Origin of the sequence: Azohydromonas caseinilytica, from assembly GCF_012927045.1 — a bacterium.
Classification (GTDB): domain Bacteria; phylum Pseudomonadota; class Gammaproteobacteria; order Burkholderiales; family Burkholderiaceae_C; genus Azohydromonas; species Azohydromonas caseinilytica.
In genome coordinates, this window is record NZ_JABBFW010000005.1 from 55675 (window position 1) to 111370 (window position 55696).

At 70.8% G+C, this 55696-nt stretch carries 55 protein-coding genes (2 of these 55 running past the window's edge); 16 read left to right on the forward strand and 39 right to left on the reverse strand.

Features of this window, described 5'->3' with window-relative positions:
• The 3 genes in view from HHL10_RS08915 to HHL10_RS08925 are tightly spaced (at most 29 nt apart) and all read right to left on the reverse strand, a layout consistent with a single transcriptional unit that may run on beyond the window.
• Positions 1–1139, reverse strand: the 5' portion of a protein-coding gene (locus HHL10_RS08915; protein WP_169160012.1) for a glycosyltransferase. The gene continues 13 nt to the left of window position 1, outside the view; the window shows 1139 of its 1152 coding nt (coding positions 1–1139); it begins with the start codon at positions 1137–1139; its stop codon lies off the left edge, out of view.
• Positions 1136–1711 carry an acyltransferase gene (locus HHL10_RS08920; protein WP_310734561.1) on the reverse strand — a complete coding sequence of 192 codons (576 nt, stop codon included), beginning with the start codon at positions 1709–1711 and terminating at the stop codon, positions 1136–1138. Before HHL10_RS08920 ends, HHL10_RS08915 begins: the two co-directional genes overlap by 4 nt.
• A 29-nt stretch (positions 1712–1740) precedes the next feature.
• A complete protein-coding gene (locus HHL10_RS08925; RefSeq protein ID WP_169160013.1) occupies positions 1741–2988 on the reverse strand; it encodes a lipopolysaccharide biosynthesis protein in 1248 nt (415 codons plus the stop codon).
• Positions 2989–3166: 178 nt separating this feature from the next.
• On the opposite strand from HHL10_RS08925, the gene lysS reads away from it, so the two are divergent.
• The 4 genes from lysS to HHL10_RS08945 all read left to right on the forward strand — a co-directional run bounded on the left by lysS (position 3167) and on the right by HHL10_RS08945 (position 6964).
• Entirely contained in the window at positions 3167–4702 is a 1536-nt protein-coding gene (lysS, locus tag HHL10_RS08930; RefSeq protein ID WP_169160014.1) for a lysine--tRNA ligase, read from the forward strand.
• A 198-nt stretch (positions 4703–4900) separates the two neighbouring features.
• Complete coding sequence (locus tag HHL10_RS08935; protein WP_169160015.1) at positions 4901–5449, forward strand: PNPOx family protein; 549 nt, start codon at positions 4901–4903, stop codon at positions 5447–5449.
• Positions 5450–5630: 181 nt separating this feature from the next.
• Positions 5631–6281 (forward strand): hypothetical protein, encoded by a 651-nt coding sequence (locus HHL10_RS08940; RefSeq protein WP_169160016.1) that lies wholly within the window; start codon positions 5631–5633, stop codon positions 6279–6281.
• Positions 6278–6964, forward strand: coding sequence for a hypothetical protein (locus HHL10_RS08945; protein ID WP_169160017.1), 687 nt, complete (start codon positions 6278–6280; stop codon positions 6962–6964). Before HHL10_RS08940 ends, HHL10_RS08945 begins: the two co-directional genes overlap by 4 nt.
• Here the strand turns inward: HHL10_RS08945 and HHL10_RS08950 are convergent.
• The 7 genes from HHL10_RS08950 to HHL10_RS08980 all read right to left on the reverse strand — a co-directional run bounded on the left by HHL10_RS08950 (position 6961) and on the right by HHL10_RS08980 (position 14107).
• A complete protein-coding gene (locus tag HHL10_RS08950) occupies positions 6961–7359 on the reverse strand; it encodes a PilZ domain-containing protein (RefSeq protein WP_169160018.1) in 399 nt (132 codons plus the stop codon). The genes HHL10_RS08945 and HHL10_RS08950 overlap by 4 nt on opposite strands.
• A 155-nt stretch (positions 7360–7514) precedes the next feature.
• Complete coding sequence (locus HHL10_RS08955; RefSeq protein ID WP_310734569.1) at positions 7515–8291, reverse strand: enoyl-CoA hydratase; 777 nt, start codon at positions 8289–8291, stop codon at positions 7515–7517.
• Between the two features lie 131 nt (positions 8292–8422).
• Positions 8423–9706: a DUF3108 domain-containing protein gene (locus tag HHL10_RS08960; protein ID WP_169160020.1), complete on the reverse strand. Its 1284-nt coding sequence runs from the start codon at positions 9704–9706 to the stop codon at positions 8423–8425.
• A 191-nt stretch (positions 9707–9897) separates the two neighbouring features.
• A complete protein-coding gene (locus HHL10_RS08965) occupies positions 9898–11637 on the reverse strand; it encodes a M61 family metallopeptidase (protein ID WP_169160021.1) in 1740 nt (579 codons plus the stop codon).
• 82 nt (positions 11638–11719) lie between these two features.
• Positions 11720–12172 carry a DUF3429 domain-containing protein gene (locus HHL10_RS08970; protein WP_169160022.1) on the reverse strand — a complete coding sequence of 151 codons (453 nt, stop codon included), beginning with the start codon at positions 12170–12172 and terminating at the stop codon, positions 11720–11722.
• Between the two features lie 63 nt (positions 12173–12235).
• Positions 12236–12982, reverse strand: coding sequence for a DsbC family protein (locus tag HHL10_RS08975; RefSeq protein ID WP_169160023.1), 747 nt, complete (start codon positions 12980–12982; stop codon positions 12236–12238).
• Positions 12983–12991: 9 nt separating this feature from the next.
• Positions 12992–14107, reverse strand: a complete 1116-nt coding sequence (locus HHL10_RS08980; RefSeq protein WP_169160024.1) for an FAD-dependent monooxygenase — start codon at positions 14105–14107, stop codon at positions 12992–12994.
• Positions 14108–14255: 148 nt separating this feature from the next.
• Here HHL10_RS08980 and HHL10_RS08985 point away from each other — a divergent pair, with 148 nt between their 5' ends.
• The 7 genes from HHL10_RS08985 (at position 14256) to rpoH (ending at position 20678) form a co-directional block, all read left to right on the forward strand.
• The gene (locus HHL10_RS08985) at positions 14256–15101 is read left to right on the forward strand and encodes an MOSC domain-containing protein (protein ID WP_310734562.1); all 846 of its coding nucleotides are present in this window, start codon (positions 14256–14258) and stop codon (positions 15099–15101) included.
• A gap of 146 nt (positions 15102–15247) precedes the next feature.
• On the forward strand, positions 15248–16342 hold the full coding sequence (ychF, locus tag HHL10_RS08990) for a redox-regulated ATPase YchF (RefSeq protein WP_169160026.1): 1095 nt from the start codon (positions 15248–15250) through the stop codon (positions 16340–16342).
• A gap of 115 nt (positions 16343–16457) precedes the next feature.
• Complete coding sequence (locus HHL10_RS08995; protein ID WP_169160027.1) at positions 16458–17615, forward strand: hypothetical protein; 1158 nt, start codon at positions 16458–16460, stop codon at positions 17613–17615.
• Between the two features lie 116 nt (positions 17616–17731).
• Positions 17732–18328 carry an RNA polymerase sigma factor gene (locus HHL10_RS09000; RefSeq protein WP_169160028.1) on the forward strand — a complete coding sequence of 199 codons (597 nt, stop codon included), beginning with the start codon at positions 17732–17734 and terminating at the stop codon, positions 18326–18328.
• A gap of 2 nt (positions 18329–18330) precedes the next feature.
• Positions 18331–18600 (forward strand): hypothetical protein, encoded by a 270-nt coding sequence (locus tag HHL10_RS09005; RefSeq protein ID WP_169160029.1) that lies wholly within the window; start codon positions 18331–18333, stop codon positions 18598–18600.
• 76 nt (positions 18601–18676) lie between these two features.
• Positions 18677–19624 carry a signal peptidase I gene (gene lepB / locus HHL10_RS09010; RefSeq protein WP_169160030.1) on the forward strand — a complete coding sequence of 316 codons (948 nt, stop codon included), beginning with the start codon at positions 18677–18679 and terminating at the stop codon, positions 19622–19624.
• 124 nt (positions 19625–19748) lie between these two features.
• Entirely contained in the window at positions 19749–20678 is a 930-nt protein-coding gene (rpoH, locus tag HHL10_RS09015) for an RNA polymerase sigma factor RpoH (protein WP_205832964.1), read from the forward strand.
• A gap of 91 nt (positions 20679–20769) precedes the next feature.
• On the opposite strand, the gene HHL10_RS09020 is transcribed toward rpoH, so the two are convergent.
• The 5 genes from HHL10_RS09020 to HHL10_RS09040 are packed head-to-tail and all read right to left on the reverse strand — an operon-like array spanning position 20770 to position 24906.
• A complete protein-coding gene (locus tag HHL10_RS09020; RefSeq protein WP_169160032.1) occupies positions 20770–21414 on the reverse strand; it encodes an SCO family protein in 645 nt (214 codons plus the stop codon).
• The gene (gene cyoE / locus HHL10_RS09025; RefSeq protein ID WP_169160033.1) at positions 21399–22334 is read right to left on the reverse strand and encodes a heme o synthase; all 936 of its coding nucleotides are present in this window, start codon (positions 22332–22334) and stop codon (positions 21399–21401) included. The genes HHL10_RS09020 and cyoE overlap by 16 nt, the downstream gene beginning before the upstream one ends.
• Positions 22331–23503 carry a COX15/CtaA family protein gene (locus HHL10_RS09030; RefSeq protein WP_169160034.1) on the reverse strand — a complete coding sequence of 391 codons (1173 nt, stop codon included), beginning with the start codon at positions 23501–23503 and terminating at the stop codon, positions 22331–22333. Before HHL10_RS09030 ends, cyoE begins: the two co-directional genes overlap by 4 nt.
• Before the next feature lie 4 nt (positions 23504–23507).
• Positions 23508–24206: an SCO family protein gene (locus HHL10_RS09035; protein WP_169160035.1), complete on the reverse strand. Its 699-nt coding sequence runs from the start codon at positions 24204–24206 to the stop codon at positions 23508–23510.
• Complete coding sequence (locus HHL10_RS09040) at positions 24163–24906, reverse strand: SURF1 family protein (RefSeq protein WP_169160036.1); 744 nt, start codon at positions 24904–24906, stop codon at positions 24163–24165. Before HHL10_RS09040 ends, HHL10_RS09035 begins: the two co-directional genes overlap by 44 nt.
• Positions 24907–24939: 33 nt before the next feature.
• On the opposite strand from HHL10_RS09040, the gene HHL10_RS09045 reads away from it, so the two are divergent.
• Complete coding sequence (locus HHL10_RS09045; RefSeq protein ID WP_169160037.1) at positions 24940–25173, forward strand: DUF2909 domain-containing protein; 234 nt, start codon at positions 24940–24942, stop codon at positions 25171–25173.
• A 28-nt stretch (positions 25174–25201) separates the two neighbouring features.
• Here the strand turns inward: HHL10_RS09045 and HHL10_RS09050 are convergent, their stop codons facing one another.
• The 8 genes from HHL10_RS09050 to HHL10_RS09085 form a co-directional block, all read right to left on the reverse strand.
• Positions 25202–26086, reverse strand: coding sequence for a cytochrome c oxidase subunit 3 (locus tag HHL10_RS09050; RefSeq protein WP_169160038.1), 885 nt, complete (start codon positions 26084–26086; stop codon positions 25202–25204).
• A gap of 35 nt (positions 26087–26121) precedes the next feature.
• The gene (locus tag HHL10_RS09055) at positions 26122–26331 is read right to left on the reverse strand and encodes a DUF2970 domain-containing protein (RefSeq protein WP_169160039.1); all 210 of its coding nucleotides are present in this window, start codon (positions 26329–26331) and stop codon (positions 26122–26124) included.
• Between the two features lie 23 nt (positions 26332–26354).
• Complete coding sequence (locus HHL10_RS09060; protein WP_169160040.1) at positions 26355–26954, reverse strand: cytochrome c oxidase assembly protein; 600 nt, start codon at positions 26952–26954, stop codon at positions 26355–26357.
• A 19-nt stretch (positions 26955–26973) separates the two neighbouring features.
• Positions 26974–27117, reverse strand: coding sequence for a cytochrome oxidase small assembly protein (locus tag HHL10_RS09065; protein ID WP_169159962.1), 144 nt, complete (start codon positions 27115–27117; stop codon positions 26974–26976).
• A 1-nt stretch (position 27118) separates the two neighbouring features.
• Entirely contained in the window at positions 27119–28735 is a 1617-nt protein-coding gene (gene ctaD / locus HHL10_RS09070; protein WP_169160041.1) for a cytochrome c oxidase subunit I, read from the reverse strand.
• 28 nt (positions 28736–28763) lie between these two features.
• Positions 28764–29933, reverse strand: a complete 1170-nt coding sequence (coxB, locus tag HHL10_RS09075; protein ID WP_169160042.1) for a cytochrome c oxidase subunit II — start codon at positions 29931–29933, stop codon at positions 28764–28766.
• A 5-nt stretch (positions 29934–29938) separates the two neighbouring features.
• On the reverse strand, positions 29939–30505 hold the full coding sequence (locus HHL10_RS09080; RefSeq protein ID WP_169160043.1) for a DUF2244 domain-containing protein: 567 nt from the start codon (positions 30503–30505) through the stop codon (positions 29939–29941).
• A 187-nt stretch (positions 30506–30692) separates the two neighbouring features.
• Positions 30693–31598: a methyltransferase domain-containing protein gene (locus tag HHL10_RS09085; protein ID WP_169160044.1), complete on the reverse strand. Its 906-nt coding sequence runs from the start codon at positions 31596–31598 to the stop codon at positions 30693–30695.
• Positions 31599–31679: 81 nt separating this feature from the next.
• Between HHL10_RS09085 and HHL10_RS09090 the strand changes: the two genes are divergently transcribed.
• Positions 31680–32363, forward strand: a complete 684-nt coding sequence (locus HHL10_RS09090; protein ID WP_235971241.1) for a double zinc ribbon domain-containing protein — start codon at positions 31680–31682, stop codon at positions 32361–32363.
• Between the two features lie 68 nt (positions 32364–32431).
• A complete protein-coding gene (gene trmL / locus HHL10_RS09095) occupies positions 32432–32902 on the forward strand; it encodes a tRNA (uridine(34)/cytosine(34)/5-carboxymethylaminomethyluridine(34)-2'-O)-methyltransferase TrmL (RefSeq protein ID WP_169160046.1) in 471 nt (156 codons plus the stop codon).
• Positions 32903–32981: 79 nt separating this feature from the next.
• On the opposite strand, the gene HHL10_RS09100 is transcribed toward trmL, so the two are convergent.
• The 4 genes from HHL10_RS09100 to HHL10_RS09115 form a co-directional block, all read right to left on the reverse strand.
• On the reverse strand, positions 32982–33968 hold the full coding sequence (locus tag HHL10_RS09100; RefSeq protein ID WP_169160047.1) for an NAD(P)H-dependent glycerol-3-phosphate dehydrogenase: 987 nt from the start codon (positions 33966–33968) through the stop codon (positions 32982–32984).
• A gap of 21 nt (positions 33969–33989) precedes the next feature.
• Complete coding sequence (gene secB / locus HHL10_RS09105) at positions 33990–34451, reverse strand: protein-export chaperone SecB (RefSeq protein ID WP_169160048.1); 462 nt, start codon at positions 34449–34451, stop codon at positions 33990–33992.
• 116 nt (positions 34452–34567) lie between these two features.
• Complete coding sequence (gene grxC, locus HHL10_RS09110) at positions 34568–34828, reverse strand: glutaredoxin 3 (RefSeq protein WP_169160049.1); 261 nt, start codon at positions 34826–34828, stop codon at positions 34568–34570.
• Between the two features lie 158 nt (positions 34829–34986).
• Positions 34987–35394, reverse strand: coding sequence for a rhodanese-like domain-containing protein (locus HHL10_RS09115; RefSeq protein WP_169160050.1), 408 nt, complete (start codon positions 35392–35394; stop codon positions 34987–34989).
• Between the two features lie 144 nt (positions 35395–35538).
• Here HHL10_RS09115 and gpmA point away from each other — a divergent pair, with 144 nt between their 5' ends.
• The gene (gene gpmA / locus HHL10_RS09120; protein WP_169160051.1) at positions 35539–36282 is read left to right on the forward strand and encodes a 2,3-diphosphoglycerate-dependent phosphoglycerate mutase; all 744 of its coding nucleotides are present in this window, start codon (positions 35539–35541) and stop codon (positions 36280–36282) included.
• Positions 36283–36370: 88 nt separating this feature from the next.
• Here gpmA and HHL10_RS09125 read toward each other — a convergent pair whose 3' ends face one another.
• The 7 genes from HHL10_RS09125 to HHL10_RS09155 are packed head-to-tail and all read right to left on the reverse strand — an operon-like array spanning position 36371 to position 41886.
• Positions 36371–37252 carry a ribose-phosphate diphosphokinase gene (locus HHL10_RS09125; protein WP_169160052.1) on the reverse strand — a complete coding sequence of 294 codons (882 nt, stop codon included), beginning with the start codon at positions 37250–37252 and terminating at the stop codon, positions 36371–36373.
• 53 nt (positions 37253–37305) lie between these two features.
• Positions 37306–38103, reverse strand: a complete 798-nt coding sequence (locus HHL10_RS09130; RefSeq protein WP_169160053.1) for a lysophospholipid acyltransferase family protein — start codon at positions 38101–38103, stop codon at positions 37306–37308.
• A 20-nt stretch (positions 38104–38123) separates the two neighbouring features.
• The gene (locus HHL10_RS09135; RefSeq protein WP_169160054.1) at positions 38124–39431 is read right to left on the reverse strand and encodes a dihydroorotase; all 1308 of its coding nucleotides are present in this window, start codon (positions 39429–39431) and stop codon (positions 38124–38126) included.
• 10 nt (positions 39432–39441) lie between these two features.
• Positions 39442–40404, reverse strand: coding sequence for an aspartate carbamoyltransferase catalytic subunit (locus tag HHL10_RS09140; protein ID WP_169160055.1), 963 nt, complete (start codon positions 40402–40404; stop codon positions 39442–39444).
• Positions 40404–40916: a bifunctional pyr operon transcriptional regulator/uracil phosphoribosyltransferase PyrR gene (gene pyrR, locus HHL10_RS09145; RefSeq protein ID WP_169160056.1), complete on the reverse strand. Its 513-nt coding sequence runs from the start codon at positions 40914–40916 to the stop codon at positions 40404–40406. Before pyrR ends, HHL10_RS09140 begins: the two co-directional genes overlap by 1 nt.
• Positions 40913–41317, reverse strand: a complete 405-nt coding sequence (gene ruvX, locus HHL10_RS09150) for a Holliday junction resolvase RuvX (RefSeq protein WP_169160057.1) — start codon at positions 41315–41317, stop codon at positions 40913–40915. Before ruvX ends, pyrR begins: the two co-directional genes overlap by 4 nt.
• Complete coding sequence (locus tag HHL10_RS09155) at positions 41314–41886, reverse strand: YqgE/AlgH family protein (RefSeq protein WP_375138947.1); 573 nt, start codon at positions 41884–41886, stop codon at positions 41314–41316. The genes ruvX and HHL10_RS09155 overlap by 4 nt, the downstream gene beginning before the upstream one ends.
• Before the next feature lie 35 nt (positions 41887–41921).
• Between HHL10_RS09155 and HHL10_RS09160 the strand changes: the two genes are divergently transcribed.
• Complete coding sequence (locus tag HHL10_RS09160) at positions 41922–43457, forward strand: cryptochrome/photolyase family protein (protein WP_169160059.1); 1536 nt, start codon at positions 41922–41924, stop codon at positions 43455–43457.
• Between the two features lie 57 nt (positions 43458–43514).
• Here HHL10_RS09160 and HHL10_RS09165 read toward each other — a convergent pair whose 3' ends face one another.
• From HHL10_RS09165 to HHL10_RS09185, 5 genes are all read right to left on the reverse strand, one after another.
• Complete coding sequence (locus tag HHL10_RS09165) at positions 43515–46613, reverse strand: efflux RND transporter permease subunit (RefSeq protein ID WP_169160060.1); 3099 nt, start codon at positions 46611–46613, stop codon at positions 43515–43517.
• A complete protein-coding gene (locus HHL10_RS09170; RefSeq protein WP_169160061.1) occupies positions 46610–47788 on the reverse strand; it encodes an efflux RND transporter periplasmic adaptor subunit in 1179 nt (392 codons plus the stop codon). The genes HHL10_RS09165 and HHL10_RS09170 overlap by 4 nt, the downstream gene beginning before the upstream one ends.
• Before the next feature lie 11 nt (positions 47789–47799).
• Positions 47800–49239 carry an efflux transporter outer membrane subunit gene (locus HHL10_RS09175; protein WP_169160062.1) on the reverse strand — a complete coding sequence of 480 codons (1440 nt, stop codon included), beginning with the start codon at positions 49237–49239 and terminating at the stop codon, positions 47800–47802.
• Between the two features lie 248 nt (positions 49240–49487).
• Positions 49488–50501 (reverse strand): GGDEF domain-containing protein, encoded by a 1014-nt coding sequence (locus tag HHL10_RS09180; RefSeq protein WP_169160063.1) that lies wholly within the window; start codon positions 50499–50501, stop codon positions 49488–49490.
• A 5-nt stretch (positions 50502–50506) separates the two neighbouring features.
• On the reverse strand, positions 50507–55696 hold the 3' portion of the coding sequence (locus HHL10_RS09185; protein WP_169160064.1) for a response regulator. The gene runs 1104 nt beyond the window's last position; only the last 5190 of its 6294 coding nucleotides appear in the window; its start codon lies off the right edge, out of view — the gene reads right to left on this strand; it ends in the stop codon at positions 50507–50509.

A 55696-nucleotide genomic window follows, 5' to 3' on the forward strand; every position in this document is an offset into this window, starting at 1 on the left:
CCCTCGGCCACCGGACGGCCCGCCAGCCGCAGGTACAGCGCGTACATGCGGTCCATGTGCTGGCGGCGCGAGGCGCGCTGCACGATCACGCCGCGGTTGTGGCGGCCCATGGCGTCGAGCTGCTCGGCCGGCAGCGCCTGCAGGGCCTGCAGCGCGTCGGCCAGCGCGCGCGCGTCGCCCGCGGGCACCAGGCGGCCACCCTGCAGGTCGATCCACTGCCGGTTGGCGGGCAGGTCCGAGGTCACCAGTGCCATGCCGCAGGCCATGGACTCCAGCACCGACACCGAGGTGGCGTCGCTCTCGGGCACGCTCACCGAGACATGGCAGCGCTGCATCCAGTGCAGCATGCCGGCGTCGTCCTGGCGGCCCAGGAAGCGCACGCAGTCCTGCAGGCCCAGCGCGTCGGCCCGGGCGCGCAGCTCGGCCTCCAGGGAGCCCCCGCCCAGCAGGATCAGCCGCACCGGCAGCTCCGGCCGGCGCTGGCGCAGCAGCGCCACGGCCTCCAGGATCAGCTCGATGCGGTAGTTGGGCTCCCACGCCCGCAGGCTCAGCAGCTTGAAGGTGCGGGCCTCGCGCACCCCGGGTGGCGGCAGGTTGAATCGGTCGGTGTCGGCGCCCCACAGCAGCTCTTCGCAGGGGGCGCTCACGCCGTACTCGGCCATGGCCTCGATCAGGTCGCGCGAGTCGCCGGTGAGCAGGTCGGCGCGGCGCAGTATCCAGCCCGTGAGCCGCCGCATGGCGCGGCTGCGCCGCGGCGTCACCAGCAGGTCGCTGCCCCAGGCGGTGAGCACCAGCGGGCGCCGTCCGCAGGCCGCGGCCCACAGGCCGTTGGAGCTGATGTAGTGGCCGTGCACCACGTCGGGCGCGATGCGCGCGGCCAGCGCGCGCACCCGCGGCAGGGCCAGGAACCAGCCCACGCCGTCGCCGCCCGGGCGGATGGCATGCACCGCCGCGGCGCCCGGCACCGGGGCCGGGCGCCGCGTGAGCACATGGCACTCGGCGCCGCGCCGGTTCATCTCCAGCACCCAGCGCTGCAGGTGCACGCTGTCGGCGTCGCCGGTGAAGAGCAGCCGCAGCGGCGGCGCCGCCGCGCCGGTCGTGGTGGCGGCGTTGGCCGCATCGAGAGTGACGCTGTTCATGCCTGGTCTCCCGCCCAGGCGCGGTAGTGCTCGCTCATTTCGGGATGGCGCTGGAGCAGCGCGCGGTCCACCTCGCGCACGTCGCCCACCACGCGCGCGGGCTGGCCCTGCACCACGGCGAAGTCCGGCACCGTGCCCGAGACGTAGCTGTAGGCCGTGACCAGCACGCCGCGGCCGAGCTTGCTGCCCGGGGCGATGACGGCATGCGGGCCGATGAAGCTGTAGGGGCCGATCTCGGTGGGGGCCTGGCGGTAGCCGGGCGGACGCGGGTGGCCGTAGTAGCCGCGCCCGCACACCCGCAGCGCGTGGTGCGAGCTGTGGGTGAGGATGGAGACGTGGTTGGTGATCTGGCAGCCCTCGCCGATGCTCAATCCGCCCGAGGCGTCGAGGAAGTTGAAGTGCCCGACGAAGACGTGGTCGCTCATGCGCAGGCTGTCCGGGTGCTCGATGTGCGCATGCGTGCTCACGCGCGTGTGGCGCAGCAGCCGGCCGTCGGAGGTGCGCCAGCCGTAGACCATGCGCGGCGCCAGCACGCAACTCAGCAGCGACAGCAGGGCTCTCTTGATCGACACGGCGGCGGGCTCGAAAAAAGGCAAAACGTCTATTGTCGCGGCTGCGCCACGCCCGCCCCCGCAGCCCCGGGTTGCGCGGCCTGGCGGAACAGGAGCCAGGCCACGCCGATGGCGCACAGGTAGGCCGCGCTGGTGCTGGCCGCCGCGCCCAGCGCGCCCCAGCGCGGCACCGCCAGCAGGCAGCCCAGGGTGTTGAGCGCGAGCGACAGCGCCGCGATCAGCCCCGACAGGTGCGGCCGGCCCAGGTGGTTGGTGAAGAAGGCCGACAGGCTCGACGCCGCCGCGTAGGCCGCGATGCCCGGCAGCAGCGCGGCCAGTGGCGGCAGCACCCCGGCGTAGGCCGGCCCCAGCACGCGCGGCAGCGCCAGCGCCGCGCCTCCCCACAGCAGCGGCGCCGCGACGGCCGCCACGGCCATGTTCAGCCGCGCCGCCTGCCGTGACGTGCGCGCCGCGCCGGCCGTGTCGGGCTGGCCGATGCGGTGATAGGCCGACATGGTCAGCGCCGAGGACAGCAGCCACAGCAGCTCGGCCACCTGCACCGCCACCGAGTACACGCCCGCGGCGGCCAGGCCCTCGTGGCGCTCGACCAGGAACAGCGTCACGCGGTAATTGAGCAGGCTGACCACGTTGGTGACGCCGATCTCCAGCACGAAGCGCGCGTCGCGCCGCACCGCGCGCCAGGGTTGCGGCGCCTGGGCGGGCGCGGCGCGCAGCGCCGCCGCGGCCGTGCCCACGCCCACCAGCGCCTTGGCCGCCACCCAGGCCGCGAGCACCGGGCCGAGCAGGTCCTCGCCCTGGCGCGGCAGGAGCAGCAGCGCGCCCAGCACCAGCGCAGGGGCGGCCACCTGCGGCAGATTCATGGGGCCCATGCGGCCCTGCCCCAGCCACAGCCCGCTGGCGGTGGACACCAGCAGCAGCAGCGGCGCCGCCAGCGCCATCAGGTGCAGCCGGTCATACGGTGCGCTGCGGGCCTGCGCCGCCATGGCCAGCAGCACGAGAGCGGCGACGGCGCCGAAGCCCACCGACACCAGCAGCCAGCGCCGCAATCCGCCGCCCGGCGCCTCCTGGTGGTGCGAGATGCGCCGGGCCAGGGCCAGGCCGAAGCCGGAGCCCAGCGTCAGCAGCACCGACTCCACGGTCACGAACAGCGCGAAGGCGCCCTGCACCGCCGGCCCCAGGCGTGCCACGTGCACCATCAGCGCCAGGCCCAGCGCCACCGTGGCGACGCGCGCGAGCAGGTTCAGGCTGGCGCCACGGGCCAGGCCGGCAAGGGACATGGGGAGTGAAAAGGTCGGCAGCGAGGGGGCTGCATTGTCGCCGCGCGGGTTGGAACGGGCTTCTTCCCGTGGCCCCGCAAAGGCTGCAAGACCTCACGGCGCCGGCGCAGCCTCACTCCAGGCCGCCCAGCCTCCCCTGCCTACAATCCGCCCTTTTTCGCCGCGCAGCCTTTCCGCCATGAGCAGCCACGACCTTCCCCAGACCGACGACAACAAGCTCATCGCCGAGCGGCGCGAGAAACTGGCCGCCCTGCGCGGCCGTGGCGGCGTGACCTTCCCCAACGACTTCAAGCCCACGCACGCCGCCGCCGAGCTGCAGGAGCGTTTCGGCCAGCAGCCCAACGAGGAGCTGGAGCCCCAGGCCATCGCCGTGGCCGTGGCCGGGCGCCTGATGCTCAAGCGCGTCATGGGCAAGGCCAGCTTCGGCACGCTGCAGGACGCCTCCTTCGGCCCCACCAGCGGCCGCATCCAGCTCTACGTCTCCAAGGCCGACGTCGGCGACGAGGCCTACGAGGCCTTCAAGCACAACGACCTGGGCGACATCCTGGGCGCGCAGGGCACGCTGTTCCGCACCCGCTCGGGTGAGCTCTCCATCAAGGTCACGCAGCTGCGCCTGCTGACCAAGAGCCTGCGCCCGCTGCCGGACAAGTTCCACGGCATGGCCGACCAGGAGCAGAAGTACCGCCAGCGCTACGTGGACCTGATCACCGACGAGGCCGCCCGCGCGCGCTTCGTGGCGCGCAGCAAGGCCGTGAGCTCGATCCGCAACTTCATGGTCGATCACGGCTTCCTGGAGGTGGAGACGCCCATGCTCCACCCGATCCCCGGCGGCGCGAACGCCAAGCCCTTCGTGACGCACCACAACGCGCTGGACCAGGAGATGTTCCTGCGCATCGCGCCGGAGCTGTACCTGAAGCGGCTGCTGGTGGGCGGCTTCGAGCGCGTGTTCGAGATCAACCGCAACTTCCGCAACGAGGGCATCTCGGTCCGGCACAACCCGGAATTCACGATGATGGAGTTCTACGCGGCCTACTGGAACTACCACGACGTGATGGGCTACACCGAGCAGGTGATCCGCCACGCCGCGCGCCAGGCCACGGGCAGCGCCACCGTGACGTACCAGGGCCGCGAGGTGGACCTGGAGCAGCCCTTCGCGCGGCTGTCGATCCGTGACGCCATCGTCAAGTACGTCCCGGAGATCGGCGCCGAGCGCATCGACGACCCGGCCGCGCTGCGTGCCCTGCTCAAGCAGCATGGCCACGAGGCACCGGCGCACTGGAACCTGGCGCAGCTGCAGTTCGGCGTGTTCGAGGAGTTCGTCGAGCACCACCTGTGGGCGCCGACCTTCATCGTGGACCACCCGGTGGAAGTGAGCCCGCTGGCGCGCGCGGCGGACGCCGACCCGACCCGCACCGAGCGCTTCGAGCTCTACATCACCGGCCGCGAGATCGCCAACGGCTTCTCCGAGCTCAACGACGCCGAGGACCAGGCCGAGCGCTTCCTGTCGCAGGTGAAGAACAAGGACGCCGGCGACGAGGAGGCGATGTACTTCGACGCCGACTTCATCCGCGCGCTGGAGTACGGCATGCCGCCGGCGGGCGGCTGCGGCATCGGCATCGACCGCCTGGTGATGCTCATCACCGACAGCGCCAGCATCCGCGACGTGATCCTGTTCCCCGCGCTGCGCCGCGAGGGCGGCCACAACGGCCAGTGAGCTGACACGCCGCACGAGCCGGACGGCGCCCTGCCGGACCGGCCCTCATCCAGCGCACGGCGCCGGCCCGGGGCAAACCCGCGCCGGCGCCGCTTTCTTTGATCCAGGTGAATCTCCGCGCTGCGGCGGCCCGCCTACGCTGCACGCCATAAAGAGATCGCGGGGAGGGGCAGGTTCTTCTTTGGAACAGAGGCCCGGATGGATCAACTTCTCGAATCGCTGTCCGACATCGAAAACGCCTGCTGGACGGAGCTGGAGCGTGCCAGCGCCGAGCGCGGCCACCCCTGGCGCACCATGTCGCTGGCCACCACCGACGGGCGCGAGGCGCATGCGCGCAGCGTGATCTTGCGCGAGGTGGACCGCGAGGCGCGCGAGCTGCTGTTCTTCACCGACGCGCGCAGCAGCAAGGTGCAGCAGATCGCGCAGTTCCCGCGCGGCACGCTGCTGGTGTGGTCGCCGCAACTGGGCTGGCAGCTGCGCCTGCGCGTGACGCTGGAGGTCGAGACCGCCGGGCTGGCCGTGTCCTCGCGCTGGGCGCAATTGAAGCTCACGCCGGCGGCGCAAGACTATTTGTCTCCCCTGCCTCCCGGCACCCCGCTGGCGCAGACCACGCCCGAGCGCGCCTCGCGCGGGCATTTCGCGCTGGTGCACGCGCAGGTGCGCACCATGGACTGGCTGGAATTGCTGCCGCAGGGGCAGCGAAGAGCTTGTTTTGATCGGAATGGCTACAAGTGGGTGCAGCCGTAGCGGGCAGACGTGTCCTAATCAAAATCGGGCAAACAAACGCTCAATACTCGCCGCCGAATTCTGGAGTATTGACTTTGATTAATTGACGACTTGGCGCGTCTGAGCAAGATGCCGCAGGCGCCGGCATTTTTAGGACGACACCTGAATCAATCGGCGCTCATCGGCCACAGGAGACACTGCCATGTCGGTCACGGATATCCCAGAGTCTGGCGCCATTCCTTATGCTTTGGGCCAGCCCTCTATCGTACGAATCCCCATCCCCGGCACCAACGGCCTCTGCATTGAATTTCGAGCCCGCGGCTGGACACCCAAAGGCGGCTCCACATCGACAATATTTTTCCAGGACATTTCAGGCAAACGGCATCTGCGACTGGACTATGGGTACAACATTGCCGCCAAGACCGTCGATTACCACTGGAATCAAGTCAAGACACATACCCAATTCGGCATCGCCAATCATGCCAGCGCGGGACGTACCGGGCAGATTGCGTTCCAAGCTGCCAAATACTTTCGGCATGTCGGTAGGGTATTGGTCGTCGCGGGTGTCGCTATTGATGTGGTGTCCGTCGTTCGAGCTGACAAACCACTGCGCAGGGCTTCCGAAGCCGTGGCCGGATGGGCAGCAGCCTGGGTTGGCTGCAAAGCCATTGGCACGGCCGGGGCCGGCCTAGGCAGTTTGGCATCTCCATTGGGAATGGCTGCTGTTGGAGTAAGCGGATGCGTCATCGGTGGCGCTGTGGGTTATTACAGTGGCGCCCAATTGGCAGGCCGTGTCTACGACTGGGCTGAAGACACGAATTTTTTCGCCGTACCGGAAGTCTTGCGGCCATGAGCGTCACCCTGCTCTATTCACCACAGACACCAGTTTGTTCGCACTGGCAGCTGGGCAATTTGCAGGAATCGCTGGCTCTGGTCTCACTGATAGGTTGGGCTCAATACCCGCCCCCAGTGGACGCCGGTGTCCCAGATCCGGTTGCTGCTGCACTGGCCGAGGCCTTGACTGTCGTGGGCCAAGTCGTTTTTCCGTGGGCCTTAAGCGAAGGCGCCATCGCCGGCGTCATCCATGCGCAGCGACTCACGCCACCCGGTTGGGGCACCAGCCTGATATTTAGACTTAAACATTTTCCGTGCGATACCGCCTTGCTCTTTACTCGCGATCCCCAAGCAGCCCAGCACCTTTTTCACAGCGTCGGTTTTCCCTGGACGCAGCAGGGTCAGATCGTTTTGGTGTTGAATACTCAAGCCGCGTTCCCTGCACTGGGCATGGAGCAGATCGATAAACTCACCAGCGAATATTGGGCCACACAAGTGGCCACGCTAAAAATCCACGGTATCGTTGCTGCGCTGCGCCCCGGCGTGGATGGCGACGTCGCTGCTTTTCTAGCATTGAATGAGGATGTCGCAGCGATATTCCAGCAAGCGCTTCAAGCCTCATGCGTCAAATGTAACGTCAATTTCGAGCTTTGCACCGAAACCGAATTGGCAAACCGGTTGAGCGAGAACCCCAACCCTTAATCCTTTTCCACCCCCAACCCCAGCCCGCTGTGCGCCAAATGCCGCTCGATGATGGCCCGATATTCCGGCGCCAGATTGACGAACTGCAGGCCGACCAGAAAACCATATTCCCGGCCGCTCAAAATGCTGAAGGCGACGCGGCCGTAGGCCACGACGGCGTCCACGCCGGTGGTGTCGCGGGTGACGTGGAACGTGATCTCGCACATCGCGCCGGGCGACAGGTTCAGCGGCGAGACGGTGCCGATGCCGCCGCCGCTCAGGTCCACCGTGTGCACCTCGATCACCTGCAGGTTGGGCAGCTTCAGGTACGCCGTGGTGGAGAACGGCTTGCGCGCGTGCTCGCGACGCTCCGGCCCCGACGCCACCCAGTCCTTGACTTCTCTCGATCCGATCATGTTGGCGGGCTGGCTGGGGCTTGAGTGACGGCGGCGGGCCCCGGCGGGCTCAACGGGCGATGGCAGGTACGGCGATCTTAGGCATGCCCCGGCCGCGCCCGCCTTCACCGAGATCAAGACCGGCAGCCGCGCCAGGGCACGGCGCCGGCAGCGCCTCAGCGGTGCTTGAAGTTGGCCTTGCGCTTGGTGAGGAAGGCGTCCATGCCCTCCTTCTGGTCCTCGGTGGCGAACATCGAGTGGAACAGGCCGCGCTCGTAGGCGATGCCTTCGGTGAGCGTGGTCTCGAAGGCGCGGTTCACGCAGTCCTTGGCCATCAGCACCGAGGGCAGCCCGAAGCCGCAGATCACGGCGGCGGCGGCCAGCGCCTCCTCCATCAGTTTCTCGGCCGGCACCACGCGCGACACCAGCCCGGCGCGCTCGGCCTCCTGCGCGTCCATCATCCGGCCGGTCAGGATCAGGTCCATGGCCTTGCTCTTGCCGATGGCCCGCGGCAGCCGCTGCGTGCCGCCGGCGCCGGGCATGATGCCGATCTTGATCTCGGGCTGGCCGAACTTGGCGCTGTCGGCGGCGATGATGAAGTCGCACATCATGGCCAGCTCGCAGCCGCCGCCCAGCGCGAAGCCGGCCACCGCGGCGATGACGGGCTTGCGCACCTTGCGGATCGTTTCCCAGTTGCGGGTGATGAACTGGGTCCGGTAGACGTCCATGAACTCGCGCTTGGCCATGGCGGCGATGTCGGCGCCGGCGGCGAAGGCGCGCTCGCTGCCCGTCAGGATGATGCAGCCCACGCTGTCGTCGGCGTCGAAGGCCAGCAGCGCCTCGCCCAGCTCGTCCATCAGCGGGTCGTTGAGCGCGTTGAGCGCCTTGGGCCGGTGCAGCGTAATCACCGCGGTCTTGAGCGCGCCGTCCTCGCCGCCGTGCAGCGCCGTCATCAGGTTCTCGAATGCCATGCAGGGTCTCCGTAATTCAAAATCAGGGCGCGGCCACTATACGGGCCGCATCCCCCGGCTCCGGTATTGCACGATTGCTTAATGCCGCCCCGGAGCGGGCGCGGCAAGAGGGCTCAGCGCGCCTGCAGCGGCAGGCGCTTGAGGCGCAGGTCCACCCACACGTCGGCGCTCTGGCGGATGAGCAGCCGCACCGGCAGGTACTGCAGCGTGGGCGCGAACCAGGCCTCGGCCGTCATCACGTCGCCCCAGGGCTCGCGCCGCGGCTTCAGATGCACCGCCGGCAGCGTGCCCACCGGGGTCTCGATGCGCTCCTCGCCCAGCACGTCGTAGATCCACGGGTCGATGCGGCGCGGCAGCGCCAGCGGCAGCTCCAGCGTGCCGCCGGGCTGCAGCAGGCCGGGCCGCAGCGTGAACAGCCAGGTCATCTGCACGAACTGGCTCACCGAGTCCTGCACGCCCAGCAGGGGCACGCGCCGCGTTCCGCCGGACAGCACGATGGCGTCGGGCTCGAAGCGCACGCTGGCGCGGCGCGGGCTCAGGAAGCCCAGGCGCGTCTCCTCGTCGTAGCGCCGCGGCAGCAGGCCGCGCGCGCCGATCTCGCCGTCGCTGCTCATGCGCCGCCGCATCAGCGGCGCGAAGGTGGGGCCCACCACCACGTCCAGATGCACCTGGTAGTGCTTGTCCTGCAGCAGCCACTGCACCCGCGCGCTGCCGTGCACCTCGCCGCGGTACCAGCCCGAGAGCTCGTATTCGAGCTGCGTGGACGGCGGCCAGCCCTGGTGCGGGGCGGAAGCCGCTTCGGCTACCGGCGGCACGGCCTGCGCCGGCGGCAGGTCCGCCGGCGTGGAGGCCGCCTCGGCGGGTTGGGACGGGGCCGCCTCCGCCACGGCCGGGAACTCGGGGGCACTGGCAGCGGCCTCTGCAACCGCAACCGGCGCGGAGGCCGCTTCGGCTGCCTGCGTCACGTCGGGCGGCAGCGCGGGCGCCGCAGCGGCGTCCTCCGGCGCTGAGGCGGCCGAGGCGGCTTCAGCCACGGTCGCGGCTTCCTGCGGCGATGGGTTCTCAGTCTCGGGCGGCTGCGGCGGCGCCTGTTCAGGTTCGGGCTCGGGTTCCAGCTTGGGCGCCGAAGCCGCCTCGGCCACGGGCTGCGGCACGTGCGCCACGGGCGGCGGCGCGGGTGGTGGCGGTGGGGCTGCCGGCGCAGGCGGGGGCACGCTGGGCGCCAGCTCGCGCACGAAAGCCACCTCCATGGGCGGCGGCGGGGCGTCGGGCTGGGGCAGGCTCAGGGCGATGTCATCGATCAGCCAGACGTGCAGCAAGGCCACAGCCAGCACGAGCAGCAGCAGCCGCCCGCCGCGCCGGGGGCGGCGTTTCAGTGGCAGGGGGGCCTTGGGCATGCGTAGGCGGCGCCACGATGGACGGGCAAGGCGGCGCTCATTCCGGCTTCAAGTGGGAAGGTTTCCGTTCGCCCTGAGCTTGTCGAAGGGCCTGCCAGCAAACTGCAGCGGGGGCTTCGACAGGACCTGTCCTGAGCTTGTCGAAGGGCTCAGCCCGAACGGGCTTCTTCAGCAGGGACCCCGGGATCGGTTCACCCTCGCAGCCACGCCCGGCGCAGTGCCTGCGCGGCCTCGCCGGCGCCCTCGTCCACCGACAGCACCACGTTGCTGGCCGGCTGCGCCGGTGGCTCGACCTGGCAGCTCAGCACGCGCTGGCCGCGCACCAGCAGCAGCTCGAAGGGCGCGCCCACCGTGAGCCACTGCTGCGCGTCGTCGAGCCGGCGCACGCGCCAGCGGTCCACCGCCACCAGCTCATCGCCGGCCGACACGCCGGCGCGCTCCGCCGCGCTGCCGCGCAGCACCGAGCGCACCTGCACGCCGGTCACCGGGCCCTCGCTCAGGCGCAGGCCCAGCGCGGCGGCAAAGGGCAGCGGCTCCGCCTTCCAGGCCACGCCCATGCGCGCCAGCAGCGGCCGCAGGTCGAGGTCTTCCGTGCCGTGCACCCAGGCGTCCAGCTCCTCGGCCACGGAGCGGCCGGCCACCTGCTCCAGCGCCTGCCGCACGTCGTCCTCGCCGATGGGGCCGCCGCCGCTGCGCTGCCACAGGCTGCGCATCACCGCGTCCAGCGAGCCCTGGCCGGCGCCGCGCAGGGTCAGGTCCAGCGCCAGCGCCACGAGCGAGCCCTTGGCGTAGTAGCTCACGGTAGCGTTGGGGGTGTTCTCGTCGCTGCGGTAGTACTTGACCCAGGCGTCGAAGCTGGATTGCGCCACGCTCTGCACGAAGCGCCCCGGCGTGGCCAGCACGCCGTTGAGGTTCTTCGCCACCAGCTTCAGGTAGCGCGCCTCGTCGATGAGGCCGGCGCGCACCAGCAGCAGGTCGTCGTAGTAGGAGGTGAAGCCCTCGAAGAACCACAGCAGCTCGGTGTAGTTCTCCTGGCCGTAGTCCAGCCGCTCGAACTCCCGCGGCTTCAGGCGCTTGACGTTCCAGCTGTGGAAGTACTCGTGGCTGATCAGGCCCAGCAGCGTGACGTAGCCGTCGGTGAGCGCGTTGGCCGGGTTGCCGCGGCGCGGCAGGTCGCGGCGCGAGGCGATCAGCGCCGTGCTGGCGCGGTGCTCCAGGCCGCCGTAGCCGTCCTCCACCACGTTGAGCAGGAACACGTAGCGCTCGAAGGGCGCCGGGCCGTCGTCGGGGTGCCAGAAGGCGATCTGCGCCTCGCAGATGCGCCGCGCGTCGGCCAGCAGCCGCTCGCCGTCGAAGCCGGGCCAGGCGCCGGCCACCACGAATTCGTGCGGCACGCCCGCGGCCTCGAAGCTGCCGCGCCAGAAGCGGCCCAGCTCGAAGGGATGGTCGATGAGCTCGTGGTAGTCGGGCGCGGCGTAGGTCGGCGGCGCGGCCTGGACCGCGGGCATCGCGGTGGCGATCTCCCAGCCCGCGGGCAGCGTGCCGAAGCTGATCTGGTGCGGCTCGTGCTCGCGCCCTTCCACGCGCAGGCACAGGCTGGTGCCGTTGAAGAAGCCGCGGTCGGCGTCGAGGAAGGCGGTGCGCACCGAGGTGTCGAAGGCGTAGACCAGGCAGCTGACTTCCAGCGGTGCCGCGTCGCCCTGGCATGACGCCACCCAGGTGGTCTTGTCGAGCTGGCGCAGCGGCACCTCCTGCTGGCCCTGGCGCGCGCTGAGCCCGGAGAGGTGGCGGCCGAACTCGCGCACCATGTAGCTGCCCGGAATCCACACCGGCAGGCTCAGGCGCTGCTCGGCGGCCGGCTGCGGCACGGTGAGCGTGACGTGCCACAGGTGGGACGGGGCGTCTTCGACGTCGATGCGGTAGCTGATCATCGTTGCGGGCGGTGAGTGGCGTGGAACAACAGGGCCGCCGCGCCGGCGCCCCCGCGGAAAGCATCAGGCCGCGGCAGGCCGCTCAGGTGCCGGCCGCGCCGAGGAAGCAGCACAGCGCCGCGATGGCGCTGAGCCTGAAGCGCAGCGTCAGCCAGGCCTGCAGGCCCAGCCGAGGGTACACGCGCCGGTCCACCAGGTAGCAGGCCACCAGCATCACCCCATGCAGCACCAGCCCGGCGTAGGGCGGCATCAGCAGCGCCACCCAGGCGATGAGCATGGCCGTGATGGCCCAGGCGAACAGGCGCGGCTCGCGGTAGATGTAGCCCAGCCCCCAGTGGATGCCGCCGAGGAAGGAGACGATCAGCGCCGCGTAGGCGGCCAGCGCGTCCACCACGTAGGGATGCGCGTCCGGCCGCACGAACCACACCAGCAGCGCGCCGAACACGAAGGGAACCAGGCCGAGATAGCCCAGGCGCAGCGCGGGCTGCGCCGGCAGGTAGGGGCCGGACGGGGCGACAGTGACAGGCGTATGCATGTGCAACATTGTGCTGGCGCCCTCCCCGACGGCCCGCCGATCGTGTGGTCGCCGCGACAGGGCTCAGGACTTGCGCGCGCTCTCTGCCAACTGCTTCTCGACTTCGGCGGCCGAGACGGCGCCGGGCACGCGGGTGCCGTCCTCGAACACCAGCGCCGGCGTGCCCTGCACGCGGTGCTTCTTGCCGAAGGCCACGTTGCGCTGCAGCGCATTGCTGTCGCACTCGCCCATGGCCCTTGGCGGGGTGACGCCGTTGAGCATCCAGTCGCGCCAGGTCTTGGCCGGGTCCTTGGCGCACCAGATGGCCTTGGACTTGGCGTCCGAGTCGGGGCCGAGGATGGGATAGAGGAAGGTGTAGACCGTGACGTCCTTGACGCTGGCGAGGTCCTTCTCGAAGCGCTTGCAGTAGCCGCAGTTCGGATCGACGAACACCGCCAGCTTGCGCGCGCCGCTGCCCTGCTTGATCACCACCGCGTCCTTGAGCGGCAGGCTGGCGAAGTCGATGGCGCTGAGCTTGTTGAGGCGCTGCTCGGTGAGGTCGGTGCGGGTGCGGGTATCGACGATATGGCCCTGGATGAGGTGGTCGCCCTTCTCGTCCGTGTACATCACGTCGTTGCCGATGCGCACCTCCCACAGGCCCGGCACGGAGGTGCGGCTGACCTCGTCGATCTTGGGCAGGTTGGGCAGCCGATCGGCCAGGTTCTTGCGGATCTGCGCCTCCTGGGCCGAGGCGCCCAGGGCGGCCGTCGCCAGCAGCGCCGCCAGGCCCAGGGTCTGCAGATGGCGGATGGCTTGGATGGGGCGGTTCATGGCGGTTCCTTAGGTGCCGAGGGCGCGGCCGGCGAGCCAGCGCTTGAGCGGGGTGAGTTGGTTGACCAGGTTCAGGCCGCGGTTGCGCAGCTCGCGCAGCACCGGGGTGTCGTGCTCGAAGAGGTGCAGCAGCCCGTCGGTGAGCTGCTGCATCGCCAGCGTGGGCACGGCGCGCGCGCGGGCGTAGCGGCGCAGCAGCTTCTCGTCGGAGAGCGGGCGCCAGGATTCGCGCTCGGCGATGACCCGGGCCAGCGCCTCCACGTCGCCCAGGCCCAGGTTGAGGCCCTGGCCGGAGAGCGGGTGCACCACGTGCGCCGCGTCGCCCACCAGCACCCAGCCCGGCCCGCACACGCGCTCGGCGCGCGAGAGCTGCAGCGGCCAGCCCACGCGCGGGCCGCTCAGCGCCAGATGCCCGGCGGCGGCGCCGCAGGCCTCGTTGAGCGCGGCCTCGAACTCGGCGTCGGGGAGCGCCTGCATCGCCTGCGCGCGCTCGGTGGGCATGGACCACACCAGGCCGTAGGAGCAGCCCTGCCGCGGCCGGTCGAAGGGCAGCAGCGCCAGGATATCGGGGCTGCGGAACCACTGCCGCGCCACGCCCTCGTGCGGCCGGTCCGCCACCAGGCGCGCGGCCACCGCGGTGTGGCCGTAGGGTTTGGTGTGGAAGCCGATGCCCAGCGCCTCGCGTGCGGCGGAGTGCTTGCCCTCGCACAGCGCGCTGAGCGGGGCCTGCACGGGGGTGTCGGCGGGAAGCGCCGTCACATGCGGCGCGAAGCGCACGGCGGTGGCCAGGGCCTCGTCCAGCGCCTGGGCGTCCACGATCCAGGCCAGCGCGTCCACGCACTGCGACCAGGCCGAGAACTCCAGCTGGCTGTCGTGGGCGTCGCCATGCACCAGCATTTCCGAGACGGCGGTGGCGGCATCGGCCGGCAGCGCGTCCCAGACCTTCAGGCCGCGCAGCAGCCCCACCGCCTGGGCATTGAGCGCGTAGGTGCGCACGTCCGGACCCTGGGGCTGGCGCGGCGCGGCTTCCAGCAGGGCCACGCTCAAGCCCTGGCGCGAGAGGGCCAGCGCCAGGCTGCGGCCCACCGCACCGGCGCCGCGCACGGCGATGTCGTAGGAGGTCATCTCCAAATTGTAGGCAGCGCCACCAACCCACCCGGTTGACGGGATGCAGCCGGTACGATCCTGTGCTTCCGCCCGGCGTCCGGCCCCGGCATGTCTTCGTGTCCCGCCGGCGCCCTTCCCTTCCCTTTCCTCTCTGCCGAGCCGTCCCGTGAGCGACCTGTCCCTGCGCGTGCACGCGCTGAGCATCTACCCCGTGAAGTCCTGCGCCGGCATCGCGCTGGCGCAGGCCCGGCTCACCGCCACCGGCCTGGAGCACGACCGCGCCTGGATGCTGGTGGACGCGCAAGGGCGCTTCGCCAGCCAGCGCCAGTGGCCGCGGCTGCAGCTCATCCGGCCGTCCTTCGAGGGCGACACGCTGCTGCTGCACGCGCCGGACATGCTGCCCCTGGCCGTGCCGCTGCAGGTGCAGGGCACGCCGCGGCCGGTGCGGGTGTGGGACGACGAGCTCACGGGCCTGGACCAGGGCGACGCGGCGGCGCACTGGTTCGAGGCCGCCATCGGCCAGCCGCTGCGGCTGGTGCGCTTCGATCCGGCGCAGCGCCGGCTCTCCGACGCGAAGTGGAGCGCCGGCGTGGACGCCGAGAACGCTTTCAGCGATGGGTTTCCGCTGCTGGTGGCCTCCACGGCCTCGCTCGCGGAGCTCAATGCACGGCTCGCGGCGCGCGGGCAGCCGCCGGTGACGATGGAGCGCTTCCGCCCGAATCTCGTCCTCGACGGGCTGGAGGACGCGCACGGCGAAGACTTCATCGACACGCTGGCGCTCGACGGCGGCGTGCGGTTGAAACTCGTGAAACCCTGCGTGCGCTGCTCGATCCCGAACGTCGATCCGGTCAGCGCCGAGCCGGGCGACGAGCCCGGCGCGACGCTGGCGACCTACCGGGCCGATCCGCGCATGAAGGGCGGCCTCACTTTCGCCATGAACGCGGTGATCGAGGCCGGCGTCGGCGCCACGCTGCGCGTGGGCGGCGCAGTCGAAGCCACGCTGGCGGTGTGAGGGCCGCGCCGGAATCCGTGCCGATTCGGCGCCGGGCGCCGGTGTGCATCCCCTGGCCGGGGGTGCCGGAAAGGCCCGCCGACTAGAATTTCGCCCCTTCAGCCCCTGTCCGGGCCTTCATTCGCCCTCTTACCCGGAACCCTTCCATGAGCCTCAAGTGCGGCATCGTGGGCCTGCCCAACGTGGGCAAGTCCACCCTCTTCAATGCGCTGACCAAGGCGGGCATCGCTGCCGAGAACTACCCCTTCTGCACCATCGAGCCCAACGTGGGCGTGGTGGAGCTGCCCGATCCGCGGCTGGACAAGCTGTCCGAGATCGTCAAGCCCGAGCGCGTGGTGCCGGCCATCGTCGAGTTCGTGGACATCGCGGGCCTGGTGGCGGGCGCGTCCAAGGGCGAAGGCCTGGGCAACCAGTTCCTCTCGCACATCCGCGAGACCGACGCCATCGTCAACGTGGTGCGCTGCTTCGAGGACGAGAACGTCATCCACGTCGCCGGCCGGGTGGACCCGATCGCCGACATCGAGGTGATCCAGACCGAGCTATGCCTGGCCGACCTCGGCACCGTCGAGAAGAGCCTGCAGCGCTACGTCAAGGCCGCGCGCTCGGGCAATGACAAGGAAGCCGCGGCGCTGGTCAAGGTGCTGGAGAAGTGCCAGGCCGCCCTGGACCAGGCCAAGCCGGTGCGCACCATCGACTTCAGCAAGGAGGAGCTGGTGATCCTCAAGCCGCTGTGCCTGATCACGGCCAAGCCGGCGATGTTCGTGGGCAACGTGGCCGAGGACGGCTTCGAGAACAACCCCTTCCTGGACCGCCTGAAGGACTACGCCGCCAGCCAGAACGCGCCGGTGGTGGCCATCTGCGCCAAGACCGAGGCCGAGCTGGCCGACATGGAGGATGAGGACCGCGCCATGTTCCTGGCCGAGATGGGCCAGGACGAGCCGGGGCTGAACCGGCTGATCCGTGCCGCCTTCAAGCTGCTGGGCCTGCAGACCTACTTCACCGCCGGCGTGAAGGAAGTGCGGGCCTGGACCATCCACATCGGCGACACGGCCCCGCAGGCCGCGGGCGTGATCCACACCGACTTCGAGCGCGGCTTCATCCGCGCCCAGACCATCGCCTTCGACGACTTCATCGCCTACAAGGGCGAGCAAGGCGCCAAGGACGCCGGGAAGATGCGCGCCGAGGGCAAGGAGTACGTGGTCAAGGACGGGGACGTGATGAACTTCCTGTTCAACGTCTGAGGACCCGCCGGAGCGGGAGCCCTCCCGCCCCCACCTGAGAATCCCCGTGAGCCCGAGCGGCCACGGGGATTTTTTGTGGGACGGAGGCACCCGCCCGATGGGATGGAGGTGAGTGATGAGCGAATACCAGTACTACGAGCTCGCCGCCATCGACCGACCGCTCACGCGTGAGGAGATGGCGCAGCTGCGCGCCGTGTCCACGCGCGCCGAGATCACGCCCACGGGCTTCGTGAACCACTACGAGTGGGGCGACCTCAAGGCCGATCCGGCCGAGTGGATGCGGCGCTACTTCGACGCCTTCGTCTACGTCGCCAACTGGTGCAGTTGCCGGCTGTCGCTGCGCGTGCCCCGGGCTACCTTCGGCGATGCGGAGCTGGAACCTTTCGCCGTCGAGTACCGGCTGAACATCGAAGCCACCGAGGAACACTGGATCTTCGACTGGTCGCTCGACGAGAGCGAGGACGATGACCGCTTCGCGATGGATGACGGCAGCGGCTGGATGCGGCGCCTGGCGCCACTGCGCGAGGAGCTGCTGCGCGGCGACCTGCGCCCGCTGTACCTGGGCTGGCTGGCCGGAGCCGCCTCCGGCGATCTGGAGGACGACGCGGCGGAACCGCCCGTGCCGCCGGGCCTGGCGGCGTTGTCGCCAGCGCAGCAGGCGCTGGTGGAGTTTCTGGAGATCGACCCCGATCTGCTGGCCGCGGCCCAGGCCGGCAGCGCGCCCGGCCCGCGGGAGAGCGACACCCAGGCGGACGCGGACCTCGACGAGTGGCTGGCGCAGTGGCCGCGCGAGGACATGGTGGCGATGCTGAAACTGCTGGCCCAGGGCCGGGGCGCCGAGGCCGAGCGCCAGGTGCGCTCACGCCACGAGGCCTGGCTGAAGGCGCGGCGGCCGTCGCCCGCGGCCCTGGCGCCGCAACGCAGCGTGGCCGAGCTGTACGAAGTGGCCGAGGTGGCCCGCGGCGCGCGCGAGGCGCGGGAGGCGAAGGAGCGCGCGGCGCAGCAGGCCGAACAGCAGCGCCAGCGCGAAGCCCATCTGCGGCGGCTGATGGACGACGTGGACCGGCACTGGGCCGCCATCAAGGCGCAGGCGGAGCGCGGCACGGGCTCGGGCTACGAACAGGCAGTGCAGATGCTCACGGAGCTGGAGCAGGCCCACCAGCTGGCCGGCCGCCGCGAGGTTTTCGACGGCGCGCTGCAGCGCTTCATGGAGCGCCATGGCCGGCGCACCGCGCTGCGGCGGCGGCTGTCCGAGGCGGGGCTGTGGTCCTGAGGCCCCGACGCTGATCACGGCGGCCCGCCGCCCCGGCTGAACGCCACCACCGGCCGCCTGCAACCACGTTGAACCTGCCCGGTATAAGCCCTCGACAAGGCTGACGGGAGACGGGGGTGGAGCAAGAGGGAGCGGGGGCGGCGCTGCTGGCGCGGCAGGTGGCGCGGGCCGCGGCGGGCGACCGCACGGCGTACGCGGCGCTGGTGCGGCAGTTCCAGCGTCCGCTGTTCGCCTTCCTCGGCCGCATGGGCCTGCGCCAGGCCGAGGCCGAGGAGCTGGCGCAGGACACCTTCATCCGCGCCTGGCAGCACCTGCCGCGCTATGACGCCGGGCAGGCGGCCTTCTCCACCTGGCTCTTCACCATCGCCCGGCGCCTGGCGCTCAACGCGCTGGACCGCGCCGACCACCAGCGGCTGCGCACCGGCCTCGATGCCGCGGCCGATGAGGAGCACGCCTGCGACGCGCCCGGGCCGGCGCAGGCGCTGCAGTCGCGCCAGGAACGCGCACGGCTGCAGGCCGCGCTGCGCCGGCTTTCCCCCGACGACCGCAGCGTGCTGGCGCTGGCCTATGTGCACGAGCTGACGCTGGCCGACGTGGCGCGCATCGAGGGCTGCAGCCCCACTGCCGCCAAGGCCCGGCTGCACCGCGCCCGCGAGCGGCTGCGCGCGGCGCTGTCCGAACCGGGCGTCCTGACGGTGCCCTTCCTGGAGTGAGCATGAAGACCCCATCCGACGACGACCGCCTGCTCGACCAGGCCCTCATCACGCCGCTGCTGGACGTGCCGGGCGATTTCGCCGACCGCGTGCTGGCGGCGTTGCCCAGACAGTTCGAGGATGCGCCTCCCTCGCCGGCTGCCCGTTTGCGGCAGCGCCTCGCCCGCTGGCTCAAGACCGCGGCGCTCGCCGCCGGCAGCGCCGCGGGGCTGGCGCAGGTGCTGTCTTTCGCCTGGGGGCTGTGGACGGCCACGGCGGCCGGCGTGGGCTGATGGAAATGCGGCTGACCTCTCAATACCCCCGCGCCAGGCGCGGCCGGTCTCACCTCACCTTCGGAAAGTGAAACTGATGAATCCGCTGGATCTGAACCTACGCATCGCGGTCCGCCCGCAGCCTGTGCTGGCGGCCTTGAAATCCCTCGTCCTGCCCGGGCTGGGACAGTGGCACAACGGCCAGATCGACCGGGCGGTGTGGTGGTTCCTGGCCTTCGCGCTGCTGAGCGTGCCGAGCGTGGCGGTGGTGGCCTTGTGGCTGCCGCCGGCCTGGACTGCGCCGGCCCTGGCGGCCGGGCTGCTGCTGACGCTGGGCGTGTGGGTCGGCTCGATCGTGGACGCCTGGCGCATGGCGCGACGCGGCGTGGCGGCCGGCATGGAGCCGCTGCCGGGCTTGGCCGCGGGCGGCACGCCGGTGTGGCGCATGGCCGGTGTGACGCTGCTGCTGATCGTGCTGTGCGACCTCGTGGCGCTGCCGCTGCTGATCATGGCTGTGCGGGCCCATGTGGTGGCGCCCTACCGCATTCCGTCGGCCAGCATGGCGCCGGCGCTGTGGCCAGGCGACTTCATCTTTGCCGACAAGCGCTACGCCTGCGTGGGCTGCAGCGCGCCGGTACAGCGCGGCGACGTGGCCCTCTTCGCCTACCCCAATGACCGCACGATGATCTATGTGAAACGCGTGGTGGCGCTGCCGGGCGACCGGGTGCTGGTGCGCGGCGCAGAGGTCCGGGTCAACGGCGAGCCGTTCTCCGTGCCGCCCGCCGCCGATCCCCCGGCGGCGGAACTGGCGGCAGCTCGCGTGCCGCCGGGTAGCCTGCCGGCCGCGCAGCGCCCGGCTGAGCTGGACCTGAGCGTGCCGCCGGGCCATGTCTTCGTGCTGGGCGACCGGCGCGAGGCCAGCACCGACTCGCGCGATTTCGGCGCCGTGCCGCTGCAGGACGTGGTCGGCCGCGCCCGGCAGGTGTGGTTCTCCTGGGGAGCGGACGGTGTCCGCTGGGAGCGCCTGGGGCACGTGGTGCGCTGAAAGCGCCGGTCCGGAAAAGGGCGCGGCGGGGTCAACCCTTCGGGTCTCCACGCCTTAGCACTCTCTGGGGCTGAGTGCTAATATTTGTGGAACCAAATTGCCTCCCTCCTTGTCTGAGCACTCCATGAACATGTCCACTGCGAATGCTGTTGCTCTGCGTGACCCTTGGGCGCTGGTGCCGTCGCTTGGCAACCTGGACGCCTACATCTCGGCCGTGAACCGCATTCCGCTGCTGTCGCTGGAGGAAGAGCAGGAATGCGCGAAGCGGCTGCGCGACCACGGCGACGTGCAGGCTGCGGGGCGGCTGGTGCTGTCGCACCTGCGCCTAGTGGTGTCGGTGTCGCGCCAGTACCTGGGCTACGGGCTGCCGCATGGCGACCTGATCCAGGAAGGCAACGTGGGCCTGATGAAGGCCGTCAAGCGCTTCGATCCGGAGCAGGGCGTGCGGCTGGTGAGCTATGCGCTGCACTGGATCAAGGCCGAGATCCACGAGTACATCCTGCGCAACTGGCGCATGGTCAAGCTGGCCACGACCAAGGCGCAAAGAAAACTGTTCTTCAACCTGCGCTCGCTCAAGCAGGGCTTCAAGAACGAGGCGGATGACGCCCGCAGCTACCGCAACTCGCTCAGCGGCGACGAGGTGCGCAGCGTGGCCGAACAGCTCAACGTCAAGCCCGAGGAAGTGCTGGAGATGGAGACGCGCCTCTCCGGCGGTGACGTGGCGCTGGAGCCGCAGGGCGATGACAACGAGGAAGCCGCCTTCGCCCCGATCGCCTACTTGGCCGACGAGGCCAGCGAGCCCACGCGTGTGCTGGAAGCGCGCCGCCGCGACGCGCTGGCCAGCGACGGCATCCTGCGCGCGCTGGACGCGCTGGACGCGCGCAGCCGCCGCATCGTCGAGCAGCGCTGGCTCGACGTGAACGACGACAGCTCCGGCGGCAAGACGCTGCACGAGCTGGCGGCCGAGTACGGCGTCAGCGCCGAGCGCATCCGCCAGATCGAGGTCGCGGCCATGAAGAAGATGCGCAAGGCGATGGAAGCCACGGCCGCCTGACGCGGCCGGCAAGCCTGGCAACGCCACCCGGCTGAAACGACGACGGCCCCTGCGGGGGCCGTCGTCGTTTGTGCACCCTGCTTCGGCCGCGTCAGGCCGGGGCGGACTGGGCCAGCAGCTTCTTGATGTCGTCGGCCAGTGCCTGCGCGCCGCCGCCGTAGCGGCTGAACAGGCGCACCCGGCCCTGGGTGTCGTAGATGTAGCTGCCGGCGGTGTGGTCCAGCGTGTAGGCGCCTTCGGTCTTGCCGGGCACCTTCATGTAGAAGACCTTGAATTCGCGCGCCACGGCCTTGAGCTGCTCGGGCTCGGGCCGCAGCGCGACGAAGCCGGCGCCGAAGTTGCCCACGTAGGCCCGCAGCAGCTCGGCCGTGTCGCGCTCGGGGTCGAGGGTCACGAAGACGCCCTGCACACGCTCGCCGTCGGCCCCCAGCGCACGCTTGACTTCGGCCAGTTCCGCCAGCGTGCCGGGGCACACGTCCGGGCAATGGGTGTAGCCGAAGAACACCACCGTGACCTTGCCCTTGAACTCGGAGAGCTTGCGCAACTTGCCTTCGGTGTCGGGCAGCTCCAGCTTGCCGGCGTAGTCGGCGCCGGTGATGTCCACGGCATGAAAGCCCGACACCGTGGCGCTGGGCGTGGAGGAGTCGCCGCCGCGGTTGCAGCCCGCGAGCGCCAGCAGCGTGGCGGCGGCGCCGGCCACCACGACGGCGCGGCGGGAGGTCAGAAAACGATCCATGGGCTCAGGTAGTGGTCCACCAACAGCGCCGCGAACAGCAGCGAGAGGTAGAGGATGGAAAAGCGAAAAGTCTTGCGCGCCTGCGCGTCGCTGTAGACGCGCCACAGCTTCCAGGCATGCGCGATGAAAAGGCCGCCCAGCACCAGTGCCGCCACCAGGTAGGGCAGCCCGCTCATGCCGTAGAGCCAGGGCAGCAGCGTGGCGGCCAGCAGCACCAGGCTGTAGAGCAGGACCTGCAGCCGCGTGAATTCGGAGCCGTGCGTCACGGGCAGCATCGGCAGCCCGGCGCGGCGGTAGTCCTCGGTACGGTACAGGGCCAGCGCCCAGAAGTGCGGCGGCGTCCACAGGAAGATGATGAGGCACAGCATCAGCGCCTCGGGGCCGACCTCGCCGCGCACCGCGGCCCAGCCCAGCACCGGCGGCATGGCGCCCGAGGCGCCGCCGATGACGATGTTCTGCGGCGTCAGCGGCTTGAGCACCACCGTGTAGATCACGGCGTAGCCCACGAAGGTGGCGAAGGTCAGCAGCATCGTCAGCGGGTTGACGAAGACCCACAGCAGCGCGCTGCCCAGGGCGCACAACAGCGCCGAGAACCACAGCGTCTGCCCGCGCCCGAGTTCGCCGCGCGCGGTGGGCCGCCAGGCCGTGCGCGCCATGCGCGCATCGATGTGCTGCTCGACCACGCAGTTGAAAGCGGCTGCGGCCGCGGCCACCAGCCAGATGCCGGCGGTAGCGGCCAGCACCGTCGTCGGCGCCGGCAATCCGGGCGCGGCCAGCAGCATGCCGATCAGGGCACAGAACACGATCAGCTGCACCACGCGCGGCTTGGTCAAGGCATAGAACTGCCGCCAGATCGGGGCGGCGGGCCGGCCGGGGGCTGCAACGCTGGCCCCGGAAGGATGGCTGGCGCTTCGGTTCATCGGTATGTCACTCCAGGGACCAGGTCGGCCCGGGCGCCGGAGCGCACCGGGACAGACAGGCGTGCGCCCTGATGGGCGCGCATGAGCATCAGGCTCAGGATCACGGTCAGTGCGGCAGCGCCGCCGGTATGGGCCACGGCCGCCATCAGCGGCCAGTCCAGCACCACGTTGGACACGCCGCTGGCCAGCTGCCACGCGCCTGCGGCGAGCAGTGCGCAGGCCCAGCGTCGGGCTTGCAGGTCAGGCTCGCGCCACAGACGCCAAGCGGCCAGGGCCAGCGCGACCAACACCACCAGCGCCATCAGCCGGTGCGTGAGGTGGATGGCCGTCAAGGCCGCAAAGGGCAGGAAGTCGCCCTGCCCCGTGGCCCCCAGCGCGCGCTGCACGGTGAAACCATGGTGGAAATCCATCTCGGGCCACCACCGGCCCTGGCAGGTGGGGAAGTCACTGCAGGCCAGCACCGCGTAATTGGTGCTGACCCAGCCCCCCAGGGCAATCTGCACCAGCACCAGCGCCGCCAACACCCAGAGTCCGCGCCGCCGCCCGGGGGAAAGCGCCAGCGGCCGGCTGTCGGGGCCTTGAAAGGCTTGCGACTGCGCCGTCAACAGCGCCAGCAAGCCCAGTCCGCCGAGCAGGTGCGCGGTGACGATGGCCGGGTAGAGCTTCATGGTCACCGTCAGGGCGCCGAAAGCCCCTTGCAGACACACCCACAGCAGCGTCGCGCTGGCCCACCAGGGCGAGATCACGCCCGGCGTGCCGCGACGGTGCAGCCGCCAGCTCATCACGGCCAGCACCGTGATCAGTACGCCCACAGCCGTGGCGAGGTAACGGTGCAGCATCTCGATCCAGGCCTTGGCGTGCGTCACCGGACCGTCCGGCAGCAATGCTTGCGCCGCCGCGATGTGGTGCTGTGCGCCCCAGGGACTGGTGTTGCCGTAACAGCCGGGCCAGTCGGGACAGCCCAATCCGGAGTCGGTGAGCCGGGTGAAGGCGCCGAAGAGCACGAGGTCGAAGCACAGGAACAGCGTCAACGCGGTGAGCCCACGCAGTCGGGTGGCGGCACCGCGGTGACGCAACGCCACCCAGGCCAGCGGGGCCAGGGCCAGCGCCGCACCCAGCAGGGCCAGGCGCAGCAGCGGCGACAGGTTTATGGGCATGGCGGTGTCCATGGCCTCAGCGCCCTTCGTGGTCCCAGCCGGCCGACGCGCGCAACAGCCGCTCCAGGTCGCGCTTGAGACGCGTCGGATCGGGTCGCGCCGGGGCGCGCATCATCCACTGCCCCATTGGATCAACGATGTAGAGGTGCGAGGCCATCGACTCGCCGGGAGCCGGCTGCAGCCACTGCGCCAGCTGCACGGCGTCGGCACGCAGGATCTGCGCCGCGCCGGCGTCCAGCACCGCCTTCTGCACGGCCGCAGGCGGCATCTGCGAATCGGTGAGCAGCCAGAGCTTGTCGATGCGTCCGCGTTCGCGGCCGGTCATCTCGCGCAGCTGGCGCTGCAGGTACAGCAGCTTCTCGCAGGCGGCGTCGCAGTCGCCGCTGCCCGTAACCACCAGCAACCACTGGCCCTTGAGGGACTCGGCCGGCACGGCGCGGCCGTCCAGCGTCCGCAGTGCGAGCGACGGCAGCGGACGTGGTGGCTCAATCAGCGCGGCGTAATTGCTGCGTCCCTCCGGGCGGACGACGAAGTAAGTGAAGTAGGAAGCGATCACGGGGGAGGCGCACACCAGCAGTACCAACAGCATCTTGATGCGCCCGCTGTGCGTGCGCCGCGCCTGCGCGTCAAGCTCAGGGCGTGGCATGGAATGCACCGTCAGACCCAACGGCTCAGTCGGCACGCCAGCGGGGGCGGAGGAGTTGGAACCAGACATACAAACCCGTGATGAGCGCCGCCAGCGAGAACCACTGGACGGCATAGCCGTAGTGCTTGTGCACGTCCACTGCCGGCAGCGGCCAACGGCGCAGCAGCCCGTCAGCAGCCGGGGCCTTGTCGTCAAGCTGCAGCAGCGTGAGCGGACGCAGTGGCAGGTGCGTCTCGCCAGCAAAGGATGCAATCGAAAGATTTTGACGGATTGCCCCAGCCTCGCCACCCTGCGGGGTGAATTCGTAAAGCCGTGCTGGCGCTCTCTCAACACGCGCCGTGAGGGTGACCGGTTGCGCCGGCGTGGAGATGGAGGGCAACCGGGTGCGTTCCTGCATGTCGCGTGGCACCCAGCCGCGCTGTACCAGTACGACGCTGCCGTCGTCCAACAGCATTGGCGTGAACACGAAAAAACCAGGGCGCCCGTCCATCTGACGGTTGTCAAGGAAGACGGTGTGCTCAGCGAGCCAGCGGCCCCGGACTTCAACGCGCCGGTGCCGTTGTTCGGCCGCCTGCGTCGGCGTGCGCGCTAAAGCCTGCATGCTCAGCGGCGGAAGCTCGGCGCTGGCTTCGACAGCCTCCTGCAGCGCCTCTTTCTCGGCGGCCCGGTCGAGCTGCCACAGTCCCAGCCGCGCTGTCAGCAGTACGCCCAGCACAGCCGCCAGCCCCACCACGGCGTGCTGTGCCCGTCCGCTCAACATGCGAACCATCCGCCCGGTCTCGCAGTGCCAGAATGGCCGCCCATGAAGCTCATCATCGTGCTGGTGCTGCTGAGCATCGTGGGAGCCCTTGCCTGCGCCGGCGTGCTGATGCTCAGGCGTCGCCCGCGCCAGGAAGACCAGGCAAGCCCGCCCGACAAGCGCATGGCCCGGGCGCTGGCACTGCGCGTGGGACTGTCGGTGGCGCTGTTCCTGTTCATCCTTTTCAGTTACTGGATGGGCTGGATTCAGCCCACCGGCATTCCTCTCTCACGCTGAACTGCGGCCGCAAACGGGCAACAACGCCTCACATCCAGTACACCAACAGGTACAGGCCCAGCCACACCACGTCGACGAAGTGCCAGTACCAGGCCGCGCCCTCGAAGCCGAAATGGCGTTCGGGCGTGAAGTGGCCCTTCATCAGCCGCAGCGTGATGAACAGCAGCATCAGCGTGCCCACGAACACGTGGAAGCCGTGGAAGCCGGTGAGCATGAAGAAGGTGGAACCAAAGATGCCCGAGCTCAGCTTCAAGTTGAGTTCCTGATACGCGTGGTGGTACTCATAGGCCTGCACACACAAGAAGGTCACGCCCAGCAGCACCGTGAGCCACATCCAGGCTATGCACTTGGCACGACGCCCGGCAATGAGGGCGTGGTGTGCAATGGTCAGCGTCACGCCTGAGGTGAGCAGCAACGCGGTGTTGAGAGTGGGTAGCGGCCACGGACCGATGGTGGCGAAGGGTTCAACGATCCCGGCCGGCGAGGCCGTGGCACCGGGGGCATCGGAAGGCCAGGCGCCCTTGAAATCCGGCCACAACAGGCTGTTGTCCAGGCTGCCCAGCGTGGGCAGCGTATAGAAGCGTGACCAGAAGAGCGCGCCGAAGAATGCGCCGAAGAACATCACCTCCGAGAAGATGAACCAGCTCATGCTCCAGCGATAGGAGATGTCGATGTTGCGGCCATAGAGCCCTCCCTCGCTCTCGCGCACCGCGTCGCTGAACCACTGGAACATCACCACGGCCCACCACAGCAGGCCGAAGAACAGCGAGTAGGCGCCCCACTGGTGGCCATTGATCCACTGGGCCGCGCCCAGGATCACGAAGAACAGGCCAATGGCCGTCATCAGCGGGTGCCGTGACGGGCTTGGCACGAAGTAGTGGGGCACGCTGCCCTGGTGCGTTGCTGCGGACATGCTTCCTCTCTCCTCGAAGGTTGCTCGTACCCGGGTCAGCCGGCCACGCCGCTGCCCACCACCCATCTCACCAGCAGCACCAGCAGCGCAACGAACAGCGCCGCGGCCAAGAGGCCGGCAACGATGACGTGCTGCGGCTTGAGTTGGCTGACGTCCTGTTCATAGTCGCTGGCACGGCGCACGCCGAAGAAGGACCACGCTACCGCCTTGAAGCTGCGCCACCACGTGTTCTTGCGCTGCGGCACAGGCCCCTTACCTACCCCCCCGGTCACGAGCGCGGCTCCTCCGGTGGGGCCGCCACGCTCTTGCCGCTGACCTCGAAGAAGGTATAGGACAGCGTGATCGTCGTGACGTCCTTGGGCAACCTGGGGTCGATCACGAACGCCACCGGCCACTGCCGCGACTCGCCCGGCGCCAGCGTGTACTCGTTGAAGCAGAAGCACTGCAGCTTGTTGAAGTAGGCCGTGGCCTGCTTGGGTGCGTAGCTGGGGATGGCCTGGGCCGTCATCGCGCGCGGCTGGGGATTGCGAAACTCATACATCACGGTGGCGAGTTCACCGGGATGCACCTGCAGCGTGGCCAGTGCCGGCTTGAATTCCCAGGGGCCACGGGCGTTGGCATCGAACTCCACCGTGATGGTGCGGCTGCGATCCACCTGGGTGTTGGCCATGTCCGCCGCGGCGCGACCGAAGCCGGCGACCTGACGCTCCGACAGCGACAGCACATTGATGCCGAGGGCCTCGCAGATGTGCTTGTACAGCGGGACCAGCGCATAGCCGAAGCCGAACATCAGTCCTGCCACCAGCATCAGTTTGCCCACCATGCGCAGGTTGTCGCGACGCAACCGGGCTTGGCGGCGAGGGTTCATCCAGCGCTCCCGACTTCGCTCAGGCACCCAGCAGCACGACCTTGGCGACGAAGCCCAGCGCAAAGGCCGCGGCCACGGAGCCCAGGATCAGCGCCAAGCGCAGGTTGCTACGCCGGCGCTGTGCTTGGTAATCGTCGTGCGGCGGCGTCATGGCGCGCACCATGTCAGCTCACCACGCGCGTGGCGGTGGCATCAAGCTTGGGCGGTGTTTCAAAGGTGTGGAAGGGGGCCGGTGAAGGCACTTCCCACTCCAAGCCCTCAGCACCATCCCAGGGGCGCTGCGGCGCGGGCTGGCCTTGACCACGCATCATGGGCAGCACCACGAACAGGAAGAAATAGACCTGCATCAGTCCGAAGCCGAAGGCACCGACAGAGGCCAGCATGTTGAAGTCGGCAAACTGCATCGGGTAGTCCGCGTAGCGGCGCGGCATGCCGGCCAGCCCGAGGAAGTGCATGGGGAAGAAAGTGACGTTGAAGAAAATGAGCGAGCCCCAAAAGTGCAGCTTGCCGCGCGTCTCGGAGTACATCGTGCCGGTCCACTTCGGACCCCAGTAGTACACCCCGGCGAACAGCGCGAAGAGCGAGCCCGCCACCAGCACGTAGTGGAAGTGCGCCACCACGTAGTAGGTGTCCTGCAGCTGGATGTCCACCGGCGCCATGGACAGGATCAACCCGGTGAAGCCGCCCATCGAGAACACGAAGATGAAGCCCACGGCAAACAGCATGGGCGTTTCGAAGGTCATGGAGCCGCGCCACATGGTGGCCACCCAGTTGAACACTTTCACCCCGGTCGGGATGGCGATCAGCATGGTCGCGTACATGAAGAACAACTGTCCTGTTACCGGCATGCCGGTGGTGAACATGTGGTGCGCCCACACGATGAAGGACAGGATGGCGATGGAGGCGGTGGCGTACACCATGGAGGTGTAGCCAAAGAGCTTCTTGCGTGCGAAGGCCGGCACGATCTGGCTGATGATGCCGAAGGCCGGCAGGATCATGATGTAGACCTCGGGATGCCCGAAGAACCAGAAGATGTGCTGGTACATCACCGGGTCACCGCCGCCGCCGGGCTGGAAGAAGGCGGTGCCGAAATGGCGGTCGGTCAGCGTCATCGTGATGGCGCCGGCGAGCACCGGCATCACGGCAATGAGCAGGTAGGCCGTGATCAGCCAAGTCCAGCAGAACAGCGGCATTTTCATCAGCGTCATGCCCGGCGCGCGCATGTTCAGGATCGTGACGATGATGTTGATGGAGCCCATGATCGAGCTCGCACCCAGGATGTGCATGGCAAAGATGCCAGCGTCCATCGACGGGCCCATCTGCAGCGTCAGCGGTGCGTAAAGCGTCCAGCCCGCCGCCGGCGCGCCACCGGGCATGAAGAACGAGCTCACCAGCATCACTGCCGCGGGCACCATCAGCCAGAAGCTGAAGTTGTTCATGCGCGCGAAGGCCATGTCCGGCGCGCCGATCTGCAGCGGCACCATCCAGTTCGCGAAGCCCACGAACGCCGGCATGATCGCGCCGAACACCATGATCAGGCCGTGCATGGTGGTGAACTGGTTGAACAGCTGCGGATTGACGAACTGCAGCCCAGGCTGGAACAACTCCAGCCGGATCAGCAATGCCAGGATGCCGCCCACCATGAGCATGGTGAAGCTGAACAACAAGTACAGCGTGCCGATGTCCTTGTGGTTGGTGGCGAACAGCCAGCGTCGCCAGCCATGGGGATGATCGTGCTGCTCGTCGTGGGCGGCGCCGTGGTGGGGCAGAACTGCGCTCATGGAGGGCTTTCCTTTCAGGCGTCGCGTGTCACTTGCGGGCAGCCACGATCTCGGCGGGTTGCACGACCTGACCGGTGTGGTTGGACCACGCGTTCTTGGTGTAGGTGATGACGGCGGCGATTTCGGTATCGGAGAGCTGCTTCCAAGACGGCATGCCGTTGGGCAAGCCGTTGAGCAGCACGGTGATCTGCTTGCCTTTGTCGGTGTCGTTGACCACAGGGGAGCCGTCCAACGCCTTGATTGGTCCTGCGCCCTTGCCATCGGGACGGTGGCACACGGCGCAATTCGCGCCATAGACCTTTTCACCGCGCGCCAGCAACTCGGCCTGCGTCCACACCTTGGCCGGATCGTCTGCCACTGCTGCCATCTTCTTCTGCTGCTCGGCGACCCAGGCGCTGTAATCGGACTGCGACAGCACCTTGACATGAATGGGCATGTACGCGTGCTCCTTGCCGCAGAGCTCGGCGCACTGCCCGTAGAAGTCGCCCGTCTTCTCGGCGCGGAACCAGGTGTCGCGCACGAAGCCGGGAATGGCGTCCTGCTTGACGCCGAAGGCCGGAATCATCCAGGCGTGGATCACGTCACTGGCGGTAGTGACGATGCGGATCTTCTTGTCCACCGGCACCACCAGCGGGTTGTCGACCTTGAGCAGATAGTCATCGCCCTGAGGCTTGCCCGCATCGGACATCTGGCGGTGCGTCATATCCAGCGTGGAGAGGAAATTGATGCCCTGCCCTTCGCCGTTGAGGTAGTCGTAGCCCCACTTCCACTGATAGCCGGTGGCCTTGATGGTGAGATCAGCGTTGGTGGTGTCCTTCATCGCCACCACGGCCTTGGTGGCCGGCAACGCCATGCCGATGACGATGAGGAAAGGCACGATGGTCCAGGCCACCTCCACTGCAGTGCTTTCGTGAAAGTTGGCAGCCTTGGCGCCGCGCGAGCGCCGATGCTTGAGGATCGAATAGAACATCACGCCGAACACGGCCACGAAAATGACCGTGCAGATGACCAGCATGAAGTTGTGCAACCAGTACAGCTCCGCAGCAATGCGCGTGGCTGGCGGATGCAGATTGGTCTGGTTGACTGCCGGGCCGCCGGGCAGGTCGTTGACCGCCATCGCGGCCTGACTGGTCAGCAGCGTGCCCAGCACCAGCGTGGCCTGGGCAAGGCGGCCCGTGAGCGTCCTGAGTTTCTTCATGGTCCTCACTTGTGTTGCATTGCCGTGTTCTGGTGCACCGCCGCTTGCAGGCCCACAGTGCGCAACGCCCGCCGCAGTTCCTGCGCCAGTTGCAGGCGCAGTTCGGGCCGCAGGTAGCGGCCCACCCGTATCTGCCGCCCCTCGCCTGAAAGCTCCACCAGCGAACCCTGAGCCCGTGCAGGCTCTACACGGACCCAGGCCGCACGAAACCGCGCCCGCTCGGTGCGCCCGCCATAACGGTGCTCGACCACAAGCGCACCGTCAGCCAGCGTGAGCATTTCGCGGTCAGCAGCATGGTGGGCACACAACAGCAACAGCGTGCCCAACAACGCCAACTCTGCCGCCGCAAAGGCTGCCGCAATGGCGACGCCATGCCACCAGAGAAAAAGTGCCAACCCCAACGACAGCCCACTCAGCAGCAGCCAGCCTCCCAGATGCCGGCGCGGCCCCAGACCGCCGTTGCGCCCCAGCACCCAGCGCAGACCGCGCCCGCCGTCGAGCTCGCAACCAAAACGCCACGGATTGCGTGCGGCGGGCGTCGGCCAGGGACTCGGGGCAACAGTCGCGGTCATGTCAAAGCGGGGAGATGCGGGCCAGAAGGACAGCGGCGCTGCGCGCTGACGCTCAAGCAGTTTTTGCAGGTTTTGTCGTTGACGAAACGCAAATCTGACTCGCGAACCGCTGGATTCTAGGCAGCATTTGCGTGGCGTCGAAGCATCTTTGCCCGATTTCGACGCCCCGTGCAACCTTGGGAAAACCTCAGGTCCGGCGGGCCCGCACCATTTGCCGCATCTCGTCCAGACCCACTTCCGTGCGCTCGGCCACGCGCGGACGCGGCGCAGCCTTGAAGGCGTGGCCGTAGATCAGCTCGAAAGACAGTGCCGGGCGGCCATCTGCCCCGGCCAGTGACTGCAGCGCCTCGACCAGGCGCTGCCGCCAGCGCGGCGTGCGCAGCCCCGGTGCGCGCCCCGGGTCGGCATTGACGCCGAGTCCCTGCAGTTCAGCGAGCGCCGCCGAAGCATCGGACCAGCTCAGCCGCACCATTTCCTGGTCCATCACCGGGTCGGCGAAACCGGCAGCAACCAGCATGTCGCCCAGGTCATGCATGTCCACGAACTCGGCCATGGGCGAACCCCAGCCACGCTCGCGGTAGAGAGTGCGCAGCTCTGCCAGCGTGCCCGGGCCGAAGGTGGAAAACATCAGGAAGCCGTCCACTGCCAGCGCGCGGTGCCACTGCGCGAAAAGAGCGGCCGGATCGGCATGGCCGTGCAGTGCCATGTTGGACCACAGCAACTGCACGCCACCAGAGGGCGCCGCATCTTCGGTCAGTGGGACCGCGGCGGCCGCGGTCCAACGCCGGGGTGACCACCAGGGCGCGGACACCGGCGCCGCGCGCGCGCTCAACACCGGCGCGGGCTCGACCACCAACTGCTGCGCCTTCGGATAGGCCTGGCGCAGCAGCACTTCACTTGCGCCCAGAAAACCCGACCACTGCAGTACTGCCTCGGGTACGCGCCGGATCATCGGCAGCTTCTCGGCCATGCGCCGTGCCGCCTCGGCATGCAGCCAGGGCGGATCGTCATTGTGGGCCATGCGCCGCACGGCGCGCTGGACGGCGCGCGTGTCGATCGCGCGGGTGCTGGAGGATTGGGTGGAAGCGTTCATGGCGGGGCCGGGCAGTATATTGACCCGATGCCCGCCAGCCGCGTCCGCCAGGGGCTCTGCGCCCTCGCCGCGCTTGCGGCCTTGCTGCCCAGCCAGTGCGCGGTATGCCGCAGCTGGGACGCCGGACGGCTGTGCCGGCGCTGCCGCGAACGCTTCATCGCGCAGGCGGCGCGCTGCCCCGGCTGCGCCTTGCCGCTGGCCGGCCCGAACGCGTCCTGTGGCGAATGCCTGCGCCAGCCGCTTCCCTTCGAGCGCTGCATCACGGCACTGGACTACGCCTGGCCCTGGAGCCACGTCATTGCCGCACTGAAGTTCCATGACGGGCTGGACTTGGCCTCGGCACTGTCCGCGCTGTTGCTGCAAGCACTGCAGCGCGAAGCACCACCGCCCGTGGATCTGCTGCTGCCGCTGCCCCTGGGGCCCCAGCGCCTGCGCGAACGCGGCTACAACCAGTCCTGGGAACTGGCGCGGCGCGTGGCGCCGCCATTGGGCGTGACGGCAGATGCACGATTGCTGTTGCGCCTTTTCGATACACCGCGCCAAAGTGGATTGGCACGGGATGAACGGGGCATCAACGTGCGCGGCGCTTTTGGCATCGCGCCCGGACGAGCGTCCGCGCTGCGCGGACGCCGCGTGGCCCTGCTGGACGACGTCATGACCACCGGCGCCACTGCGGCCGAGGCTGCGCGCACACTGCTCGACGCCGGCGCCACGGCAGTGCAGCTGTGGGTGCTGGCACGCACCCCACGGCCAGCGGACACCTGAACGCCGCCTGACACTTTTGCCAAGCGACCTGCCCAAGGCCGTTGCGCACCCTCCCGCACAATCGCGCGATGTTTCACATCGTCCTTGTGCATCCGCAGATCCCGCCCAACACCGGCAACGTCATCCGGCTGGCGGCCAATACCGGCTGCACGCTGCATCTGGTCGAGCCGTTGGGTTTTTCCATGGAGGACAAGCTGCTGCAGCGCGCCGGCCTGGACTACCACGAGTACGCCACGCTGCGCCGCCACGCAAGCTGGGAGGCCTTCCTGGCGACCGAGCAACCTGATCTTCGGCGCTGCTTTGCCTTCACCACCCGCGGCACGCGGCTGCTGGGCGAGGTGGCATGGCAGCCGGGCGACTGGCTGGTTTTCGGCAGCGAAACGGCCGGGCTGCCGCCGGAGTTGCGTGAGCGCTTTGATCCGGCCCAGCGCATCCGCCTGCCCATGCGTCCCGATCAGCGCAGCCTGAACCTGAGCAACGCGGTGGCGGTGGCGGTGTTCGAGTCCTGGCGACAGAACGGCTACGCCGGCGCGGTGTGAGAGTGGACCGTGCAGCGGCACGGCCAGACGCAACAAAGGCCGGGATCGCCGGCCTTTTTCGATATCTGAACGTCGTCGGTCAGCCGCAACGCTCGGTATTGGGCGCGCGCTGCATGAGTTGCCACACCGCCTGCTGCGGTGTCAGCCGGCCTTCGAGCACAGCCACGACCGCCTCGGTGATCGGCATCTCCACGCCCTTGTCGTGCGCGCGGCGCGCCACCGTGGCAGCGCTGTAGACGCCTTCGGCCACATGGCCCAGCTCCGCCAGCACCTGCGCCAGCGTCTTGCCCGCCGCAAGCTGCAGGCCGACGCGGCGGTTGCGTGAGAGGTCGCCGGTGGCGGTGAGCACCAGGTCGCCCAGGCCTGACAGTCCCATGAAGGTTTCGACCTGCGCGCCCAGCGCCAGGCCCAGTCGCGTCATCTCCGCCAGCCCGCGCGTGATGAGCGCGGCTCGGGCATTGAGGCCGAGATCCAGGCCGTCGCACAGCCCGGTGGCGATGGCCAGCACATTCTTGACCGCGCCGCCGACTTCCACGCCCACCGGATCGTCACAGGTGTAGATGCGCAGCGCTTCGCTGTGGAAAGCCTGTACCGCGAGCTCGCACAGCGCCTTGTCTGCGCTGGCGGCCACCAGCGCCGTGGGCTGTCCTCGCGCCACCTCGGCCGCGAAGCTGGGCCCTGACAGCACGCCGGTCATGGCCTGCGGACAGGTCTCGCGCGCAATCTCGTGGCCGAGCAGGCCGCTGCTGGCCTCGAAGCCCTTGCACAGCCACAGCGCGCGCGCGTCCACCGGCAGCGCCTGCAGCATGCCGCGTAGCCCGGACATGGGCGTGGCGATCACGAGCAGACCCTCGCGCGCATGTGCCAGCGCCCCCAGCAAGTCGCTGTCCACGGCCAGCGCGTCAGGCAGAGCGACCTCGGGCAGGTAGCGCCGGTTGCAGCGCTGCTCACGCATTGCCTGCGCCTGCTGCGCATCGCGCGCCCACAGCAGCACCTCATGGCGCGTGGCAGCCTGCACCGCCAGCGCGGTGCCCCAGGCGCCCGCGCCCAGCACGCTGATCTTCATGCCACGAAGGCGCAAAGGGATTTAAGCGACGTCGCCGCCGTTGCCCTGCGCGGCGAGCTGTTGTTGCTGGGCCTCGTACATGGCCTGGAAGTTCACCTCGGCCAGCATCACCGGCGGGAAGCCGGCGCGGGTACAGATGTCGGAGATGATGGCGCGCAGGTACGGGTAGACCATGCCCGGGCAGGCGATGCCGATGATGGCCTGCAGCTGGTCCTGCGGAATGTTGCGGATCTCGAAGATGCCGGCCTGCTTGGCTTCCACCAGGAACAGCGTCTTGTCGGCGATCTTGGTGGTGACGGTGGCGGTGACGCAGACCTCGTAGATGCCGTCGGTGATGGTTTCGGCAGACACGCCCAGGTTGATCTCGACTTGCGGCGGCTGCTGCTCGGTCAGGATCTGGGGCGAGTTCGGCTGCTCCAGCGACAGGTCCTTCAGGTACATGCGCTGGATCTGGAACACCGGGGTCTGCTCTTGGTCGGCCATGGTCTTGTCTCGAAGAAAAGAAGGCCCGCGACGTGCGGGCGTGGCCGATTATGTCCCAGCGCCGAAGCAGTCCCGGCGGGCCCGCGGTCAGGGCGCCAGGGGCTGCGCCAAGGCGCTCAGGCGCCCTGCAGCAGCGGCATGAGGCCGCCACGCTGGTCCAGCGCGATGAGGTCGTCGCAGCCGCCGACATGGGTTTCGCCGATGAAGATCTGCGGCACCGTGCGGCGCCCGGTCAGGGCGATCATCACCTCGCGCTGCGACGGGTCCTGGTCGATGCGCACCTCCTCGATGTGCTCGACGCCACGCTGCTTGAGCAGCATCTTGGCGCGCTGGCAGTAGGGGCAGACCAGCGTGGTGTACATCTTGACGGCATTCATCGCAGGAGGCGCGGCACGCGCGGCGGTTGGTTGATGACAACCGCATTGTGCGCAGCGCCTTCAACCCTTGCCGGCGCCGGGCGACTCGGCCACGGCCGTTGCGCCGGCAACGGCCCGGGGCGATACCCGCCCGCGGCACGCGGCCGCAGGGCCCGGCCTCAGGCCGCGGATTCGACGGGCAGGTTGGCTTCGCGCCAGGCCGCCAGGCCGCCGGCCACGGGCTGGCAGTTGTCGTAGCCGCGCTTCTTGAGCAGCGCCGCGGCGCGGGAGGCCCGGGCACCGGACGCGCAAAGGATGAGCAGCGGCAGCGCCTTGTTGCTGGGCAGCGCGGTGGAGGTTTCGAGTTGCGACAGCGGCACGTTGCGGGCGCCGACGGCATGTCCGGCCGCGAACTCCGAGGGCTCGCGCACGTCGATGAGCACGCCCTTCTCGCGGTTGATGAGCCGCACCGCCTCGGCGGTGCTCACGCCGCCGCTGGCGCCGCCACGGATCGCGGGCCACAGCAGCAATCCGCCCGAGACGAGCGCGGTGAGGATCAGGTACCAGTTGTCGAGCAGGAATCTCACGGCGTTCAGGGGGCTTGCCAAAGCCGCGGATTATAGAATTTGCGGCTTTGCCGCCGTCGTGCCCCCGGGTGCGAGTTGCAGCGGCCCGGTGCCCATTTCGCCCATTTCCGCCATTTCCCACTCATCGGCTTCAAGTCCCTGCCCATGTACAAGCTCGTGCTGATCCGCCACGGCGAATCGACCTGGAACCTCGAAAACCGCTTCACCGGCTGGACCGACGTGCCGCTGACCGACACCGGCGTGGCCCAGGCGCGCCAGGCCGGCAAGCTGCTCAAGGAAGCGGGCTACGAGTTCGATGTCGCCTACACCTCGGTGCTCAAGCGCGCCATCTGGACGCTGTGGCACTGCCTGGACGAGATGGACCGCACCTGGCTGCCCGTGGTCAAGGACTGGCGGCTCAACGAGCGCCACTACGGCGCGCTGCAGGGCCTCAACAAGGCCGACATGGCCAAGCAGTACGGCGACGAGCAGGTGCTGATCTGGCGCCGCAGCTACGACACCCCGCCGCCGGCGCTGGAGTCCACCGACCCGCGCGGCCAGCGCCAGGACCTGCGCTACGCCAAGCTCGACGCCGAGCAGATCCCGCTCACCGAGTGCCTGAAGGACACCGTGGCGCGCGTGCTGCCGGCCTGGAACGAGGTGCTGGCCCCGGCCATCAAGTCCGGCCAGCGCCTCGTCATCGCCGCCCATGGCAACAGCATCCGCGCCCTGGTGAAGTACCTCGACGGCATCAGCGACGCCGACATCGTCGGCCTGAACATCCCCAACGGCATCCCGATGGTCTATGAGCTCGATGCCGAGTTGAAGCCCATCCGCCGCTATTACCTGGGCGACGCCGAGGCCGCCGCCAAGGCGGCCGCCGCCGTGGCCAGCCAGGGCAAGGCCTGAACACCACCAGGCACTGCCAGCCACGACAAAGGGGCCGCGAGGCCCCTTTCTCATTGCCCTTGCAGAGAGCGGCCCGGCCGCCGCGCGGCTACAGCTGCGCCACCGCCTGGGCCAGCAGCGGCGCCACGCTGACGACGTTGCTCGGATGCGGCACGGCGTCGGTGCTCCAGACATGGCGCACGCCGGCCTCGTGCAGCTGCGCCAGCGCGTCGCCCACGAACAGCGCGTGCGTCACCGCCACGTCCACCGAGGCCGCGCCGCGCGCCAGCGCCTGCGTCGCCGCCGCGATCAGCGTCTGCCCCGTGCTGGCCACGTCGTCGAGCAGCACCACGGCGCGGGCACCGAACTCCAGCGGCGGCAGCTCCAGGATCACCTCGCGGTCGCCCAGGCGGCACTTGCGCCCGATGCCCCACTCCAGCGCGTGCGGCTGCGCCGCGGCCCGTACCCACTGCGTCGCCTCCTCGTCCGGACCGATCAGGATGGGGCGGTTCAGCTGCTGCGCCACCCATTGGCCCAGCAGCGGCGCCGCCGACAGCGCCAACCCCCGCCGCCCCGGGAACAGCTCGTCCATCGAGCGCACGCGGTGCAGGTGCGGGTCCACCGTCAGCACCGCGTCGAAGAGGCTGCCCAGCAGCGCTGCCACATGGCGCTGGCTCACCACCTCCCCGGGCGTGAAGGCCATGTCCTGGCGCATGTAGGCCAGGTACGGCGACAGCAGGATCAGCTCGCGGGCGCCCAGCTCGCGCGCCGCCGGGGCGCACAGCAGCAGCTCCACCAGCTTTTCGTTGGGCTGCTGCAGGCCGCGCAGCATCAGCACGCGCGGCGGCAACCCTTCGGGCAGCCGCAGCCGCAGCTCTCCATCGGGGAAGGCATGGCGCTGCACGAAAGCCAGTGGCGCACCCAGCGCCTGCGCCAGGACCTGCGCCAGCGGCGCCTCGTCCTCGAAGGCCAGCAACATCTGCTCGCTCATGGGCTCTCCAGACGGTTTCTTGCTCGGGAAAACAGCGCGTGCGAGGACCACGTTCAGCGGGCCTGCAGCGCCTCCGCGATGGTCTCGCGCAGCTGCACCGCCAGTGCGCGGCGGTCGGCATGCGCCACGGATTGCGGCGGCAGCACCTGAACGTCCACCGCGAGCCCTTGCGCGCAGGCCAGGCGCCACAGGCTCTGGCCCAGCGTGGTGTCGCCCACGAAGCGCGCCGCCGGGCTCACCGCGTGCAGCGGATCGCTGTAGCGCAACGCCACCGGCTGCACCGGCGCGCCGCTGGCGATGACGGCCTGCAGCAAGTTGGCATGAAAGGGCAGCAATTCATGGCCCGCGCCGGTGGTGCCCTCGGGGAACACCGCCACCGTGTCGCCCTGCTGCAGCGCCTGCGTGATGGCGTGCAGCACGCGCATCGCGTCGCGCGCGCGCTCGCGCTGCAGGTACAGCGTGCCGGCGCCGTCCACCAGCCGCCCCACCAGCGGCCACTGCTTCACCTCGGCCTTGGACACGAATCGCGCCTGCGGGCACAGCGCGTGGATGGCGGCGATGTCCAGCCACGACACATGGTTGGCCACGATCAGCTTGGCGCCGGGCCGGAACGTGCCGTGCGTGCGCAGCTGCAGCCCCAGCAGGCGCAGCAGCTTGCGCGACCACCAGCCGATGCGCACCTGGCGCTGCACCGGGCCCAACCCGGGAAAGCGCAGCAGCACGATCAGCAGCCCGTGCAGCCCATGCAGCACCGTGCGCGCCAGGCGCCACAGCGCGCGCAGCCGCCGCGGCGGCGCCACGCCGCCGGACGCCGCCAGCGGCGACGGCGTCGAGTCGGGCTGCCCCTGCATCGGCGGCGCGCGCTGCGGCGTCAGAACGCCTCGTGCGCCACCGTGCCGGCCACCAGCGTGGCCACCACGCGCCCGGGCAGCAGGCTGCCGGTGAGCTCGAAGGCGAAGGGCGTGTGCTTGCCCTGGCTGCGCAGCTGCGCCGCGTCCAGGCCCCATTGCGCCTGGGGATCGAACAGGCAGATGTCGGCCACGCCGCCCTCCACCAGCCGCCCGGCGCTGGAGGCCAGCGAGCCCAGCGCCTCGCCCAGCACGCTCACGGGAGCACTGGTCACGCACGCCAGCGACTGCGCCAGCGTCAGCCCCTGCTCCTGGCCCCACTTCAGCGCCAGGCTCAGCAGCAGCTCCAGCCCGGTGGCGCCGGGCTCGGCCTCGGCGAAAGGCAGGTTCTTGGCGTCCTCGTCCACCGGCGTGTGGTCCGACACCAGCGCGTCGATGGTGCCGTCGGCCAGCGCGGCGCGCAGCGCGTCACGGTCGCGCTGCTGCCGCAGCGGCGGCGTCAGGCGCATCGCGGCGTTGAAGAAGCCGATGTCCACGTCCGTCAGGTGCAGCGAGTTGATGCTCACGTCCGCCGTCACCGCCAGACCCTGCGCCTTGGCCTGGCGCAGCAGCTCCACGCCTTCGGCGCTGCTGAGGCGGCACAGGTGCACGCGCGCACCGGTGGCGCGCACCAGCTCGAAGATGGTGTGCAGCGCCACCGTCTCGGCCGTCACGGGCACGCCCGACAGGCCCAGCCGCGTCGCCACCGCGCCGCTGGCGGCCACGCCCGCGCCCAGCCACGGGTCCTGCGGGCGCAGCCACACCGTGTAGCCGTAGGTGCTGGCGTACTGCAGGGCGCGCAGCAGCACCTGCGTGTCGCGCACGGGCGCCTCGGCCTGCGAGAAGCCGATGCAGCCGGACTCGGTGAGCTCGGCCATCTCCGTGAGCGCCTTGCCTTCGAGCCCGCGCGTGAGCGCGCCCAGCGGGAACAGCCGGCAGCGGCTGAGCTTGCGGGCGCGGAACTTGAGCATGTCCACCAGCCCGGGCTCGTCCAGCGCCGGCTCGGTGTCGGGGAGGCACACCAGGCTGGTGACGCCCCCGGCGGCCGCGGCCGCGAGCTCGCTCTCCAGCATGCCCTCATGTTCGTGGCCGGGCTCGCGCAGCCGCGCGGCCAGGTCCACCAGGCCCGGCGCGACCACGAGCCCCTGGGCGTCGATCACGCGCTCGGCGTCGAAGTCGGGGTTGACGTTGCCGATGGTCAGGATGCGGCCGGTGGCGATGGCCACGTCGGCCACCTCGTCGCGGCCGGAGACCGGGTCCACGACGCGGCCGTTGCGAATCAGGATCTTCATGAACGCTTCTTCAGGCCTCGTTGCCGGCCAGGATGCTCATCACCGCCATGCGCACGGCGATACCGAAGGTGACCTGCGGCAGGATCACGCTGTGGCGCCCGTCGGCCACGGCCGAGTCGATCTCCACGCCGCGGTTGATGGGCCCGGGGTGCATGACGATGGCATCGGGCCGCGCCAGCGCCAGCTTCTCCTCGGTGAGCCCGTAGTGCTTGAAGAACTCGCCGGCGCTGGGCAGCAGCGCGCCGGTCATGCGCTCGTTCTGCAGCCGCAGCATGATGATCACGTCCGCGTCGCGGATGCCCTCGGCCATGTCGCGGCACACGCGCACGCCCATCTCGCGCAGGTTGTCCGGCACCAGCGTCTTGGGGCCGACGGCGCGGATCTCGGGCACGCCCAGCGTGGTGAGCGCGTGGATGTCCGAGCGCGCCACCCGCGAGTGGACGATGTCGCCCACGATTGCCACCGTGAGGTTGGTGAAGTCCTTCTTGAAGTGCCGGATCGTGTACATGTCCAGCAGCCCCTGCGTCGGGTGCGCATGGCGCCCGTCGCCGGCGTTGACCACGTGCACGTGCGGCGCGCAGTGCTGGGCGATCAGGTAGGGCGCGCCCGACTCGCTGTGCCGCACCACGAACATGTCGGCCTGCATGGCCGAGAGGTTGGCGATGGTGTCGAGCAGGCTCTCGCCCTTGGCGGTGGAGCTGCGCGCGATGTCGAGGTTGATCACGTCGGCGGAGAGCCGCTTGGCCGCGATCTCGAAGGTCGTGCGCGTGCGCGTGCTGTTCTCGAAGAACAGGTTGAACACGCTCTTGCCGCGCAGCAGCGGCACCTTCTTGACCTCGCGCTCGCCCACGGCGAGGAAGGTGGAGGCGGTGTCGAGGATCTGCGTGAGCACCGCGCGCGGCAGGCCCTCGATGGACAACAGGTGGATCAGCTCGCCGTGACTGTTGAGCTGGGGATTGCGGCGCGAGAGCATCAGGCGGCGTCTTCCAGGGCGAAGGTGAAGCGGCCCGCGGCATCGCGTGCCAGTGCCAGGCGCTGCGGCGCCGGCAACGTGAGCTTGGCCGCGGCAAAGGCGGGTTCGATGGGCAGCTCCCGGCCGCCGCGGTCCACCAGCACCGCCAGCGTCACGCTGGCCGGGCGGCCGAAGTCGAACAGCTCGTTGATCACCGCGCGCGTGGTGCGGCCGGTGTAGATCACGTCGTCGATCAGCAGGATGTGGCGGCCGTCGATGGCGAACGGCAGCTTGGTGGCGTCGCTCGTGGCCATGCCCCGCTCGTTGAAATCGTCGCGGTGCAGGGCGCTGGAGATGACGCCGGGCGTGCCGGGCAGGCGCAGGTCGGCGTGCAGCCGCTCGGCCAGCCAGGCGCCGCCGGACCACACGCCCACCAGCGCGGCTTGTTCGGTGTTGGCCGGCCGCAGCAGCCGCGCCACGCCGCGCAGCAGCTCGGCGTACAGCGCCTCGGCGTCCAGGGATAGGGTGCTCATGCTTGTCTCAGGAACTGCTCCAGGATCAGCGCGGCCGAGGCCGCGTCCAGGTCGCGCGCACCGGCGGCCTCGGCCTCGGTGCTGGTGTAGCGCTCGTCCACCTCGTGCACCGGCAGCCGGAAGCGGCCGTGCAGCTGGCGCGCGAAGCGCTGCGCGCGGTGCGTATTGTCGTGCGGCGCCCCGTCGGGGTGGCGCGGCACGCCCACCACCAGCGCATCGGGCTGGTACTCGCGGATGAGTTTTTCGACCGCCGCGAAGCGCGCGGCGGCGCTTTCGGCGTGGATGGTCCTCAGCGGCGTGGCGCTGCGCGTGATGGTGTTGCCGCTGGCCACGCCGGTGCGCTTGGCACCGAAGTCGAAGGCGAGAAAGCTCTGCGCGCGGCCGCCCTGCTCCACGCTCATGCGTGCCCCGCCTCGCCGCTGAGCATGCGCGGGTCGATGCCCAGCAGTGCCAGCGCGCGCGCGTAGCGCTGCTCGGGCGGGGTGTCGAAGATGATGTCCGGATCGGCCTGCACGTTGAGCCAGCCGTTGCGCGCGATCTCTTCTTCGAGTTGCCCCGCGCCCCAGCCGCTGTAGCCCAGCGTCACCAGCACGCGGCGCGGGCCGGCGCCGTGGGACAGCGCTTCGAGCACGTCCTTGCTGGTGGTCATGCCCAGCCCGCCGGGCATCGCCAGCGTGGAGCTGTAGGCGTTGCCGGGCTGCGTCTCGTGCAGCACGAAGCCGCGCTCGGTCTGCACCGGCCCGCCGAAGTACACCGGCTCGTCGATGAGGTCGGCCCGGTCCAGGCGCAGGTCCACCTTCTCGAACAGGTTCTGCAGCGTGATGTCGGTGGGCTTGTTGATCATCAGCCCCAGGGCGCCCTTGTCGCTGTGCTCGCACAGGTACACCACCGCGCCCGCGAAGTTGTCATCCGTCATGCCGGGCATGGCAATCAGGAACTGGTTGGTCAGATCGATGCCGCGCTCAGCCATGGCAGCCATTCTATTCCCGGGCCACACTGGCACCCGTGAACAAGGACCTTGACACCGCCCTCGTCTGGTTCCGGCGCGACCTGCGCGCCGACGACCAGGCTGCCCTCTACCACGCCCTGCGCCATGCCCGGCGCGTGTGGTGCGCCTTCGTCTTCGACACCGAGCTGCTGGCCGGGCTGCCGCGCCAGGACCGGCGCGTGGAGTTCATCCGCGACAGCCTCATCGCGCTGGACGCGCAGCTGCGCGCCCTGGGCGCCTCGCACGGCAGCGAGCACGCCGGGCTGATCGTGCGCCACGGCCACGGCGCCGAGGAGATCGTGCGCCTGGTGCGCCAGCTGCACGTGCAGGCCGTCTACCTCAACCACGATGACGCCCCCGAGGCGCTGGCGCGCGACGCCCGCGTGCGCGGCGAGCTGGCCGAACACGGCGTGGCGCTGCACGGCAGCAAGGACCACGTGGTGTTCGAGCGCAACGAGGTGCTCAGCGGCGCCGGCACGCCCTACAGCGTGTTCACGCCCTACTTCAACGCCTGGCTCAAGAAGCTCGACGATTTCTACCTGAGCGCCTACCCCGTCTCGCGCCATGCGGCCTCACTGGCGCCGGTGCCGGAGGAGTTCCGCCAGCCCATCCCCTCGCTGGAAGCGCTGGGCTTCGAGACCACGAACCTGCACCAATTGAAGCTGCCCACCGGGGCCGCCGGCGCCCAGGCGCTGCTGGAGGAGTTCCTGGCCGAGCGCATCGACCGCTACGACGTCACGCGCGACTTCCCCGCAGTGAAAGGCCCCAGCTACCTGGGCACGCACCTGCGCTTCGGCACGGTGTCGGTGCGCCAGCTCGCGCGCGAGGCCTGGCGCCGCACCCAGGCCGGCTCCAGCGGCGCGCGGGTGTGGCTGTCGGAGCTGGCGTGGCGCGACTTCTTCCAGCAGATCCTCTTCCACCACCCGCGCATCGTGGAGCACCCCTACCGGCGCGAGTTCGAGGCCGTCAAGTGGGAGAAGGGCAAGCATGCCGACGCCCTCTTCGCCGCCTGGAGCGAGGGCCGCACCGGCTACCCGCTGGTGGACGCCGCGATGCTGCAGCTGCTGCAAAGCGGCTACATGCACAACCGGCTGCGCATGGTGTCGGCCAGCTTCCTGGTCAAGGACCTGGGCCTGGACTACAAGCGCGGCGAGCGCTGGTTCGCGCTGAAGCTCAACGACTACGAGCTGGCCTCCAACAACGGCAACTGGCAATGGGCCGCCGGCACGGGCTGCGACCCGCAGCCCTGGTTCCGCATCTTCCATCCCGTCACCCAGAGCAAGAAGTTCGATCCGCAGGGCCGCTTCATCCGCCGCTACCTGCCGCAGCTCGCGAAGCTGCCCGACGACCTGATCCACGCCCCCTGGCTGGCCAAGCCGGTGGACCTGGAGGCCGCCGGGATCGAGCTGGGTGTGGACTACCCGCACCCCGTCGTGGACCACGAGGAGGCGCGCCAGAAGACGCTGGCGCGCTTTGGCGTGGTCAGGGAAGCGCAGGCCGCCAAGGCGGTGGCCAAGGCCGAGAAGAAGAAGCGCACCGCGGGCGTGGACTGAGCCGGGCTCGCGCAGGCCCACAGGCACAACGGGCCCGCCGCCGCGTCTTCGCCACCCTCACGCCGCCCCCGCCCCCTTGTGCGCCGGCGCGTGGTGGTGCCGGCCGCGGCGCAGGTGCCGCAGCGTGAACTCCACCGCGTCGTCCACGAAGGTGAACACCACCGGGATGACCAGCAGGCTCAGGAAGGTCGAGGTGATCAGCCCGCCGATCACCGCCACCGCCATCGGCGAGCGGAAGCTCGGGTCGGTGCCCAGGCCCAGCGCGATGGGCAGCATGCCCGCACCCATGGCGATGGTGGTCATCACGATGGGCCGCGCGCGCTTGTGGCAGGCGTCGAGCAGCGCGTCCCAGCGGTTCATGCCCTCGCGCCGCGCCAGGATGGCGTAGTCCACCAGCAGGATCGAGTTCTTGGTGGCGATGCCCATGAGCATGATCAGCCCGATCAGCGAGGGCATCGAGAACGCGCTGCGCGTCACCAGCAGCGCCACGAAGGCCCCGCCCAGCGACAGCGGCAGCGCCGCCAGGATCGTCACCGGCTGCATGAAGTTCTTGAACAGCAGCACCAGCACCACGTAGATGCACATCACGCCGGTGAGCATGGCCAGGCCGAAGCTGGCGAAGAGCTCGCCCATCACCTCCGCGTCGCCCAGCGCCGCCTGCGTCACGCCGGGGGGCAGGCGCTGCAGGCTCGGGAGCTGCTGCACCTGGGCCGCCACGTCGCCCAGCGGCACGCCGCCCAGCTCGATCTCGAAGTTGACGTTGCGCAGCCGGTCATAGCGGCTGATCAGCGCCGGGCCGCTGTCCAGGCTCAGCTCGGCCACGTTGGCCAGCTGCATCGGCCGCCCGCCCTGCCCGGGCACGGCCAGCTGCGAGATCAGCGCCAGGTCCTGGCGCGCGGCCTCGGGCAGCCGCACCACGATCGGGATCTGGCGCTGCGCCAGGTTGAGCTTGGGCAGTGCCGCGTCGTAGTCGCCGGTGGTGGCGATGCGCAGCGTGTCGGCGATCACGGCCGAGCTCACGCCGGCGTCGGCGGCACGGGCGAAGTCCGGCCGCACCACCAGCTCCGGGCGCACCAGGCTGGCGGTGGAGCGCACGGCGCCGATGCCGGGGATGGTGCGCAGGTCGCGCTCCACGTCCCGCGCCGCCTGCAGCAGCGCGTCGCCGTCCTCGCCCGAGAGCGCGAGCATGTACTTCTCGCCCGATCCGCCCAGGCCCACCGACACGCGCACGCCGGGCAGCGCCTGCAGCGCCTGGCGCAGCTCGGCCTCGATGGCCTGCTTGCGCAGCCCCGGGCGGTCCTGGCGCGGCGTGAGGTTGAGGATCAGCGAGGCCTTGCGCACCTCGGCCGCGCCGCCGGGCATGAACGGGTCGGAGCCGGTGGCCCCGCCGCCGATGGCGGTGTAGACCAGCTTCACGTGCGGGTTCTTGCGCAGCAGCTCGCGCGCGTGCTCGGCCGCGGCGCGCGTCTCCTCGAAGGTGCTGCCCGGCGGCAGCTCCAGGCGCACCTGCGTCTGCCCGAAGTCGTCGGCCGGGATGAAGCCCGTGGGCAGCAGCGGGATCAGCATGACCGAGCCCACGAAGAACAGCGCCGCGCCGCCCGCGGTCAGCCAGCGGTGCTTGAGGCACTTGGCGGCGAAGCCCATGTACCAGCGCATCACGCGCCCTTCGGGCCGGGCGTGCACGATGGGCTTGAGCAGGTAGGCCGCCATCATCGGCGTGAGCATGCGCGCCACCACCAGCGAGGCGAACACCGCCAGCGACGCCGTCCAGCCGAACTGCTTGAAGAACTTGCCCGGGATGCCGCTCATGAACGCCGTGGGCAGGAACACGGCGATCAGCGTGAACGTCGTCGCGATCACGGCCAGGCCGATCTCGTCGGCCGCCTCCATCGCCGCCTGGAACGGCGTCTTGCCCATCTTCAGATGGCGCACGATGTTCTCGATCTCGACGATGGCGTCGTCCACCAGGATGCCCACCACCAGCGACAGCGACAGCAGCGTCACCACGTTGATGCTGAAGCCCAGCAGCTGCATGCCCAGGAAGGCCGGGATCACCGACAGCGGCAGCGCCGTGGCCGCCACGAAGGTGGCGCGCCAGTCGCGCAGGAAGAACCACACCACGATCACCGCCAGCAGCGCGCCCTCGTAGAGCAGGCTCATGGAGCCCTCGTAGTTCTCCGCCACCGGGTCCACGAAGTTGAAGGCCTGGTCGATCTTGAGGTCCGGGTGCTCGCTGCGCAGCTGCGCCAGCGCCCGGCGCACGCCCTCGTCCACCTCGACCTCGCCGGCGCCGCGCGCGCGCGTGATCTCGAAGCCCACCACCGGGCGCCCGTCCAGCAGCGCCTGGCTGCGCCGCTCGGCCACGGTGTCGATGACGTTGGCCACCTGGTCGAGCCGGATGCGCCGCCCGTCGGCGAGCGTGAGCTGCACGGCGCCGAGCTCCTGCGCCGAGGCCACCGTGCCCAGCGTGCGCACCGCCTGCTCGCCGCCGCCGAGGTCCACCCGCCCGCCCGAGGACTCCTGCTGCACGCGCTTGAGCTCGCGCGAGATCTCCGCCGCCGTGGCGTTGAGCGAGAGCAGCCGCGCCGGGTCCAGTTCCACGCGCACCTCGCGCGTGACGCCGCCCACGCGCGCCACCGAGCCCACCCCGGGCACGCCCAGCAACCGCTTGGCCACCGTGTTGTCCACGAACCAGGACAGCGCCTCGTCGTCCATGCGCTCGCTGGCGATGGTGTAGGTGAGGATCGGCACGCCCGAGAGGTTCATCTTGGCGATGCTCGGGTCGCGCAGGTCCGCGGGCAGCTGCGAGCGCACGCGGTTGACGGCGTCGCGCACGTCGTCCACCGCCTCCTGCGTGGGCTTCTCCAGCCGGAACTCCACCGTGATGGTGGCGCTGCCGTCCTGCAGCGCGGTGTAGATGTGCTTGATGCCCTGCACCGTGGACACCGAGTCCTCGATCTTGCGCGCCACCTCGGTCTCCATCTGCGAGGGCGAGGCGCCGGGCAGCGAGGCGGTGACGATGACCGTGGGCAGGTCGATGTCGGGGAAGTTCTGGATCTTCATCGCGCGGAAGCTCATCAGCCCTGCCACCGTGAGCAGCAGGAAGAGCATCAGCGCGGGAATCGGGTTGCGGATCGACCAGGCGGAGACGTTCATCGCGCGGCCTTCGCGTCAAGGGTTTGGGCGGCGGCGCCCGCGGCGGCCTGGCGCGAGGCGCCGGCGGCGGCCGCGGGCGGCGCGTCCACCACCTGCACCGTGTCGCCGTCGGCCAGGAAGGCCGCGCCGCGGTCCACCACGCGCGCCTCCGGCTTCAGATTGCGCACCTCGATGCGGTCGCCCTGGCGCTGGCCCGCCTCGACCTTGACCTGCGACACCTTCGAGTCCGGACCGACCACCATCACGTAGCTGAAACCCTCGCGCAGCAGCACGGCCGCTGCCGGCAGCGTCAGCACCGGGCGCTGCGCCAGCGTGAACTCGCCGCGCGCGAACAGGCCCGCGCGCACGTCGGAGCCGGGCCCGGGCTGCAGGTCCACGTAGACCAGCGCGTTGCGCGTCTGCGGGTCGATGGTGGGCGCGAGCTGGCGCACCTTGCCCGCCACGCGCGTGCCCGCGGGCGTCAGCAGCGTCACGGCCTGGCCGGGCTTGACCTTGGGCAGCTCGGTCGCCGGCACCTCGGCGCGCCACTCCAGGCGGCCCTGGCGGATGAGGCGGAACAGCTCCAGCCCCGGCTGCGCCACGCTGCCCACGGCGGCGCTGCGCGCGCTGACCACGCCGTCGTCGGGCGCGAGCACCTGCGTCTTGCGCAGGCGCAGCTGCTGCGCATCGAGCTGCGCGCGCGCGGCCTGCACGCGCGCCGCGGCGGTCTGCTCGCCGGTGAGGTACTGCGAGATCTGCTGCGCGCTCAGGGCCCCGCTTTGCTGCAGCGCCCGCGCGCGCTCGGCGTTGGCCTTGGCCTCGGCCAGCGCGGCCTGCGCCTCGGCCAGTGCGGCCTGGGCCTGCGCCACGTCGGCGCGGATGGTGTCGTCCACCAGGCGCGCCAGGGGCTGGCCGCGCTTGACCACGTCGCCCACGTTCACCAGCACCTGCGCCAGCGCCACGCCGCCGAGCTCGGCGCCGACGATGGTCTCCTGCCACGCGGCGACGTTGCCGTTGGCCGACAACGTCTGCGCCCACTGCGCCGGCTGCGGCTGCGTGACCGTGACGGACAGCGCCGCGCGCGGCGCCGCGGCCTTGTCCTTGGCGGGCTGGCTGTGCACGTTCAGCGCCAGGCCGGCGCCCGCCAGCGCGGCCACCAGGACGGCCAGGGCCGCGGTTCGGGATGTCGGTTTCATGGCTGTGCTGCTCACTTGGATTCGTTGGCGCGCGCGCCGGAGGCGTTCAGGGAATTCGCGGCATCGGCGACGGCCAGCGAGCCGTCCCAGCCGCCGCCGCTGGCCTTGTAGAGCTGGACCCAGGCATTGACGCGCTCGCGCTGCACCACCAGCAGCGCGGCCTCGGCGGCGATGCGCTGGCGCCGCGCGTCCTGCAGCTCGATCAGGCTGGCGTTGCCCAGCTCCCAGCGCGTCTGCGTCGCCTGCACGAAGCGCTGCCAGTTCTCGGCGGCGGTGCGGGCGTCATCTTCGCGCCGCGCGGCGGCATCGAGCCGCACCAGGGCTTCTTCGACCTCGCGCACCGCGCCGCGCGCGCGCTGCTCCCAGGCCGCCAGCGCCTCGTCCAGGCGGGCGCGCGCGGCATCGACCTCGGCCCGGCGCCGCCCGGCATCGAACAGCGGCAGCGACAGCGCCGGCCCGAAGGACCAGTTGGCGCCGGTGTCCTGCACGCCGGCCACGCGGCCCACGCCCAGCGTGATGGCGCCGGCCAGCAGCAGCCGCGGCCAGCGCGCCGCCTCGGCCGCGTCCACCCCGGCGGCGGCGGCGCGCAGCTGCTGCTCGGCCGCGGCCAGGTCCGGCCGCTGCGCCAGCACCTGCGCCGGCACCGCCGCGACGCCGAAGGCCGCGGGCCGCGGCAGCTGCGCCGCGCGCGCGCCCAGCTGCGCGCGCAGCGCCGGCTCGTCCAGCCCCGTCAGCGCCACCAGCGCCTTGACGGCCACCTCGCACTCGGCCTGCTGCGCCTGGGCGCGGGCCAGGGTGTCGGAGAGCGTGGCCTGCGCCAGCGCGCCGTTGGCCGGCGACTCGAAACCCACTTCCACCTTGCGCTGCGTGAGCTCGGCGATCTGCCGCGCCGCCGCCACGTTCTGCGCGTCCAGCGCCACCTGCGCCTCGCAGGCGCGCAGGCCGACGTAGCTCAGCCCCACCTCCGCCGCCAGGCTGACGCGGGCGTCGTGCCACTGCGCGGCGGCGGCACCGGCCTGCGCCTGCGCCACCGCCACGCCGGCGCGCCGGCCGCCGAACAGGTCGATCTCCCAGCCCGCGTCCGCGCCGACGCGCGCAATCGAGTAGGTCAGCGTCGGCGGCGGGAAGGCATTGCTGATGCGCGACGCATCGGCGCGGCCGTCCAGCGTCGGGCTCAGCGCCGCGCCGGCCACCGTCAGCTGCGCCCGCGCCTGGGCGATGCGCGCGGCGGCCTGCGCCAGCGTCGGGCTGCTCGCCTGGGCCTGCGCCACCAGTGAGGCCAGCAGCGGGTCGTCGAAGCGCGACCACCATTGCGCCAGCGCCTGCGGCTCCCCGTCATGCGGCCGCGGGGCCTGCCACGCGGTCGGCGCGGGCGGCGCCGGCGGTGGGGGCGACAAGGCAGCGCAGCCGCTCAGCAGGGCCACGCACAGCGAGAGGGGCAGTCGCAACATTTTCAACACAGGAGGTTACATCTGGAGCTCAGATGGCGCGGCAGTGTACGCAACAGCGCTGACATGCGGCTCGGGCCTCAGCACGCAGTCCGTCTTCCCGCAAGAGGGGAAGCACGGGCGCCCAGGCAGCCGGATTGTTGCCCCGAATCTGACAATTCAAGCCTCAAGCGACACATGCTGGCCGCTTTGTTGCCTGGAAGGTCACAGTCAGCGGCCCGCCGCCCGGGCCACCTGGCGACCGCCGCGGCTCAGAACAGATCGACTTCGCCCGTGCGCATGGGCAGCTCGGCCACGCCCTGGGCAGCCAGCACGGCCGGCCCGACGACGCGGTTGCGGCCGCTCGTCTTGGCGTGATAGAGGGCGCGGTCGGCGCGGTCGAAGGCGGCGGCCGGGATGTCGGCGGGACGCACGTCGCTGAAGCCGATGCTCACCGTCACCTGTCCCACCTGCGGAAACTCGAAGCGCTCGATCTGCTGGCGCAGCCGCTCCAGCACCGAGTCCACGTCCGACTCCTGCGGTGCCGCCAGCAGCAGCACGAACTCCTCGCCGCCGAAGCGGAACAGCCGGTCGTCGTAGCGCAGCACCGTGCGCATCAGCCGCGCCAGCAGCAGCAGCACCTCGTCGCCGATGAGGTGGCCGAAGCGGTCGTTGATGCCCTTGAAGTGGTCGATGTCCAGCACTGCCAGCCAGTGGCGCTGCACCGCGCGCGACGCGCGCGGGTCCTGCGCGCCCACCGCATGGGCCTGTCCCGGCAGCGCGTGCATGAAGCAGTCGTCGAAGGTCTTGCGGTTGAGCAGCCCGGTGAGCGCGTCGCGCTGCCCGTAGTCCAGCAGCGCCAGGAAGTTGCCGTACAGCCCCACGATCGCGGCCACGGTGCCTTGATCCTCGGCGCTCAGCGGTTGTGCCGTTTCCATCTCGACCACGCCGGTGCCTTCGCAGCCGGCCAGCAAGGGCACCAGCAGCCGCGGCGGCGGCCCGGGCAGCGCCACGGGCTGCTGGGCCTGCAGGCAGTCACGCCAATCGGGCTGGCTGTCCAGCAGCGGCAGCTGCTCGAACTCGGGACGCCGCCCCTCCTGCGCCGGCGCGCCATGCACGTGCGCCCGCGTGAGCCAGCGCGCCTCGGGCCCATCGCCCACGCAGCGGTGCAGCGCCAGGCGCCGGGGATGCATCAGGCCGGCCAGCGTCTCCATCAGCAGCACGTCGGCCTGGTCGCGGTCGCGGAACCGCGTCAGCTCCACCAGGTGATTCACCAGCGAGGACATGTACTTCAGTCCTTGTCGCGAAACCGGCCACTGTAGCGCGCCACCAAGGCCAGCAATTCGTCCTGCGCATAGGGCTTGCCGAGGTAGTGCTCGACGCCCAGCGACGCGGCGAGCTCGCGGTGGCGCGCGGCCAGCCGCGAGGTGATGACGATCACCGGCAGCGCCTGCCAGCGTGGCTCGGCGCGCAGTCGGCGCAGCAGGTCGAAGCCGTCCAGGCGCGGCATCTCCAGGTCGGTGAGCACCAGCGCCGGCCGCTCCTGCTGCAGCCGCTCCAGCGCCTGCAGCCCGTCCTTGGCCACCGCCACGCGGTAGCCCTCGCGCTCCAGCAGCCGCTGCGTGACGCGGCGCACCGTCAGCGAGTCGTCCACCACCAGCACCAGCGGTGGCGGCACGAAATCGGAGCTGCCGGGCCGGACCGGCATGCCGGGCGCGGCGGCCGGCGCGGCCATGGCCTGGCGCGAGGCCGGCAGGGCCGCGCGGCCCGCGGCCACCTGCGCCGCCTGCTGCGCGGCCGTGTGGCGCAGCGCCAGCCCCGCGGGGTTGTAGACCGGCAGCGGCACGCCCGAGGGCAGCAGGCCCATGCCGGCCAGGCCCGGCAGCGTGGCCAGCTGCGGGCCCATGGGCTTGAGCACCGCCTCCTGCCGGCCCAGCACCTCCTGCACCTGCAGCGCCAGGCGCTGCTGCGCGCCGCGCAGCAGCAGCACGGTGGCCATGCGGCCCTCGCTTTCGGGCGCCGGCGGCCGCAGCAGCAGCGGCTCCAGCTGGAAGAAGGCGGCCGACTCGCCGTCCACGCCCAGGCGTCCCCGCGCCGCGGCCTCCTGCGCCTCGGCCGCCGGCACGCGCAGCACCTCCTCCACCAGCGCCGCCGGCACGGCCACGGTGTCCTCGCCGCAGCGCAGCAGCAGCACCTGCATCACCGCGGTGGTCAGCGGCAGCTGCAGCGTGAAGTGGCTGCCCTGCCCCGGCGTGGTCTCCAGCCCGATGTGCCCGCCCAGCGCCTCCACCTCGGCGCGCACCACGTCCAGCCCCACGCCGCGCCCGGCCAGCGGGCTCAGCTGCTCGGCGGTGGAGAAGCCCGGCGCGAACACCAGGCGCTGCAGCACCGCCGCATCGGGCTGCGCCTCCATCGACAGCAGCCCGCGCTCGACGGCGCGGCGGTGGATGCGCGGCAGGTCCAGCCCGCGGCCATCGTCGCTGCAGCTCACCGACACCTGCGCGCCTTCCTGCGTGAGCCGCAGCAGCACCCGCCCCTCGGCGGGCTTGCCGGCCATGAAGCGCTCGGCCGGCGGCTCGATGCCATGCACCACCGCGTTGCGGATGAGGTGCTCGAAGGCCGGCGTCATGCGCTCCAGCACGCCGCGGTCGATCTCCACCTCGCCACCCTCGATGTCCAGGCGCACCTGGCGTTGCGCCTCCTGTGCGGCCTGGCGCAGCACGCGCTGCAGCCGCTCGTCCAGGCTGTCGAAGGCCACCAGCCGCGTGCGCAGCAGCTCTTCCTGCAGCTCGCCGGCCAGGCGACCCAGGGCCACCAGCTCGTCCTCGGTGCCGCGCAGGCCCTGGCGCAGGCTGTGCTGCACGGTGGCCACGTCGTCCAGCGACTCGGCCATCATGTGCGCGAGCTCCTGCAGCCGCGTGTAGCGCTCCATCTCCAGCGCGTCGAAGGGCTGCGCCGCCTGGCGCGCCGCTTCCAGGCGCGCGTCGAGCTCGGTGTCGGCATGCAGCTCCACCTCGCGCAGCTGGCCGCGCAGGCGCTGCAGGTTCTCGTCCAGGTCGGCCAGTGCGGTGCCGAGCTGCTGCATCTCGGCGGCCAGCCGCGCGCGCGAGATGCCCACCTCGCCGGCCTGGGCCACCAGCCGGTCCAGCGCCGGCGCGCGCACCCGTACCGTGGCCGCGGGCGAGGCCGCCACGGCCGCGGGCGGCAGCGGCGGCGGCTCCATGGCGAAGCGCGACCAGTCGATGCCCGCGGCCGTGTCGTCGCCCGCCGCGGCGGGCGCGGGCTCGGGCACCGGGGGCACCACCGCGACGGGCGCCTCGTCCCGGCCCGCCGGAGCGGCCGGGCTCGACAGCGCCACCGCCGCCGGCGCGGCGTCCCGGACGGCGGGCCCAGGAGCGGCTTGCACCGGGCGCGCCATGTCCTCGGCCGCCGGTGCCGGCGCCGCCTCCACCGCGGGAGCCGCCGCGCCCTCCTGGGCTTCGGCCTGCGGCGCGGCAGCCGCGCGCAGCCGCTCGAAGGTGGCGCTGAGCGTGTCGGCCCGCGTCAGCAGCGCCTCGATCTCGGGCCGCGTCGGCGACTGGGCGCGCATCAGCAGCGCCTCGATGGCGCTCTCCAGCGCGTGGGCCGAGTCGCCCAGCCGCATGGCGCCGGACAGCCGCGCGCCGCCCTTGAGCGTGTGCAGCGTGCGCATGCCGGCGGCGGCGTGTTCGTCGCCCTCCACCTCCTCGGCCCAGGCGCGCAGGGCATGCGCGAGCTGCGGCAGCAGCTCCTGCGCCTCGTCCTCGAAGATGGGAAACAGCGTGCGGTCCAGCGCGCCGGGGTCATCCTCCGCGCCGGCCTCCACCGCCGGCGCCTCGGTCACGACCACGGCCGGTGCTGCGACCGGCCCGGGGGCGCCAGTGCCCGGCGCCGGGTCCGAGGCCGGCTGGCCCACATCGGCCGGCTGCGTCAGCACCGGCAGGGCCATCTCCTCGTCCAGCAGCGCAGCCAGGTCCGGCACCTCCTCCGGCCAGGCCGGCGTCTGCCCGGCCGCCTGCGGGGGCGCCTGCGGCGGGCTGGCCGGCGCGGGGCCATCGCCCAGCGCCAGGGCGGGATCGAAGGCCTCCTCCGCGGCCCCGGCCGGCAGCTCCGCGCCCGTGCCGAAGGGCAGCGCCGCGCCGGCGTCCGGTGACGCCGCCGGGTCGGCCTCGGGCTCCAGCCCCTCCAGCGCCGAGGCTTCCAGGGCACTCACTCCGGGCGGGCCCCATGCGCCGCCCAGGGCCGCGGCGTCGGGCTCACTCCCGGGCTGCGGCGGCGGCGCGCTCTCGCGCAGGGCACGCAGCCGCTCCAGGAATTCCGGCTCCACCGGCGTCGGCAGCACGCCGGCCACGAACTGCGCCAGCATCGCCTGCATGCGCTGCGCGCCCTCGGCCAGCAGCGCCGCCATGGCGGGCGTGGCGTAGCCCTCGTGCCGGCACGGCGCCATCAGCTCTTCCAGGGCCTGCGCGAGCTGCGACAGCGCCTGGTCGCCCACGGTGGCGGCCATGCCCGCCAGCGCGTGCGTGACCATGACGGGCTCGCGCTCCAGCGGCTGCGGCGGCTGCCATTGCGCCAGCTTCCGGCCCAGCCGATGCAACAGCGCCTCGGACTCATCGACGTAGACGTCGAACAGCGACTGCGGCACCCGCAGCGGCCCCACCAGCCGGTGGTCGTCCACCAGCGGCGCGCGCACGCGCTCGTCCATGGCCGGCATCGGCGGCGGCGCTTCGGCCGCGGGGACGGCCGGCATGGCGTCCGGGGGCGGCTCGGCGCCGGGCGGCACCGGCAGCGCCGCCTCATCGACCTCGAAGTGCAGCTCGAAATCGACGGCTTCCTCCTCGGCGGCTGCGGCAGCCGGTGCCTCCCACCCGTCCGGCGCCGGCGTGGCCGGGGCCGCGGTGCCGGGCAGCATGGGGACCGGCGCCAGGGGCTCATCGGCCGGGGCTTCGGGCCGGCCCGCGGACCGGTCCAGGGGCGCCTCATCCCTCACCGGCTCGGCGGCCGGCGGCAGGTCGAAGGAGAGATCGAAAGCCAGGCCGTCCCCTTCGGCCGGCGGCTCTTGCGCCGGACCGGGCGGCTCGGCGGCGGAGGGCTGCTCCGCTGCCGGTGTCGGTGCCGGCACGGCGGCCGGGGTCTGGACCGGGCGCTCGTCCGGCGCGGGCGCAGGCTCCTCACCAAAGTCGAGATCGAACTCGGGCTCGGCTTCGGGCGCGGCCTCAGCGACAGCCAAGCCGGCTGCAGGCGCGCTTTCCACCGCGGCCTGCGCATGGTCGCCGTCATCGGCGCCGGGGGCGTGCGCCGCGGCGTCCGGACCGGGCTCGCCCTGCGCTTGAGGCACGGCGGCGGCGTCCCGGCCGGGCGCCACGGCGGCCTCGGCACGCGGCCCGGTGTCGGCAACGGCGGGGGCAGCGGCCGCAGCGCCCTCCTCCAGGTGGTGCGCCGCGGCGGCGCCGCTGAGCCGGGCCAGCGCCACGGCACGCGAAGGACCGGAGGCCAGGGACGGCGCCTGGGGCGGCGTCGCGGGCACGCCCGGCTCCTCCGCATGCCTGAGCAGCGTGGCGAGGTGGACCGGCTCCTCCGGAACGGGCTGCGGCTTCACCGGCGCTTCGACATCGACCAGCTCGGGCAGCTCGTCCGCGGGCGGCGGCAGCGTCTCGGTCAGCTCCGGCATCGCGGCCAGCCCGGACACGGTGGGCGGCTGCTGCGGCACCGGCGCTTCCTTGGCGGCGGCCGGCGCCACCGGCGGGAGGGTCGCGGGAATGGGCGGCACCGGGGCCGTCGCGGCCCGGGGGGCGGGCGGCATCACCGCTTGGGCCGTGGCCCTGGGCCGGGGCGGCGGCGCCTCGGTCGGCGACAGGCCCAGCGCCAAGCGCTCGCAGGCCACGTCCAGCGCGGCCAGGCGTTGCGCCAGCTGCGCCGCCTGCGCGACATCCAGCGGCTGCGCGCTGGCCGGCAGCGCCTGGCGCAACTGCTGCAGCGATTGCGCCAGCGCGGGCTGCGACAGCACCGACATCACGTTCTGCAGCCGCTGCAGCCGCTGCGCCAGGGCCTGCAGCACCGCGGCGTCGGGCGTCTGCGCCAGGGCATCGAGCTGCAGCCCGGCCTCGTTGAACGCGGTGCGCAGGCTCTGCCCCAGGGCCTGCAGCGCCTGCCGCTGGGCCCCGCGCTGCGCCAGCGCCACCAGCCAGGGCTCCAGCGGCTCATCTGCCAGGCCGATCTCGGCCTCCGTGCCCATCGCGGCCAGCGCATGGTCGATGCGCTGCGCCAGCCGCTGCAGCTGCGCGCCGGGCGCGTCGAACTCATGCTCCTGCAGCAGCAGCTGCAGCCCGAGCAGGGCCTGCGCCACCTCCAGCGCCAGTGTCGGCGAGGGCACGCCGACCGCTGCGGCTTGCTGCAGCGCCTCGGTCAGCGCCTGCACGGCCCTTTCCTCGCGGGGCAGCAGCTGGCGCAGGGCCTGGGCCAG

Bases quoted from the DNA above. Each gene is read 5' to 3' on its own strand.
- HHL10_RS08925 (WP_169160013.1), bottom strand. From the start codon at position 2,988: ATGTCCCTTGCCGGCCTGGCCCGTGGCGCCAGCCTGAACCTGCTCGCG.
- lysS (WP_169160014.1), top strand. From the start codon at position 3,167: ATGAGCAGCCACGACCTTCCCCAGACCGACGACAACAAGCTCATCGCC.
- HHL10_RS08935 (WP_169160015.1), top strand. From the start codon at position 4,901: ATGGATCAACTTCTCGAATCGCTGTCCGACATCGAAAACGCCTGCTGG.
- HHL10_RS08940 (WP_169160016.1), top strand. From the start codon at position 5,631: ATGTCGGTCACGGATATCCCAGAGTCTGGCGCCATTCCTTATGCTTTG.
- HHL10_RS08945 (WP_169160017.1), top strand. From the start codon at position 6,278: ATGAGCGTCACCCTGCTCTATTCACCACAGACACCAGTTTGTTCGCAC.
- HHL10_RS08950 (WP_169160018.1), bottom strand. From the start codon at position 7,359: ATGATCGGATCGAGAGAAGTCAAGGACTGGGTGGCGTCGGGGCCGGAG.
- HHL10_RS08955 (WP_310734569.1), bottom strand. From the start codon at position 8,291: ATGACGGCGCTGCACGGCGGCGAGGACGGCGCGCTCAAGACCGCGGTG.
- HHL10_RS08960 (WP_169160020.1), bottom strand. From the start codon at position 9,706: ATGCCCAAGGCCCCCCTGCCACTGAAACGCCGCCCCCGGCGCGGCGGG.
- HHL10_RS08965 (WP_169160021.1), bottom strand. From the start codon at position 11,637: ATGATCAGCTACCGCATCGACGTCGAAGACGCCCCGTCCCACCTGTGG.
- HHL10_RS08970 (WP_169160022.1), bottom strand. From the start codon at position 12,172: ATGCATACGCCTGTCACTGTCGCCCCGTCCGGCCCCTACCTGCCGGCG.
- HHL10_RS08975 (WP_169160023.1), bottom strand. From the start codon at position 12,982: ATGAACCGCCCCATCCAAGCCATCCGCCATCTGCAGACCCTGGGCCTG.
- HHL10_RS08980 (WP_169160024.1), bottom strand. From the start codon at position 14,107: ATGACCTCCTACGACATCGCCGTGCGCGGCGCCGGTGCGGTGGGCCGC.
- ychF (WP_169160026.1), top strand. From the start codon at position 15,248: ATGAGCCTCAAGTGCGGCATCGTGGGCCTGCCCAACGTGGGCAAGTCC.
- HHL10_RS08995 (WP_169160027.1), top strand. From the start codon at position 16,458: ATGAGCGAATACCAGTACTACGAGCTCGCCGCCATCGACCGACCGCTC.
- HHL10_RS09005 (WP_169160029.1), top strand. From the start codon at position 18,331: ATGAAGACCCCATCCGACGACGACCGCCTGCTCGACCAGGCCCTCATC.
- lepB (WP_169160030.1), top strand. From the start codon at position 18,677: ATGAATCCGCTGGATCTGAACCTACGCATCGCGGTCCGCCCGCAGCCT.
- rpoH (WP_205832964.1), top strand. From the start codon at position 19,749: ATGAACATGTCCACTGCGAATGCTGTTGCTCTGCGTGACCCTTGGGCG.
- HHL10_RS09020 (WP_169160032.1), bottom strand. From the start codon at position 21,414: ATGGATCGTTTTCTGACCTCCCGCCGCGCCGTCGTGGTGGCCGGCGCC.
- cyoE (WP_169160033.1), bottom strand. From the start codon at position 22,334: ATGAACCGAAGCGCCAGCCATCCTTCCGGGGCCAGCGTTGCAGCCCCC.
- HHL10_RS09030 (WP_169160034.1), bottom strand. From the start codon at position 23,503: ATGGACACCGCCATGCCCATAAACCTGTCGCCGCTGCTGCGCCTGGCC.
- HHL10_RS09035 (WP_169160035.1), bottom strand. From the start codon at position 24,206: ATGTCTGGTTCCAACTCCTCCGCCCCCGCTGGCGTGCCGACTGAGCCG.
- HHL10_RS09040 (WP_169160036.1), bottom strand. From the start codon at position 24,906: ATGGTTCGCATGTTGAGCGGACGGGCACAGCACGCCGTGGTGGGGCTG.
- HHL10_RS09045 (WP_169160037.1), top strand. From the start codon at position 24,940: ATGAAGCTCATCATCGTGCTGGTGCTGCTGAGCATCGTGGGAGCCCTT.
- HHL10_RS09050 (WP_169160038.1), bottom strand. From the start codon at position 26,086: ATGTCCGCAGCAACGCACCAGGGCAGCGTGCCCCACTACTTCGTGCCA.
- HHL10_RS09060 (WP_169160040.1), bottom strand. From the start codon at position 26,954: ATGAACCCTCGCCGCCAAGCCCGGTTGCGTCGCGACAACCTGCGCATG.
- HHL10_RS09065 (WP_169159962.1), bottom strand. From the start codon at position 27,117: ATGGTGCGCGCCATGACGCCGCCGCACGACGATTACCAAGCACAGCGC.
- ctaD (WP_169160041.1), bottom strand. From the start codon at position 28,735: ATGAGCGCAGTTCTGCCCCACCACGGCGCCGCCCACGACGAGCAGCAC.
- coxB (WP_169160042.1), bottom strand. From the start codon at position 29,933: ATGAAGAAACTCAGGACGCTCACGGGCCGCCTTGCCCAGGCCACGCTG.
- HHL10_RS09080 (WP_169160043.1), bottom strand. From the start codon at position 30,505: ATGACCGCGACTGTTGCCCCGAGTCCCTGGCCGACGCCCGCCGCACGC.
- HHL10_RS09085 (WP_169160044.1), bottom strand. From the start codon at position 31,598: ATGAACGCTTCCACCCAATCCTCCAGCACCCGCGCGATCGACACGCGC.
- trmL (WP_169160046.1), top strand. From the start codon at position 32,432: ATGTTTCACATCGTCCTTGTGCATCCGCAGATCCCGCCCAACACCGGC.
- HHL10_RS09100 (WP_169160047.1), bottom strand. From the start codon at position 33,968: ATGAAGATCAGCGTGCTGGGCGCGGGCGCCTGGGGCACCGCGCTGGCG.
- secB (WP_169160048.1), bottom strand. From the start codon at position 34,451: ATGGCCGACCAAGAGCAGACCCCGGTGTTCCAGATCCAGCGCATGTAC.
- grxC (WP_169160049.1), bottom strand. From the start codon at position 34,828: ATGAATGCCGTCAAGATGTACACCACGCTGGTCTGCCCCTACTGCCAG.
- gpmA (WP_169160051.1), top strand. From the start codon at position 35,539: ATGTACAAGCTCGTGCTGATCCGCCACGGCGAATCGACCTGGAACCTC.
- HHL10_RS09125 (WP_169160052.1), bottom strand. From the start codon at position 37,252: ATGAGCGAGCAGATGTTGCTGGCCTTCGAGGACGAGGCGCCGCTGGCG.
- HHL10_RS09130 (WP_169160053.1), bottom strand. From the start codon at position 38,103: ATGCAGGGGCAGCCCGACTCGACGCCGTCGCCGCTGGCGGCGTCCGGC.
- HHL10_RS09135 (WP_169160054.1), bottom strand. From the start codon at position 39,431: ATGAAGATCCTGATTCGCAACGGCCGCGTCGTGGACCCGGTCTCCGGC.
- HHL10_RS09140 (WP_169160055.1), bottom strand. From the start codon at position 40,404: ATGCTCTCGCGCCGCAATCCCCAGCTCAACAGTCACGGCGAGCTGATC.
- pyrR (WP_169160056.1), bottom strand. From the start codon at position 40,916: ATGAGCACCCTATCCCTGGACGCCGAGGCGCTGTACGCCGAGCTGCTG.
- ruvX (WP_169160057.1), bottom strand. From the start codon at position 41,317: ATGAGCGTGGAGCAGGGCGGCCGCGCGCAGAGCTTTCTCGCCTTCGAC.
- HHL10_RS09155 (WP_375138947.1), bottom strand. From the start codon at position 41,886: ATGGCTGAGCGCGGCATCGATCTGACCAACCAGTTCCTGATTGCCATG.
- HHL10_RS09165 (WP_169160060.1), bottom strand. From the start codon at position 46,613: ATGAACGTCTCCGCCTGGTCGATCCGCAACCCGATTCCCGCGCTGATG.
- HHL10_RS09170 (WP_169160061.1), bottom strand. From the start codon at position 47,788: ATGAAACCGACATCCCGAACCGCGGCCCTGGCCGTCCTGGTGGCCGCG.
- HHL10_RS09175 (WP_169160062.1), bottom strand. From the start codon at position 49,239: ATGTTGCGACTGCCCCTCTCGCTGTGCGTGGCCCTGCTGAGCGGCTGC.
- HHL10_RS09180 (WP_169160063.1), bottom strand. From the start codon at position 50,501: ATGTCCTCGCTGGTGAATCACCTGGTGGAGCTGACGCGGTTCCGCGAC.